Annotated in this window: 68 protein-coding genes and 4 pseudogenes (1 of these 72 only partly in view); 50 read left to right on the forward strand and 22 right to left on the reverse strand. The window is 50.9% G+C overall.

What is annotated here, in order from left to right; translation table 11 throughout:
* From OGV38_RS14320 to OGV38_RS14335, 4 genes are all read left to right on the forward strand, one after another.
* Positions 1-196, forward strand: the 3' end of a protein-coding gene (locus OGV38_RS14320; protein WP_016152451.1) for a winged helix-turn-helix domain-containing protein. It extends 1037 nt beyond the left edge of the window; only the last 196 of its 1233 coding nucleotides appear in the window; the start codon falls outside the window, past its left edge; it ends in the stop codon at positions 194-196.
* A gap of 51 nt (positions 197-247) precedes the next feature.
* On the forward strand, positions 248-430 hold the full coding sequence (ycaR, locus tag OGV38_RS14325; protein WP_003035793.1) for a protein YcaR: 183 nt from the start codon (positions 248-250) through the stop codon (positions 428-430).
* Positions 427-1173, forward strand: coding sequence for a 3-deoxy-manno-octulosonate cytidylyltransferase (kdsB, locus tag OGV38_RS14330; protein ID WP_016152452.1), 747 nt, complete (start codon positions 427-429; stop codon positions 1171-1173). Before ycaR ends, kdsB begins: the two co-directional genes overlap by 4 nt.
* A gap of 163 nt (positions 1174-1336) precedes the next feature.
* Positions 1337-2230 carry a YcbJ family phosphotransferase gene (locus tag OGV38_RS14335; protein WP_016156120.1) on the forward strand — a complete coding sequence of 298 codons (894 nt, stop codon included), beginning with the start codon at positions 1337-1339 and terminating at the stop codon, positions 2228-2230.
* 35 nt (positions 2231-2265) lie between these two features.
* Here the strand turns inward: OGV38_RS14335 and elyC are convergent, their stop codons facing one another.
* Positions 2266-3030, reverse strand: a complete 765-nt coding sequence (gene elyC / locus OGV38_RS14340) for an envelope biogenesis factor ElyC (RefSeq protein WP_269517492.1) — start codon at positions 3028-3030, stop codon at positions 2266-2268.
* 135 nt (positions 3031-3165) lie between these two features.
* On the opposite strand from elyC, the gene cmoM reads away from it, so the two are divergent.
* The 7 genes from cmoM (at position 3166) to OGV38_RS14375 (ending at position 13839) form a co-directional block, all read left to right on the forward strand.
* Positions 3166-3969 (forward strand): tRNA uridine 5-oxyacetic acid(34) methyltransferase CmoM, encoded by an 804-nt coding sequence (cmoM, locus tag OGV38_RS14345; RefSeq protein ID WP_016152455.1) that lies wholly within the window; start codon positions 3166-3168, stop codon positions 3967-3969.
* A complete protein-coding gene (gene mukF, locus OGV38_RS14350; RefSeq protein ID WP_016156123.1) occupies positions 3962-5284 on the forward strand; it encodes a chromosome partition protein MukF in 1323 nt (440 codons plus the stop codon). Before cmoM ends, mukF begins: the two co-directional genes overlap by 8 nt.
* Positions 5265-5969 (forward strand): chromosome partition protein MukE, encoded by a 705-nt coding sequence (mukE, locus tag OGV38_RS14355; RefSeq protein WP_016152457.1) that lies wholly within the window; start codon positions 5265-5267, stop codon positions 5967-5969. Before mukF ends, mukE begins: the two co-directional genes overlap by 20 nt.
* Entirely contained in the window at positions 5969-10429 is a 4461-nt protein-coding gene (gene mukB, locus OGV38_RS14360) for a chromosome partition protein MukB (RefSeq protein ID WP_286473643.1), read from the forward strand. Before mukE ends, mukB begins: the two co-directional genes overlap by 1 nt.
* 256 nt (positions 10430-10685) lie before the next feature.
* Positions 10686-12437, forward strand: coding sequence for a L,D-transpeptidase (gene ldtD / locus OGV38_RS14365; RefSeq protein ID WP_269517488.1), 1752 nt, complete (start codon positions 10686-10688; stop codon positions 12435-12437).
* 177 nt (positions 12438-12614) lie between these two features.
* Entirely contained in the window at positions 12615-13163 is a 549-nt protein-coding gene (mepK, locus tag OGV38_RS14370) for a peptidoglycan L,D-endopeptidase MepK (RefSeq protein ID WP_016152461.1), read from the forward strand.
* Positions 13164-13191: 28 nt separating this feature from the next.
* Positions 13192-13839: an MBL fold metallo-hydrolase gene (locus OGV38_RS14375; RefSeq protein WP_003035823.1), complete on the forward strand. Its 648-nt coding sequence runs from the start codon at positions 13192-13194 to the stop codon at positions 13837-13839.
* A 54-nt stretch (positions 13840-13893) separates the two neighbouring features.
* Here the strand turns inward: OGV38_RS14375 and aspC are convergent, their stop codons facing one another.
* From aspC to OGV38_RS14465, 19 genes are all read right to left on the reverse strand, one after another.
* Positions 13894-15084 carry an aspartate transaminase gene (gene aspC / locus OGV38_RS14380; protein ID WP_016152462.1) on the reverse strand — a complete coding sequence of 397 codons (1191 nt, stop codon included), beginning with the start codon at positions 15082-15084 and terminating at the stop codon, positions 13894-13896.
* Between the two features lie 183 nt (positions 15085-15267).
* The gene (gene ompF, locus OGV38_RS14385) at positions 15268-16344 is read right to left on the reverse strand and encodes a porin OmpF (protein ID WP_286473646.1); all 1077 of its coding nucleotides are present in this window, start codon (positions 16342-16344) and stop codon (positions 15268-15270) included.
* Positions 16345-16944: 600 nt separating this feature from the next.
* A complete protein-coding gene (asnS, locus tag OGV38_RS14390) occupies positions 16945-18345 on the reverse strand; it encodes an asparagine--tRNA ligase (protein ID WP_016152464.1) in 1401 nt (466 codons plus the stop codon).
* A 166-nt stretch (positions 18346-18511) separates the two neighbouring features.
* Positions 18512-19714: a nicotinate phosphoribosyltransferase gene (gene pncB, locus OGV38_RS14395; protein WP_103283678.1), complete on the reverse strand. Its 1203-nt coding sequence runs from the start codon at positions 19712-19714 to the stop codon at positions 18512-18514.
* Positions 19715-19908: 194 nt separating this feature from the next.
* On the reverse strand, positions 19909-21201 hold the full coding sequence (locus OGV38_RS14400) for a tyrosine-type recombinase/integrase (protein WP_165712261.1): 1293 nt from the start codon (positions 21199-21201) through the stop codon (positions 19909-19911).
* A 44-nt stretch (positions 21202-21245) separates the two neighbouring features.
* Positions 21246-21494, reverse strand: coding sequence for an excisionase family protein (locus tag OGV38_RS14405; protein WP_165712263.1), 249 nt, complete (start codon positions 21492-21494; stop codon positions 21246-21248).
* Positions 21495-21649: 155 nt separating this feature from the next.
* Entirely contained in the window at positions 21650-21961 is a 312-nt protein-coding gene (locus OGV38_RS14410) for a hypothetical protein (RefSeq protein ID WP_016150521.1), read from the reverse strand.
* Positions 21958-22452 (reverse strand): ATPase, encoded by a 495-nt coding sequence (locus OGV38_RS25130; RefSeq protein ID WP_165712265.1) that lies wholly within the window; start codon positions 22450-22452, stop codon positions 21958-21960. Before OGV38_RS25130 ends, OGV38_RS14410 begins: the two co-directional genes overlap by 4 nt.
* On the reverse strand, positions 22449-22661 hold the full coding sequence (locus tag OGV38_RS24970; RefSeq protein ID WP_108361452.1) for a hypothetical protein: 213 nt from the start codon (positions 22659-22661) through the stop codon (positions 22449-22451). Before OGV38_RS24970 ends, OGV38_RS25130 begins: the two co-directional genes overlap by 4 nt.
* 100 nt (positions 22662-22761) lie before the next feature.
* Positions 22762-22986, reverse strand: a complete 225-nt coding sequence (locus OGV38_RS14420) for a hypothetical protein (protein WP_115643248.1) — start codon at positions 22984-22986, stop codon at positions 22762-22764.
* Positions 22983-23549, reverse strand: coding sequence for a beta clamp domain-containing protein (locus OGV38_RS14425; RefSeq protein WP_016150517.1), 567 nt, complete (start codon positions 23547-23549; stop codon positions 22983-22985). The genes OGV38_RS14420 and OGV38_RS14425 overlap by 4 nt, the downstream gene beginning before the upstream one ends.
* Positions 23546-24328: a BRO-N domain-containing protein gene (locus OGV38_RS14430; protein WP_286473663.1), complete on the reverse strand. Its 783-nt coding sequence runs from the start codon at positions 24326-24328 to the stop codon at positions 23546-23548. The genes OGV38_RS14425 and OGV38_RS14430 overlap by 4 nt, the downstream gene beginning before the upstream one ends.
* Positions 24329-24387: 59 nt before the next feature.
* The gene (locus OGV38_RS14435) at positions 24388-24894 is read right to left on the reverse strand and encodes a hypothetical protein (protein WP_165712269.1); all 507 of its coding nucleotides are present in this window, start codon (positions 24892-24894) and stop codon (positions 24388-24390) included.
* A complete protein-coding gene (locus tag OGV38_RS14440) occupies positions 24891-25109 on the reverse strand; it encodes a ParE family toxin-like protein (protein WP_141211288.1) in 219 nt (72 codons plus the stop codon). Before OGV38_RS14440 ends, OGV38_RS14435 begins: the two co-directional genes overlap by 4 nt.
* Positions 25081-25275, reverse strand: a complete 195-nt coding sequence (locus OGV38_RS14445; protein ID WP_341535383.1) for a hypothetical protein — start codon at positions 25273-25275, stop codon at positions 25081-25083. Before OGV38_RS14445 ends, OGV38_RS14440 begins: the two co-directional genes overlap by 29 nt.
* Positions 25276-25338: 63 nt before the next feature.
* Positions 25339-25695, reverse strand: coding sequence for a hypothetical protein (locus OGV38_RS14450; RefSeq protein WP_094542910.1), 357 nt, complete (start codon positions 25693-25695; stop codon positions 25339-25341).
* Between the two features lie 5 nt (positions 25696-25700).
* Positions 25701-26084, reverse strand: a complete 384-nt coding sequence (locus tag OGV38_RS14455) for a hypothetical protein (protein ID WP_182294292.1) — start codon at positions 26082-26084, stop codon at positions 25701-25703.
* 77 nt (positions 26085-26161) lie between these two features.
* On the reverse strand, positions 26162-26455 hold the full coding sequence (locus tag OGV38_RS14460; protein WP_115642642.1) for a hypothetical protein: 294 nt from the start codon (positions 26453-26455) through the stop codon (positions 26162-26164).
* 189 nt (positions 26456-26644) lie between these two features.
* Entirely contained in the window at positions 26645-27304 is a 660-nt protein-coding gene (locus OGV38_RS14465) for a LexA family protein (protein WP_080100507.1), read from the reverse strand.
* Positions 27305-27414: 110 nt separating this feature from the next.
* On the opposite strand from OGV38_RS14465, the gene OGV38_RS14470 reads away from it, so the two are divergent.
* The 38 genes and pseudogenes from OGV38_RS14470 to OGV38_RS14650 all read left to right on the forward strand — a co-directional run bounded on the left by OGV38_RS14470 (position 27415) and on the right by OGV38_RS14650 (position 54847).
* Positions 27415-27630 carry a helix-turn-helix transcriptional regulator gene (locus OGV38_RS14470; protein WP_115642643.1) on the forward strand — a complete coding sequence of 72 codons (216 nt, stop codon included), beginning with the start codon at positions 27415-27417 and terminating at the stop codon, positions 27628-27630.
* A gap of 30 nt (positions 27631-27660) precedes the next feature.
* Positions 27661-28488, forward strand: a complete 828-nt coding sequence (locus OGV38_RS14475) for a BRO family protein (protein ID WP_115643645.1) — start codon at positions 27661-27663, stop codon at positions 28486-28488.
* The gene (locus tag OGV38_RS14480; protein WP_225990726.1) at positions 28485-29381 is read left to right on the forward strand and encodes an LvrA C-terminal domain-related protein; all 897 of its coding nucleotides are present in this window, start codon (positions 28485-28487) and stop codon (positions 29379-29381) included. Before OGV38_RS14475 ends, OGV38_RS14480 begins: the two co-directional genes overlap by 4 nt.
* Before the next feature lie 14 nt (positions 29382-29395).
* Entirely contained in the window at positions 29396-30277 is an 882-nt protein-coding gene (locus OGV38_RS14485; RefSeq protein ID WP_103856816.1) for an ATP-binding protein, read from the forward strand.
* Positions 30274-31633 (forward strand): annotated as a pseudogene (locus OGV38_RS14490) (replicative DNA helicase). Before OGV38_RS14485 ends, OGV38_RS14490 begins: the two are co-directional and overlap by 4 nt.
* A gap of 10 nt (positions 31634-31643) precedes the next feature.
* The gene (locus OGV38_RS14495) at positions 31644-31955 is read left to right on the forward strand and encodes a hypothetical protein (RefSeq protein ID WP_121540165.1); all 312 of its coding nucleotides are present in this window, start codon (positions 31644-31646) and stop codon (positions 31953-31955) included.
* A complete protein-coding gene (locus OGV38_RS14500) occupies positions 31952-32788 on the forward strand; it encodes an antitermination protein Q (protein WP_286473691.1) in 837 nt (278 codons plus the stop codon). Before OGV38_RS14495 ends, OGV38_RS14500 begins: the two co-directional genes overlap by 4 nt.
* Positions 32789-32994: 206 nt before the next feature.
* Positions 32995-33492: a hypothetical protein gene (locus tag OGV38_RS14505; RefSeq protein ID WP_000423994.1), complete on the forward strand. Its 498-nt coding sequence runs from the start codon at positions 32995-32997 to the stop codon at positions 33490-33492.
* Positions 33493-33940: 448 nt separating this feature from the next.
* Positions 33941-34273 (forward strand): phage holin, lambda family, encoded by a 333-nt coding sequence (locus OGV38_RS14510; protein ID WP_094542926.1) that lies wholly within the window; start codon positions 33941-33943, stop codon positions 34271-34273.
* Entirely contained in the window at positions 34257-34745 is a 489-nt protein-coding gene (locus OGV38_RS14515) for a TIGR02594 family protein (RefSeq protein WP_286473694.1), read from the forward strand. The genes OGV38_RS14510 and OGV38_RS14515 overlap by 17 nt, the downstream gene beginning before the upstream one ends.
* On the forward strand, positions 34742-35305 hold the full coding sequence (locus tag OGV38_RS14520) for a hypothetical protein (protein ID WP_286473697.1): 564 nt from the start codon (positions 34742-34744) through the stop codon (positions 35303-35305). Before OGV38_RS14515 ends, OGV38_RS14520 begins: the two co-directional genes overlap by 4 nt.
* Positions 35306-35404: 99 nt before the next feature.
* Positions 35405-35707, forward strand: a complete 303-nt coding sequence (locus OGV38_RS14525) for a hypothetical protein (protein WP_286453227.1) — start codon at positions 35405-35407, stop codon at positions 35705-35707.
* A gap of 90 nt (positions 35708-35797) precedes the next feature.
* The gene (locus OGV38_RS14530; RefSeq protein WP_286453228.1) at positions 35798-36136 is read left to right on the forward strand and encodes an HNH endonuclease signature motif containing protein; all 339 of its coding nucleotides are present in this window, start codon (positions 35798-35800) and stop codon (positions 36134-36136) included.
* 120 nt (positions 36137-36256) lie between these two features.
* The gene (locus OGV38_RS14535) at positions 36257-36721 is read left to right on the forward strand and encodes a phage terminase small subunit P27 family (RefSeq protein ID WP_005120642.1); all 465 of its coding nucleotides are present in this window, start codon (positions 36257-36259) and stop codon (positions 36719-36721) included.
* Positions 36675-38420, forward strand: a complete 1746-nt coding sequence (locus tag OGV38_RS14540) for a terminase large subunit (protein WP_286473703.1) — start codon at positions 36675-36677, stop codon at positions 38418-38420. Before OGV38_RS14535 ends, OGV38_RS14540 begins: the two co-directional genes overlap by 47 nt.
* A pseudogene (locus tag OGV38_RS14545) lies at positions 38420-39723 on the forward strand (phage portal protein). The gene OGV38_RS14540 and the pseudogene OGV38_RS14545 overlap by 1 nt, the downstream one beginning before the upstream one ends.
* Before the next feature lie 13 nt (positions 39724-39736).
* Positions 39737-40585 (forward strand): head maturation protease, ClpP-related, encoded by an 849-nt coding sequence (locus OGV38_RS14550; protein ID WP_286473706.1) that lies wholly within the window; start codon positions 39737-39739, stop codon positions 40583-40585.
* A gap of 9 nt (positions 40586-40594) precedes the next feature.
* Positions 40595-41812: a phage major capsid protein gene (locus OGV38_RS14555; RefSeq protein ID WP_286473710.1), complete on the forward strand. Its 1218-nt coding sequence runs from the start codon at positions 40595-40597 to the stop codon at positions 41810-41812.
* A 46-nt stretch (positions 41813-41858) separates the two neighbouring features.
* Complete coding sequence (locus tag OGV38_RS14560) at positions 41859-42122, forward strand: DUF7210 family protein (RefSeq protein ID WP_286473713.1); 264 nt, start codon at positions 41859-41861, stop codon at positions 42120-42122.
* Positions 42123-42131: 9 nt separating this feature from the next.
* Positions 42132-42461 carry a head-tail connector protein gene (locus OGV38_RS14565; protein WP_286473716.1) on the forward strand — a complete coding sequence of 110 codons (330 nt, stop codon included), beginning with the start codon at positions 42132-42134 and terminating at the stop codon, positions 42459-42461.
* A gap of 1 nt (position 42462) precedes the next feature.
* Positions 42463-42876: a phage head closure protein gene (locus OGV38_RS14570; protein WP_286473719.1), complete on the forward strand. Its 414-nt coding sequence runs from the start codon at positions 42463-42465 to the stop codon at positions 42874-42876.
* Positions 42851-43354: a hypothetical protein gene (locus OGV38_RS14575; protein WP_286473722.1), complete on the forward strand. Its 504-nt coding sequence runs from the start codon at positions 42851-42853 to the stop codon at positions 43352-43354. The genes OGV38_RS14570 and OGV38_RS14575 overlap by 26 nt, the downstream gene beginning before the upstream one ends.
* The gene (locus OGV38_RS14580; protein ID WP_286473725.1) at positions 43354-43914 is read left to right on the forward strand and encodes a phage tail terminator protein; all 561 of its coding nucleotides are present in this window, start codon (positions 43354-43356) and stop codon (positions 43912-43914) included. Before OGV38_RS14575 ends, OGV38_RS14580 begins: the two co-directional genes overlap by 1 nt.
* 8 nt (positions 43915-43922) lie before the next feature.
* Positions 43923-44099: a DUF2635 domain-containing protein gene (locus OGV38_RS14585; protein ID WP_075847817.1), complete on the forward strand. Its 177-nt coding sequence runs from the start codon at positions 43923-43925 to the stop codon at positions 44097-44099.
* A complete protein-coding gene (locus OGV38_RS14590) occupies positions 44089-45588 on the forward strand; it encodes a phage tail sheath subtilisin-like domain-containing protein (RefSeq protein ID WP_286473728.1) in 1500 nt (499 codons plus the stop codon). Before OGV38_RS14585 ends, OGV38_RS14590 begins: the two co-directional genes overlap by 11 nt.
* Positions 45588-45944: a phage tail tube protein gene (locus OGV38_RS14595; protein ID WP_049015471.1), complete on the forward strand. Its 357-nt coding sequence runs from the start codon at positions 45588-45590 to the stop codon at positions 45942-45944. Before OGV38_RS14590 ends, OGV38_RS14595 begins: the two co-directional genes overlap by 1 nt.
* On the forward strand, positions 45944-46213 hold the full coding sequence (locus OGV38_RS14600) for a phage tail assembly protein (RefSeq protein WP_000661045.1): 270 nt from the start codon (positions 45944-45946) through the stop codon (positions 46211-46213). Before OGV38_RS14595 ends, OGV38_RS14600 begins: the two co-directional genes overlap by 1 nt.
* Positions 46180-46362 carry a hypothetical protein gene (locus OGV38_RS24975; protein ID WP_117343990.1) on the forward strand — a complete coding sequence of 61 codons (183 nt, stop codon included), beginning with the start codon at positions 46180-46182 and terminating at the stop codon, positions 46360-46362. The genes OGV38_RS14600 and OGV38_RS24975 overlap by 34 nt, the downstream gene beginning before the upstream one ends.
* Positions 46355-48139, forward strand: coding sequence for a phage tail tape measure protein (locus OGV38_RS14605; protein ID WP_286473732.1), 1785 nt, complete (start codon positions 46355-46357; stop codon positions 48137-48139). Before OGV38_RS24975 ends, OGV38_RS14605 begins: the two co-directional genes overlap by 8 nt.
* A 67-nt stretch (positions 48140-48206) precedes the next feature.
* Positions 48207-48731, forward strand: coding sequence for a hypothetical protein (locus OGV38_RS14610; protein ID WP_286473734.1), 525 nt, complete (start codon positions 48207-48209; stop codon positions 48729-48731).
* A gap of 54 nt (positions 48732-48785) precedes the next feature.
* On the forward strand, positions 48786-50087 hold the full coding sequence (locus OGV38_RS14615) for a DNA circularization protein (protein WP_286473737.1): 1302 nt from the start codon (positions 48786-48788) through the stop codon (positions 50085-50087).
* A pseudogene (locus tag OGV38_RS14620) lies at positions 50084-51164 on the forward strand (phage baseplate assembly protein). The gene OGV38_RS14615 and the pseudogene OGV38_RS14620 overlap by 4 nt, the downstream one beginning before the upstream one ends.
* A complete protein-coding gene (locus OGV38_RS14625; protein ID WP_088583000.1) occupies positions 51164-51712 on the forward strand; it encodes a phage baseplate assembly protein V in 549 nt (182 codons plus the stop codon). The pseudogene OGV38_RS14620 and the gene OGV38_RS14625 overlap by 1 nt, the downstream one beginning before the upstream one ends.
* A complete protein-coding gene (locus OGV38_RS14630) occupies positions 51712-52137 on the forward strand; it encodes a phage GP46 family protein (RefSeq protein WP_049015482.1) in 426 nt (141 codons plus the stop codon). The genes OGV38_RS14625 and OGV38_RS14630 overlap by 1 nt, the downstream gene beginning before the upstream one ends.
* Positions 52124-53182 (forward strand): baseplate J/gp47 family protein, encoded by a 1059-nt coding sequence (locus tag OGV38_RS14635; protein ID WP_286473743.1) that lies wholly within the window; start codon positions 52124-52126, stop codon positions 53180-53182. The genes OGV38_RS14630 and OGV38_RS14635 overlap by 14 nt, the downstream gene beginning before the upstream one ends.
* Positions 53173-53754, forward strand: a complete 582-nt coding sequence (locus OGV38_RS14640; RefSeq protein ID WP_075849392.1) for a YmfQ family protein — start codon at positions 53173-53175, stop codon at positions 53752-53754. Before OGV38_RS14635 ends, OGV38_RS14640 begins: the two co-directional genes overlap by 10 nt.
* A gap of 11 nt (positions 53755-53765) precedes the next feature.
* Positions 53766-54431, forward strand: coding sequence for a hypothetical protein (locus OGV38_RS14645; RefSeq protein WP_286473747.1), 666 nt, complete (start codon positions 53766-53768; stop codon positions 54429-54431).
* Between the two features lie 14 nt (positions 54432-54445).
* Entirely contained in the window at positions 54446-54847 is a 402-nt protein-coding gene (locus OGV38_RS14650; protein ID WP_088582997.1) for a tail fiber assembly protein, read from the forward strand.
* Positions 54848-54940: 93 nt separating this feature from the next.
* On the opposite strand, the gene OGV38_RS14655 is transcribed toward OGV38_RS14650, so the two are convergent.
* Complete coding sequence (locus OGV38_RS14655; protein WP_286473751.1) at positions 54941-55186, reverse strand: hypothetical protein; 246 nt, start codon at positions 55184-55186, stop codon at positions 54941-54943.
* Positions 55183-55425 (reverse strand): DinI family protein, encoded by a 243-nt coding sequence (locus OGV38_RS14660; protein WP_286473755.1) that lies wholly within the window; start codon positions 55423-55425, stop codon positions 55183-55185. The genes OGV38_RS14655 and OGV38_RS14660 overlap by 4 nt, the downstream gene beginning before the upstream one ends.
* A 78-nt stretch (positions 55426-55503) precedes the next feature.
* On the opposite strand from OGV38_RS14660, the pseudogene OGV38_RS14665 reads away from it, so the two are divergent.
* Positions 55504-55631: pseudogene (locus OGV38_RS14665) on the forward strand (HumD family translesion DNA polymerase); the annotation flags it as partial.

Raw genomic sequence — 55631 nt, forward strand, 5'->3', positions numbered from 1 at the left:
AACGGGCGTACTGGAAGTGATTTCGCTCTGGTTACAGGATGGCGTCAAACCTGGGGTTACTCTGCAAAAAGGATTGTTTCAGGCGATTGATGATTTTGCCCGCTGGCAGCAGGCAACACGTGTGACGCTGGGACGCTATCCTGAAGGTTTATTTGCTGATGCACGCCATGGTTGGGAAATAGACCCAGCACGGTAAGCGATTATGTTAATATTTACGGATTCACAATCCGGTCCATCTGGAGGAACTATGGATCATCGTCTGCTTGAAATCATTGCCTGCCCGGTATGCAATGGCAAACTCTGGTTTAACCAGGAAAAACAGGAACTGATTTGTAAACTGGATAACCTTGCTTTCCCACTGCGTGATGGCATTCCCGTGTTACTGGAAACCGAAGCTCGCGTTCTGACTGCTGATGAGAGTAAATCATGAGTTTTGTGGTCATTATTCCTGCGCGTTATGCGTCCACACGTTTGCCGGGCAAGCCGCTACTGGATATCAATGGCAAGCCGATGATCGTGCATGTGCTGGAGCGTGCGCGTGAATCTGGCGCTGAACGTATTATTGTTGCGACCGATCACGAAGATGTCGCTCGCGCGGTAGAAGCGGTGGGGGGGGAAGTATGCATGACCCGCGCCGATCACCAGTCCGGTACGGAGCGTCTGGCGGAAGTCGTCGAGAAATGTGGCTTTAGCGATGATACCGTTATTGTGAACGTACAGGGTGATGAGCCGATGATCCCGGCGGTCATTATTCGCCAGGTCGCTGAGAATCTGGCGCAGCGCCAGGTCGGTATGGCGACCCTTGCTGCCCCGATTCACAGTGCGGAAGAGGCATTTAATCCGAATGCGGTGAAAGTCGTTCTGGACGCCGAAGGTTATGCACTCTATTTTTCACGCGCGACCATTCCGTGGGATCGCGACCGTTTCGCTAAAAGCCTGGAAACGGTGGGTGACACCTTCCTGCGACATCTGGGTATTTACGGCTATCGCGCCGGTTTTATCCGCCGTTATGTTAACTGGCAGCCCAGCCCGCTTGAGCATATTGAAATGCTGGAGCAACTACGTGTGTTGTGGTACGGCGAAAAAATTCATGTTGCCGTCGCCAAAGAAGTACCCGGTACCGGCGTAGACACTGCCGAAGATCTTGAGCGCGTTCGCGCCGAAATGCGTTAGTTTTTCTCACGACACTCCCCCTGATGACGCGAATTTTTGGGAGGAGTGTCATATCGTTACGCTTTCCCGCCACTTTTCTTTTCATCAATTGATCTCATCCGGGTGACATCTGTCTGCACGACGCTCATTATGAAAGCAGTAGCATTTATGAGGGCAATCCGAAATGGAACAGTTGCGTGCCGAACTCAGTCATCTGTTGGGTGAAAAACTCAGTCGTATAGAATGCGTGAATGAAAAAGTGGATACGGCCCTGTGGTCACTGTACGACAGCCAGGGAAATCCGATGCCACTGATGGCGAGAAGTTTCACCACGCCGGGTATGGCGCAGCAGTTGGCATGGAAAACCTCCATGCTGGCGCGCAGTGGTACGGTGCGTATGCCCGTCATTTATGGGGTCTTAACCCATGAGGAACATCCCGGTCCTGATGTGCTACTGCTTGAGCGTTTACGTGGAGTGCCGGTGGAAGCGCCTGCCCGAACGCCCGAACGTTGGGAACATTTAAAAGATCAGATCGTAGAAGGTCTGCTGTCATGGCATCGGCAGGATAGTGCTGGCTGCGTGGGAATGGTGGATAACACGCAAGAGAATATCTGGCCATCCTGGTATCGTCAGCGGGTTGAGGTGCTGTGGACCACGTTAAATCAGTTCAACAATACCGGGCTAACGATGCAGGACAAGCGGATCCTGTTTCGCACGCGTGAGTGTTTGCCTGCCTTATTTGAAGGATTCAATGATAACTGCGTGCTGATCCACGGTAATTTCAGTTTACGTAGCATGCTCAAAGACGCCCGTAGCGATCAGCTTCTGGCTATGGTGGGACCGGGGTTGATGCTGTGGGCGCCAAGGGAATATGAACTGTTCCGCCTGATGGATAATGCGCTGGCGGAAAGCCTGCTTTGGCAATACCTACAGCGCGCGCCAGTGGCGGAGTCATTCATCTGGCGGCGCTGGTTGTACGTGTTATGGGATGAAGTGACGCAACTGGTCAACACCGGACGCTTTAATCGTTCCAACTTTGACCTGGCAACGAAATCATTGCTGCCGTGGCTCGCATGATAAACATGTGAACATCTTATCAGGCAACATTCCTGTCAATGTTCCGATCCTTTCAGCCACTGCCAGATGCGTCCCAGGGTTTCGTAACCAACGCGATCGCTGTGCATCAACCAGACGGGTGAAGGTATAGCGCGCTCCCACGGATTAAGCGGTGAATCAATTGCTAACTGATTGGCTGGCGCTGGCAGCGGATGCAAGCCGGCCTGCTGGAAGAAGATCATCGCCCGCGGTAAGTGGGAGGCAGAGGTTACCAGCAGGAACGGCGCATTGCCGATGGCCTTCTTTACCGCTGCGGCTTCTTCTTCGGTATCTTTGGGGTGATCCAGGGTGATGATTTCATTGGCTGGCACCCCCAGCGACTGCGCTACGCGGGCGCCAGCTTCTGCGGTACTGACGTTATTCGTCTTTGCGGCAGCGCCGGTAAAGATGAGCTTCGATCCCGGGTTTGCGCGCCATAGGCGAATACCTTCATTCAGACGTGGAAGGCTGTTGCTGATCAGATTTGAACTCGGCGCCCACTCCGGATTCCAGGTATACCCTCCGCCCAGCACCACAATATATTCCACTTTTTGCGAACCTTGCCACGTTGGATAACTGTCCTCAATCGGTTTCAACAGGCTGTCGGCGACGGGCTGTAAACTAAGGAGTAACAGTGCCAGCCAACTCAGACTAATACACACTTTCCCTGTTTTTTGAAAGCGACTGAACCAGACCAGCGCCAGGCCAATACCCATCATAATTAGCATCAGTGGCAGCGGCAGCATCATACCGCCAATCACTTTCTTCAGCGTAAAAAGCATCCTTTTTGGTTCCTTTTTTAACCATACAGCAGGGGATCTGCAGGGATATTACACCAGGAAGGTTCATTCTCGGCGTGGGTGTGACAAAATAGCGGTTTTACTTAGTCACCCTAAAGCCAGTATGTGGAGAGCCCGATGCGGGACCGCAATTTTGATGACATTGCAGAGAAGTTTTCCCGTAACATTTACGGCACCACCAAAGGTCAATTAAGACAGGCTATCCTTTGGCAGGATCTGGATCGATTACTGGAAACGTTCGGTGAGCAAAAACTGCACATTCTGGATGCTGGTGGTGGTGAAGGGCAAACGGCCATCAAAATGGCGGAACGAGGACATTTCGTCACATTATGCGATCTGTCTGGCGAGATGATCGCCCGAGCGCAACAGGCGGCAGAGGCAAAAGGTGTGAGCGGGAACATGCATTTTATACAATGCGCCGCTCAGGATGTTGCTTCGCATTTGGAAAGCCCGGTTGATCTGATATTGTTTCATGCTGTGCTGGAGTGGGTGACAGATCCGGTCAGCGTGTTGCAGACTCTGTGGTCAGTATTGCGTCCAGGCGGCGCGCTGTCGTTAATGTTCTACAATGCTAACGGTCTGTTGATGCATAACATGGTCGCAGGGAACTTTGACTATGTGCAGGTGGGGATGCCGAAACGTAAAAAACGCACGCTTTCACCGGACTACCCGCGCGATCCGGGGCAGGTCTACCAGTGGCTGGACGAGATCGGTTGGCAGATAACCGGTAAAACGGGCGTCCGTGTGTTTCATGATTATCTGCGAGATAAACATAAACAGCATGACGACTTTGAAATGTTACTTGAGTTAGAAACGCGTTATTGCCGCCAGGAACCGTATATCAGCCTTGGGCGCTATATTCATGTCACCGCGATTAAAAGTTCGGCCCGAGCCGCAGATGCAAGGATAATTTATGAGTGAATTTTCCCAGACAGTCCCCGAACTGGTTGCCTGGGCCAGAAAAAATGACTTCTCCATCTCTCTGCCGGTAGACAGACTTTCGTTCCTGCTGGCGGTCGCGACCCTGAACGGTGAGCGACTTGACGGCGAGATGAGTGAAGGTGAGCTGGTGGATGCGTTCCGCCATGTGAGTGATGCGTTTGAGCAAACCAGCGAAACCATCGGCGTACGCGCCAACAACGCGATCAACGATATGGTGCGTCAACGTCTGCTGAACCGCTTTACCAGCGAGCAGGCGGAAGGCAACGCTATATATCGTTTAACGCCATTGGGAATTGGCATCACGGATTACTACATTCGTCAGCGCGAATTCTCTACGCTGCGTCTTTCAATGCAGCTGTCGATTGTTGCAGGTGAACTAAAGCGTGCGGCGGATGCGGCAGCGGAAGGTGGCGATGAGTTCCACTGGCATCGCAACGTCTACGCGCCATTGAAATACTCGGTGGCGGAGATTTTCGACAGTATCGATCTGACCCAGCGCATCATGGATGAACAGCAGCAGCAGGTAAAAGACGACATCGCACAGTTGCTTAATAAAGACTGGCGGGCGGCGATCTCCAGCTGTGAACTGCTGCTCTCTGAAACGTCTGGTACGCTGCGTGAACTGCAGGATACGCTGGAAGCGGCGGGGGATAAGCTACAGGCTCACCTGTTACACATCCAGGACGCCACGATGACGCATGACGATTTGCATTTCGTCGATCGGCTGGTGTTTGACTTACAAAGTAAGCTCGACCGCATTATCAGTTGGGGTCAGCAGTCCATTGATTTATGGATCGGCTACGATCGTCATGTGCATAAGTTTATCCGTACCGCGATCGATATGGATAAAAACCGCGTCTTTGCCCAGCGTTTGCGCCAGTCCGTGCAGACATACTTTGACGATCCGTGGGCGCTAACCTATGCCAACGCCGATCGTCTGCTGGATATGCGTGACGAAGAGATGGTGCTGCGTGACGAAGAGGTCACCGGCGAGCTTCCGGAAGATCTGGAATATGAAGAATTTAACGAGATCCGTGAACAGTTGGCGGCGATCATCGAAGAACAGCTGGCTATCTACAAATCCAGACAAACACCACTGGATCTCGGTTTGGTCGTGCGCGAGTATCTGGCGCAATACCCACGTGCGCGTCATTTCGACGTCGCGCGCATAGTTATCGATCAGGCGGTACGCCTTGGCGTAGCGCAAGCAGACTTCACCGGACTGCCAGCCAAATGGCAGCCGATTAATGATTACGGAGCCAAGGTACAGGCGCATGTCATTGACAAATATTGAACAAGTGATGCCGGTAAAGCTGGCGCAGGCGCTGGCGAATCCGTTATTTCCGGCGCTGGACAGCGCCTTACGTTCGGGCCGCCATATCGGTCTGGATGAACTGGATAATCATGCCTTCCTGATGGATTTTCAGGAATATTTTGAAGAGTTTTACAGCCGCTATAACGTGGAATTGATCCGTGCGCCGGAAGGGTTCTTCTACCTTCGCCCGCGTTCAACGACGCTCATTCCCCGTTCGGTCCTGTCTGAACTGGACATGATGGTTGGTAAAATTCTTTGCTATCTCTATCTCAGCCCAGAACGCCTGGCGAATGAAGGGATTTTTACCCAGCAAGAGTTGTACGACGAGCTGCTAACGCTGGCTGATGAAGCGAAGCTGCTGAAACTGGTAAACAACCGTTCAACCGGTTCGGATGTTGATCGCCAGAAGCTACAGGAAAAAGTTCGTTCTTCGCTAAACCGTCTGCGCCGTTTAGGCATGGTGTGGTTTATGGGTCACGACAGCAGCAAATTCCGTATTACGGAATCAGTCTTCCGCTTTGGCGCGGACGTGCGCAGCGGTGACGATCCGCGCGAAGCGCAGCGTCGCCTAATTCGTGATGGCGAAGCGATGCCGGTCGAAAACCGCCTGCAGCTCAACGATGAGCCCGAAGAGAATCAGCCGGACAGTGGAGAAGAAGAATAATGATTGAACGCGGTAAATTTCGCTCACTTACGCTGATTAACTGGAATGGTTTTTTTGCCCGTACGTTCGACCTCGATGAACTGGTTACCACGCTGTCCGGCGGTAACGGTGCGGGTAAGTCCACCACCATGGCGGCATTTGTAACAGCGCTCATTCCGGACTTAACCCTGCTGCATTTCCGTAACACCACCGAAGCCGGTGCAACCAGTGGTTCACGTGATAAGGGCCTGCACGGTAAGTTGAAAGCGGGCGTCTGTTACTCAATGCTCGACGTCCTCAACTCGCGCCATCAGCGCGTGGTCGTGGGGGTGCGTCTGCAACAGGTTGCCGGTCGCGATCGTAAAGTGGATATCAAACCGTTTGCCATTCAGGGGCTGCCGATGTCGGTGCAGCCAACCCAACTGGTGACGGAAACGCTGAATGAACGCCAGGCGCGCGTGCTGTCCCTCTCTGAGCTGAAAGAGAAGCTTGATGAGATGGAAGGTGTGCAGTTTAAACAGTTCAACTCAATCACCGATTATCACTCACTGATGTTCGATCTGGGCATCATCGCCCGTCGTCTGCGTTCCGCGTCTGACCGTAGTAAATTCTATCGTCTGATTGAAGCCTCGCTGTACGGCGGGATCTCCAGTGCCATTACGCGTTCACTGCGTGACTACCTGCTGCCGGAAAACAGCGGCGTACGTAAAGCCTTCCAGGATATGGAAGCTGCGCTGCGTGAAAACCGCATGACGCTGGAAGCGATTCGCGTAACTCAGTCTGACCGCGATCTGTTTAAGCATTTGATCAGCGAAGCGACCAACTATGTGGCCGCGGATTATATGCGTCACGCCAACGAACGTCGTATCCATCTTGATAAAGCGCTGGAATATCGTCGTGAGCTGCATACTTCACGTAAGCAGCTGGCCGCGGAGCAGTATAAGCACGTGGATATGGCGCGCGAACTGGGCGAGCATAACGGCGCGGAAGGCGATCTGGAAGCTGATTACCAGGCCGCGAGCGATCACCTGAATCTGGTGCAAACCGCTCTGCGTCAGCAGGAAAAAATTGAACGCTACGAAGCGGATCTCGAAGAACTGCAGGTCCGTCTCGAAGAACAAAATGAGGTGGTCGCGGAAGCCGTTGACCGCCAGGATGAAAACGAAGCCCGCGCAGAAGCCGCGGAACTGGAAGTGGATGAGCTGAAAAGCCAGCTTGCCGATTATCAGCAAGCGCTGGACGTCCAGCAAACGCGAGCCATCCAATATACCCAGGCGATCCAGGCGCTGAATCGGGCGAAAGAGCTCTGCCACTTACCGGATCTGACCGCCGACAGCGCTGCTGAATGGCTGGAAACCTTCCAGGCTAAAGAGCAGGAAGCCACTGAAAAACTGCTGACGCTGGAACAAAAAATGAGCGTGGCGCAAACCGCGCACAGCCAGTTCGAACAGGCTTATCAGCTGGTGGCGGCTATCAATGGCCCGCTGGCGCGTGGTGAAGCCTGGAGCGTGGCGCGTGAACTGCTGCGGGAAGGCGTTGAACAGCGCCACCTGGCGGAACAGGTTCAGCCGTTGCGTATGCGACTCAGCGAACTGGAGCAGCGTCTGCGCGAACAGCAAGACGCCGAACGTCTGCTGGCTGAATTCTGCAAGCGTCAGGGTAAACAGTTCGATATCGATGAGCTGGAATCGCTGCACCAGGAGCTGGAAGCACGCATCGCCGCCTTGTCGGACAGCGTCTCTTCTGCCAGCGAACAGCGTATGACGTTGCGTCAGGAGCAGGAACAGCTGCAGTCTCGTATCCAGCATCTGATGAAACGTGCGCCTGTCTGGCTGGCCGCGCAGAATAGCCTGAATCAGCTTAGCGAGCAGTGTGGCGAAGAGTTTACCTCAAGCCAGGATGTGACCGAGTATCTGCAACAACTGCTGGAGCGCGAGCGTGAAGCCATTGTTGAGCGTGATGAAGTCGGTGCGCGCAAAAATGCAGTTGATGAAGAAATTGAACGTTTAAGTCAGCCGGGCGGGGCGGAAGATCAGCGTCTGAACGCGCTGGCGGAGCGCTTCGGTGGCGTTCTGCTGTCAGAAATCTATGACGACGTTAGCCTTGAAGATGCGCCGTACTTCTCTGCGCTGTACGGTCCTTCGCGTCATGCCATCGTGGTGCCGGATCTGTCGCTGATTACCGAGCAGCTTGAAGGGCTGACGGATTGTCCGGAAGATCTCTATTTCATCGAAGGGGATCCGCAGTCGTTTGATGACAGCGTTTTCAGCGTTGATGAGCTGGAAAAAGCGGTAGTGGTGAAAACCGCCGAGCGTCAGTGGCGTTATTCCTGCTTCCCGACGGTGCCGATTTTTGGCCGTGCAGCGCGCGAAAGCCGTATCGAAACCCTGCATGCCGAGCGTGAAGGGCTGTCTGAACGTTTCGCAACGCTCTCCTTTGACGTCCAGAAAACCCAGCGTCTGCATCAGGCGTTCAGTCGTTTCATTGGCAGTCATTTGTCGGTGGCGTTTGAAGCCGATCCGGAAGCGGAAATTCGCCAACTGAATGGCCGTCGCGTTGAACTGGAACGTGCGCTGAGCAATCATGAAAATGATAATCAGCAAAGCCGTATGCAGTTTGAGCAGGCGAAAGAGGGGGTCTCCGCTCTTAACCGCCTTCTCCCGCGTTTGAATCTGCTGGCGGATGACACGCTGGCCGATCGCGTGGACGAAATTCGTGAGCGCCTGGATGAAGCCCAGGAAGCGGCGCGTTTTGTGCAGCAACATGACAACCAGTTAGCCAAACTGGAACCGATTGTTTCGGTCCTGCAAAATGACCCTGAGCAGTTTGAACAACTGAAGGAAGACTACGCGTATTCCCAGCAGATGCAGCGCGATGCGCGTCAGCAAGCTTTTGCTCTGACCGAAGTGGTGCAGCGCCGGGCGCACTTTAGCTATTCCGACTCTGCTGAAATGCTTAGCGGCAACAGCGATCTGAACGAAAAACTGCGTGAGCGCCTGGAACAGGCGGAAGCTGAACGTACCCGCGCCCGTGAAGCGCTACGCAGTCACGCTGCACAGTTAAGCCAGTACAACCAGGTCATGGCGTCGCTGAAAAGCTCCTATGACACCAAAAAAGAGCTGCTTAACGATTTACAACGTGAACTGCAGGATATTGGCGTTCGTGCGGACAGCGGTGCCGAAGAGCGCGCGCGTATTCGTCGTGATGAACTGCATGCACAGCTCAGCAATAACCGTGCCCGCCGTAACCAACTGGAAAAAGCGTTGACCTTCTGCGAAGCGGAGATGGAAAACCTGACCCGCAGGCTGCGCAAGCTGGAACGTGATTATTTTGAGATGCGCGAGCAGGTGGTTACCGCGAAAGCCGGATGGTGTGCGGTGATGCGGATGGTGAAAGATAACGGCGTTGAACGCCGCCTGCACCGTCGTGAGCTGGCGTATCTTTCCGGTGATGAACTGCGCTCGATGTCGGATAAGGCGCTTGGTGCGCTGCGCCTGGCGGTTGCGGATAACGAACACCTGCGCGATGTACTGCGCATGTCTGAAGATCCAAAACGCCCAGAGCGTAAAATTCAGTTCTTTGTCGCGGTTTATCAGCATCTGCGTGAACGTATTCGCCAGGATATCATCCGTACCGACGATCCGGTTGAAGCGATCGAACAGATGGAGATTGAGCTGAGCCGTCTGACGGAAGAATTAACGTCCCGCGAACAGAAACTGGCGATCAGCTCTCGCAGCGTGGCGAATATCATTCGTAAGACCATTCAGCGCGAACAGAACCGTATTCGCATGCTGAACCAGGGGCTGCAAAGCGTGTCGTTTGGCCAGGTAAACAGCGTTCGTCTGAACGTCAACGTACGCGAGACGCATGCTACCTTGCTGGACGTACTTTCCGAACAGCATGAGCAGCACCAGGATCTGTTTAACAGCAATCGTCTGACCTTCTCTGAAGCGCTGGCGAAGTTGTATCAGCGTCTGAATCCGCAGATTGATATGGGGCAACGTACGCCGCAAACCATCGGTGAAGAACTGCTGGATTACCGTAACTATCTGGAAATGGAAGTTGAAGTTAACCGTGGCTCTGACGGCTGGCTGCGTGCTGAATCTGGCGCGCTGTCAACCGGTGAAGCGATCGGGACCGGGATGTCTATTCTGGTGATGGTTGTGCAAAGCTGGGAAGACGAAGGGCGTAGACTGCGCGGGAAAGATATTTCTCCTTGCCGTCTGCTGTTCCTGGATGAAGCTGCGCGACTTGATGCACGCTCTATCGCGACTCTGTTTGAACTGTGCGAGCGTCTGCAAATGCAACTGATTATCGCAGCCCCAGAAAACATTAGCCCGGAGAAAGGCACCACCTACAAACTGGTGCGTAAAGTCTTCCAGAACACCGAACACGTTCACGTGGTCGGTCTGCGCGGGTTTGCGCCTCAGTTACCTGAGCCGCTGCCTGGCACCGAAGATGCCTCCTCGCAGGCAAGCTAAATAAAAGGCGGCTAAATGGCCGCCTTCTTTTCTTCCGAAAATTCTCAATAACTGGTGTAATTTCTTTAAACTTCTTTACATTAGGTTAGGCAAAAATTTTTTCATGTTTATATACTAAAGGTAAGCCTAACGCGTCACAGGCTTGCTCGTCATACTTCAGCTTGTATTGGCGTTTTACAGGTTCGGCCCCGCCAAAATAAGGGGAAGACATACGGCCTGGCTACTCAAAGTATGATAAAAAAACAGGGGGCAAGGGATGTTGCTTAATAAAATGTGTGGTCGTCGGCTGTCGGCAATTAGTTTGTGCCTGGCCGTAACATTCGCTCCACTGTTCAATGCGCAGGCCGATGAGCCTGAAATGATCCCTGGCGATAGCTCAGCGACCGTCAGTGAACAGCCAACAGCGTTATCGCAGCCGCAGGCTCAATCTTCCGCGACGGCTATCATGGCAGGTATTCAACCACTGCCCGAGGGCGTGTCAGTTGATAAAGCCCGCGCCGAATTACAATCTCAACTTCCAGCGGGCTTCACACCGGTTTATATGAGCCAACTGGAACTGCTGTATGCCGCACGCGAAATGAAACCGATGTGGGAAAATCGTGATGCGGTAAAAGCCTTTCAGCAACAGTTAGCTGAAGTGGCGATTGCCGGCTTTCAGCCGCAGTTCACCACCTGGGTTGCTCTACTGACTGACCCGGCAGTAACCGGTCAGGCGCGAGATATCGTGCTCTCAGATGCGATGATGGGGTATCTGCACTTTATTGCCAACATCCCCGTCAAAGGTAATCGCTGGCTCTATAGCGATAAGCCCTATGCGCTGACGACGCCGCCGATTTCCGTGATCAACCAATGGCAAGTCGCGCTGGATAACGGTCAACTGACTTCGTTTGTCGCCAGCCTGGCACCGCAACATCCGCAGTACGCAGCCATGCATGAATCGCTGCTCAAGCTGGTGGGCGATACGCGGCCCTGGCCGCAACTGACCAGTACCGCGACGCTGCGTCCGGGGGAGTGGAGTAACGACATCCCTGCGCTGCGTGAAATTTTGCGCCGTACCGGGATGCTGGAGTCTGTTGTCAGTACGGCTGCCAAAGAAGGCCGTAGCGCTTACGATCGTGAACTTGTTGACGCAGTTAAGCGGTTTCAGACGTGGCAGGGGCTTGGGGCCGATGGCGCGATTGGCCCTGCCACGCGTGACTGGCTGAACGTGACGCCCGCTCAACGTGCGGGCGTGCTGGCGTTAAATATTCAGCGCTTGCGCCTGCTGCCGGGTACGCTGTCTACCGGTATCATGGTGAATATTCCTGCCTACTCGCTGGTGTATTATCAGAACGGCAATCAGGTGCTGGCCTCGCGCGTTATCGTCGGACGTCCCGATCGTAAAACGCCGATGATGAGCAGTGCGCTGAATAACGTGGTCGTTAACCCGCCGTGGAACGTGCCGCCGACGCTGGCCCGGAAGGATATTCTGCCTAAGGTTTGGAATGACCCAGGGTATCTTGAGCGTCACGGCTATACCGTAATGCGCGGCTGGAACAGCAAAGAGACGATAGATCCGTGGCAGGTTGACTGGGCCACCATCACCGCCTCCAATCTGCCATTCCGCTTCCAGCAGGCTCCGGGAGCGCGTAACTCGCTCGGACGCTATAAATTCAATATGCCGAGTTCGGATGCTATTTATCTGCACGATACGCCGAACCACACTCTGTTCCAGAAGGATTCGCGGGCGTTAAGCTCCGGCTGCGTGCGCGTGAGCAAGGCATCTGAGCTGGCGAATATGCTGCTACAGGATGCGGGGTGGAATGATACGCGCATCTCGGATGCCCTGAAGCAAGGGGATACAAGGTACGTGAATATTCGCCAGAATATTCCCGTCAACCTCTACTATCTGACCGCATTTGTTGGCCCGGATGGTCGCACGCAGTATCGTACAGATATTTACAATTACGATCAGACAGCGCGATCCAGTGCACAAATTGTGTCAAAAGCTGAACAATTAATCAGATAAATGAAGCAGTTCGAGGAAAATAATTGTCGTAAGTTATGCTGGAAACGGGGCGAAATGGCTGCAAGCCCCGTATTTCCTGGGGTTGGGAGCCTTGACGTGGACTACTTAGCCAGATAAGGTTTCCCGCGTGCGCTAGAGCATACATACGATAACATTGACCTTGTAGACCTTAAAACCATGGACAAATTTGACGCTAATCGCCGCAAACTGCTGGCGCTTGGTGGCATTGCCCTCGGCGCTGCCATCCTGCCTACGCCTGCGTTTGCTACACTCTCTACCCCACGTCCGCGCATTTTGACTCTGAATAACCTGCATACCGGTGAGTCAATAAAAGCAGAGTTTTTTGATGGCAGGGGCTATATTCAGGACGAATTAGCTAAACTTAATCACTTTTTCCGTGATTTTCGTGCGAATAAAGTGAAATCCATCGATCCGGGATTGTTCGATCAACTCTTCCGTCTGCAGGGCCTGCTGGGCACGCGTAAACCCGTACAGCTTATTTCTGGTTACCGCTCTATTGATACCAATAATGAATTACGTGCGCACAGCCGCGGTGTGGCAAAGAAAAGCTACCACACGAAAGGGCAGGCCATGGATTTCCATATTGAAGGCATCGCATTAAGTAATATTCGCAAAGCTGCGTTATCTATGCGCGCAGGTGGTGTAGGATACTACCCACGCAGTAACTTTGTGCATATTGACACCGGACCGGCGCGTCATTGGTGATCCATAAGCTTAATGAAACAGGAGCCGTATGAACTATCGTATTATTCCGGTCACTGCATTCGCCCAGAACTGCTCGTTAATCTGGTGTGAGCAAACCCGTCTGGCTGCGCTGGTCGATCCCGGCGGCGATGCTGAGAAAATCAAACAGGAAGTCGATGCCAGTGGCCTGACGCTAATGCAGATCCTGCTCACCCATGGTCATCTTGATCACGTAGGTGCGGCGGCTGAACTGGCACAGCATTATGGTGTACCGGTTATTGGTCCGGAAAAAGAAGATGAGTTCTGGTTACAAGGACTTCCTGCTCAGAGTCGCATGTTTGGCCTGGGCGATTGTGAGCCGCTGACGCCCGATCGCTGGTTGAATGAAGGCGACCGGGTAAGCGTGGGTAACGTGACATTGCAGGTACTGCATTGCCCGGGCCACACGCCGGGACATGTGGTCTTCTTTGATGAACAATCAAAGCTACTAATTTCTGGTGACGTGATTTTCAAAGGTGGCGTTGGGCGCAGCGATTTTCCTCGCGGAGATCATAGTCAATTGATTGATTCGATTAAACGTAAACTGTTGCCGTTGGGCGATGACGTGACGTTTATTCCGGGTCACGGCCCACTTTCGACGTTGGGCAACGAACGGCTACATAATCCGTTCCTGCAGGATGAAATGCCTGTCTGGTAACACCGCAGATAAATGAAAAAGGCCGCTATTGCGGCCTTTTTAGTACGCGATAGATTACAGTACTGCGACAATCGCTTCGCACAGCGGCGCCATGTTATCTGGCGTCATTCCTGCTACGTTCACACGTCCGGAAGCGACGGCATAGACACCAAACTCTTCACGCAGACGCAGAACCTGCTCTTTGGTCAGGCCGCTGAATGAGAACATGCCGTTCTGTTTGATGATAAAGCTGAAGTCGCGGTTCGCACCTTTCTCCTGCAGCGTATTCACAAACAGCAAACGCATGCGTTGGATGCGTTGACGCATATCAGTCAGTTCCTGCTCCCAGATAGCGCGCAGGGCATCGTTGCTCAGGATGGTTGCCACAACCGACGCACCGTGTGCTGGTGGGTTGGAATAGTTGGCACGAATGACGGATTTCATCTGGCTAAACGCGCGGTCGACGGTTTCAGCATCGGCTGCAACCAGCGTACAGGCGCCTACGCGCTCATTGTACAGACCAAAGTTCTTGGAGTAGGAGCTGGCGACGATCAGCTCTTTGTGCAGCGCAGCGAATGCGCGCAGACCTTCTGCATCTTCTTCCAGACCGCGGGCAAAGCCCTGGTATGCGAAGTCAAACAGCGGCAACCAACCTTTTTCGACAGAAAGCTGAGCCAGCGTTTGCCACTGCTCCAGCGTAGGATCGATACCGGTTGGGTTATGGCAGCAGCCGTGGAATAACACCACGTCGCCAGCCTGCGCTTCGCTGAGGCTTGCCAGCAGCGCATCAAAGTCTAATGAGTGGTTCGCGGCATCGTAATAGTTGTATTCACGAACTTCCAGACCGGCAGAGTTAAAGACGCTCTTATGGTTTGGCCAGCTTGGATTGCTCACCCATACGCGTTTAGCTGAGGTGTTTTTTGCCAGGAAATCAGCGGCCACACGCAGTGCGCCAGTGCCGCCAGGGGTCTGTGCTGTACGCGCACGTTTGTCGTTGATAAGCGAACTTTCTTTACCAAACAGTAATTCCTGAGTGCAGCGACCAAACTCTGGAATACCGTCGATGCCAAGGTAATTTTTGGTGGTTTCATTTTCCAGAATATATTGCTCGGCTTTTTTAACGCTGGTCAGTACCGGCGTTTTGCCTGTCTCATCTTTATATACACCGATCCCAAGGTTTATTTTTCCTGGGCGGTCATCGGCACGAAACAAATCAGCCAGACCCAAAATGGGGTCGGCAGGAGCGGCAGTAATGTTCTCAAACATGACGAGGTTCCATAGTGATTACAGAAGGGAAGTCCGCTATCAGGTTAACGGTAGATTTACAAAATGCCAACCGTTACTGACGAAAAGCCGAGGTGTTTTTTTAAGACGCAAGAATCCGCTAGCAGAGATAAAAAAACAGGACCGAAGTCCTGTTTTTTAGGCATTTAACAAAGAGGTCTGCTATTAGAACTGGTAAACGATACCCACTGCAACGGTGTCGTCAGAGCCTACGCCCAGTTTGTTGTCAGAATCGATCTGGTTGATGATGTAATCAACATAGGTGGACATGTTTTTGTTGAAGTAGTAAGTCGCACCCACTTCAAAGTAGTTCACCAGGTCTACGTCGCCGATTCCTTCGATGTCCTTACCTTTAGATTTGGTATAGGCGAGGGACGGACGCAGGCCGAAGTCGAACTGGTACTGAGCAACCAACAGGACGTCTTCAGTTTTGTTAGCATAACCGTTAGCGATACGGGTTGCGTTACGGGTTTCGCTGTAGTTCGCCGCCAGGTAGATGTTGTTAGCATCGTATTTTAAGCCGGTCGCCCACTGCTCAGCTTTGTCGCCGTGGCCGCGCAGAAGTGGGTTTTGCTGGGCATCGGTACGATCAGCTGCACCATACGCACCTACGATACCAAAACCTTCGAATTCGTAGCTAACAGAACCGCCAACGCCATCACCGTTAGAGCGACGAACGTCATCACGCTCGTTTTTGCCCAGGTACTGAACAGCGAAGTTCAGGCCTTCAACCAAACCGAAGAAGTTAGAGTTACGGTAAGTTGCGAGACCGCCGTTACGCTGGGAGAAGAACTGGTCGGAAGCAGCAGTGTCACCACCGAATTTTGGCAGCATATCGGTGTAACCCAGTGCATCGTAAACGACGCCGTAGTTACGACCGTAATCGAAGGAGCCTGCGTCACCAAATTTCAGACCGGCAAACGCCAGACGGGTTTTGTTGCCATTCTGAGCATCATCACCGCCTTCAGAGTTATTGCCGCTGAACTGGTATTCCCACTGGCCGTAACCGGTCAGTTGGTCGTTAATCTGAGTTTCCCCTTTGAAACCAAGACGGGCGTAAGTCTGATCGCCATTAGGTGCGTAGGCATTGTCACCGTTGTGCTTGGAAAAATGGTGCAGACCTACTGCTTTACCGTACAGGTCTACTTTGTTGCCATCTTTGTTATAGATTTCTGCAGCGTTAGCTGCCCCGGCTACCAGCAGAGCAGGGATAACCACTGCCAGAATATTGCGCTTCATCATTATTTATTACCCTCATCGGTTTTTATATGACACCTGCCACTGCCGCCAATAATTTCCGTCAATAAAAATTTACGGAACTATTGATGAGAGTTTGGTGTCTTTATGTGTCTGACAGGCATCTTTCCATTCAAACTATCGTTTCGCTACCGTCAAAGTGCTACAAATATAAAGATTTGGTTTCAAAAAGAAAAAGTGTGTAACAAAATGTTATTTTTGTGCAACTTTGTGAACAACTTCAAATTTCAGATGTCCGTGCGCTAAAAATCACCACTTCTATTTCTATTTATATGATTTTCTTATATTTAATTTAGATAAACTCCTTTTTTCTCTGTTCTGCCATAAAGTTCCTGCTTTACAGATGGCTATTTCTGGACGTCTGGAATGCCGTGCAAATGGTCAGAAAATGTACTATTTAATCAGAAAATGCTAATCCACAATAAAAATGCTGATTATTTTTTGTTCAAATATGTTGCGATGAAATATTACGTAACAGGAAGGAGGAAGGCGAAGGGTTGTGTTAAACGCGGGAGGGGGATCCCAAAACGTGAAGCGGTGACAAAAAAAGCCAGCAATGCTGGCTTTTGTATCAAAAATGCAGGGTTAGAACGTGGCGTTACGCGGGGTTCGCGGGAACGGAATAACGTCACGGACGTTCTGCACGCCGGTAACGTAAGCGATCAAACGCTCAAAGCCCAAACCGAAGCCGGAATGTGGAACGGTACCGTAGCGACGCAGGTCGCGATACCACCAGTAATCTTCTTTGTTCAGACCCATTTCCAGCATACGGGCATCCAGTACGTCCAGACGCTCTTCACGCTGAGAACCACCGATGATTTCACCGATTCCTGGAGCCAGTACGTCCATTGCTGCAACGGTTTTACCGTCTTCGTTAAGGCGCATATAAAACGCTTTGATATCTTTCGGGTAGTTTTTAACGACGACCGGCGCTTTAAAGTGCTCTTCAGCAAGGTAACGTTCGTGCTCAGAAGACAGATCCACACCCCAGTAAACCGGGTTTTCGAACTGTTTGCCGCATTTTTCCAGAATGCTTACCGCGTCGGTGTAATCCACCTGCGCGAAGTCAGCCTCAATGAAACGTTCCAGGCGTGAAATCGCGTCTTTGTCGACACGTTCGGCGAAGAATTTCATATCATCCGCACGCTCAGCCAGTACGGCTTTGAACGCGTACTTCAGCATCGCTTCAGCCAGGCCTGCAACATCGTTCAGGTCGGCGAAAGCCACTTCCGGTTCCAGCATCCAGAACTCTGCCAGGTGACGACTGGTATTAGAGTTTTCTGCACGGAACGTCGGGCCAAAGGTATAAATTTTGGACAGAGCACAGGCGTAGGTTTCGCCGTTCAGCTGACCAGAAACGGTCAGGAAAGCTTCTTTACCAAAGAAGTCTTTGTCGAAATCGACTTTGCCCTGATCGTTACGCGGCAGGTTTTCCAGATCCAGCGTAGACACGCGGAACATTTCACCGGCACCTTCGGTGTCGGAAGCGGTGATCAGCGGAGTCGATACCCAAAAGAAACCCTGCTCGTGGAAGAAGCGATGCAGCGCTTGCGCCAGCGTATGACGTACACGCGCGACGGCACCAATCATGTTGGTACGTGGACGCATGTGCGCCACTTCACGCAGATACTCAATGCTGTGACGCTTAGCCGCCATTGGATAGGTATCAGGATCTTCAACCCAGCCGGCTACTTCAACCTCAGTGGCCTGAATTTCAAAGCTCTGTCCTTGTCCAGGTGATGCAACGACTTTACCCGTTACGATAACTGAACAACCCGTCGTCAGGCGCAGTACGTCCTGATTGTAATTGGGCAGAGAATTATTGATGACGGCCTGTACAGGATCAAAGCAGGAACCGTCATAAACGGCGAGGAAGGAGATGCCAGCTTTTGAATCTCGGCGGGTACGCACCCATCCGCGCACGGTGACTTCGCTGTCAACGGCTACGCGGCCCTGGAGTACGTCGGCTACAGGCACAACGCTCATAATATTCTCTCTGTTAATAGTCGGATATATAAACACATGTCCACCCGTAATGGGGGGGATACCTATGTTACCTGGCATCTGCAATCAGACAAGCAGAATTCGTAGCTGGAGTGAAAGATTTCGGAAATTAACGTGAAAAGGGAGCCAAACTGGCTCCCTGGAAGGTTTAACTGGCTTTTTTAATATGCGGCAAATCGAAGGCTTTGCGTAGCGCGCGCACGAACGCTTTATCGTGGCAGATGGTTTTACCCGGGCTATCAGATAACTTCGCCACGGGTTTGCCGTTACATTCCACCAGCTTGATTACAATATTGAGCGGCTTAACCTGGGGAATATCACAGGTTAAACGTGTGCCAATACCAAAACTCAACTGCACACGAGAAGAGAAGTGGCGGTAGAGCTCAATCGCTTTTTTCAAATCGAGGTTATCTGAAAACACTAGCGTTTTGCTCAGCGGATCAATGCCCAGTTTTTCATAATGGGCGATGGCTTTTTCACCCCATTCCAACGGGTCGCCTGAGTCATGGCGTAAACCCTGATAGCGGGTCGCAAACTCGACGCCAAAGTCGCGTAAAAACGCATCCATGGTGATGCAATCGGTCAGCGCAATGCCGAGTTGGTCAGGATATTCATTTAACCAGGCGGCCAGGGCAACGCGCTGGCTGGTGGCAAGCTCAGGGCTGATTTGCTGATGAGCCTGGAACCACTCATGCGCCTGCGTGCCCATTGGGGTTAATGACAGGCGGCGGGCCAGATCGTAGTTACTTGTGCCGACAAACCAGGGCTCTCGCTGCAGGCGTTTAACAATAGCCTGCTGTACTTCACGTGAAAAACGACGACGCGTACCGAAATCCATCAGATGAAAGCGGGACATATCGACATCTTTCGTTAAAGCAGAGAATTCTACTAGTTTGCTTTCCAGCTCATCGAGTGCCTGCGGGACGCCTGATTCGGGCGAACGGTAACGGTGTACCATCTCGCTGATAACCGCTAGCAGCGGGACTTCCCACATGATCACTTCACGCCACGGCCCGGTTAAGCGGATGTTCAGCTTACCGTTATCATTGGTGACGCAAACCTGTTCCGGGTTATAGCGGAAATCACGTAACCAGGTGAGGTAATCAGCTTTAAAGAAAGGCAGGCCGGAGAGCCACTGGTACTCGTCCTCCTGCAGTCGCAGGTGTTGCATAGCATTCACCTGCTCACGAATAGAATCGGCATAAATACCGAGCAGGTCATCGCCACGGCAACGAAATTCAGCCGCTACTTGTACATCATAGTAGTGGTGAAAAACGGCTTGCTGCATATGCAACTTATAAGCGTCTGTATCCAGCAGCGAGTGCAGAACAGGAGAAGCGAATTGTGTCATAGGTGCGCAGTAGCATCCTCTCACGGGAGCGTTTAGTACAATAAACAACTAAGAAAACCGCTGGAGTATACCTTGTTTAGCGATTTATTGAACCCCGATCACACCATAAGCTGTCTTTCTGGTCGAGGGCAATTCGTGCCGCGTGTTATAAAAATGTAGTAATAGCTCTACTAACATTATGATTTTCAATAATTCTACTGTGCTGCTAAAAGCTCATGGGGCATGGATGGGGCAAAACGCGAAAGCGCTTGGTTGAGCAACGACACCTGCTCAGCACTCTTCTCTGACATCCACTTACCGTAAACTTTGTACACCATCTGGGCATCGGTATGCCCCATCTGAGCTGCTATAAAATTTGGATTTGCCCCGGCTGACAATGACCAGCATGCATACGTATGCCTGGATTGGTAGGCGTTACGATAACGAATGCCTGCGCGCTTGACTATTGGGGCCCAAATTTTATTAATCGAATTAACCGCGTAGTGATATCCTGTCCGAGGTCCACGTTTGACGCACTGAGGACTGAAGACAAAAGTGCATGGATGAATGGCTGATTGGCCATACTCCCGCAGTTTCACTTCAACCTCATACTGCCGGCCAAGGCGTGTCAACTGGGCCTGGTTTTTCAGGGCATCAATAGCTGGCTGAATGAGATAAATCACCCTGTCAGTCCCTGCTTCGGTTTTTGGCAGGGTGAACTCATCCGTCTGGGTAAGGTTGCGTTTTACAGTAATGGTACCAGCATGGAGATCGATATCTTCCCATGCCAGACCGCACAACTCCCCATGCCTCATTCCGGTATAGACTGCCAGTGACCAGAGATTTCTCATCTGCTGGTGGCCGCATGCCTGGATAAACCTGATGAACTCGTCTGACGTGAGTGGATCGGGTTCTCCCTTAGCTTTCTTGAGGCGGTTAATTCCGCTAAACGGGTTTTCTTTTGCATAACCGTTATCAGTTCCGAACTGGAAGATCTCGGCCATTAGCATCATGTAATTATTGACTGTGGATGACTTCCGGCCTTTAACCTGTGTCCGGTGATCCTTTTTCATGACATGAAAACCTGTCAGCAACTCTTTCCTCACATACAGCAAATCCTCGGCGGTCACTGCAGAAACCATTTTGTTTTCGCCAATGCGTGGAAGCATGTTTTTTATGATGGATTCGTACCGACTCATGGTGTTTGAGCTGATTTCCATTCGCTTCAACTCTGACCATTTTTCAGCAAGTTCCAGCACAGTAATTTCCTTACTATCCTGACCGAACCGGGCAAGGTTCGGTGAGTTTGGGAATTTTTCTGCATAATTAAAATTCCCCATCCTTATCGCAAAACAAACAGAAGATCGAAGCTCGCCGGCTATCTTGCGATTCTTTGCAGTATCAGGGACACCGAGGTTTTCCCTGACTCTTTTGCCTTTATATAGAAACCAGATGCGGAGTGAACCGCCGTGGTTTTCGACGCCTATCGGGTACGATGCATTAGCCATTATTCCCTCCTGACGTCCAGGAGCACCGGCGAGTGTACTTCTTTTCATGTCCGATGCGCACCCGGTTGATTTTTTTTCTGAGCTTCGATCCACTGATCAACTGCTTTTCTGTTGTACATGCATTCGCTAGAAGGCTTGGGATTGCCGTCTGGTGAAATGTGCAGGTACTCGCGGCCCAGCATCCAGGATTCTTTTCTGGCGCGGGTGATGGTTCCGGGCTTGAGCCCGGTAACCGCGATAAGAACGCTTTCACAAACCCACTCGTTGGGGGCTAACTGAATAACATTGCTCATATACCCGCCTCACACCAAGTCAAGGCCACGGCAGTGGCGCCACACATCAAACATCCGCTTTACCACTTCCCTACAGTAAAAACCGTCGCAATCTCGCGTAAGGTCGTAACGGCTCCCGTACCGTTGGCGCACCCATATTTCAAATGCTTTGTGCATTACTTCACCTCTGCAGATAACGTCGTCACAATGACATGCTGGCGCGCCTTGGGTTTTATCAGAAAAATAGCCTTGTCATGTCTGAGTCCGTACCCACCCTCACGTTCGCAGCGTGCGACTGAGGCGCATAAAGAGCGGGGAATTCCTTTCTTGCTGACATCAAATACCCAGGCGTTTTTGAGGTCGAGGATCAGATTCCCCACGTCGCCACCAATGCGTTCGATATAGCGTTCAATAGCGTGAACGGTCACCATGTAGTGGCGAAACTGCACACTTCCGGAGGCGGTCATTATTGGCGTCGTAGTGGTCATAACTTCACCTCCACGCCGATCCCGGCGATAATACAGGCTCGTTCTATAGCTTCTTTCGCCCAGCGCTTATAGGTTTCCGGATGGAAAGCCTCGCTTTTGCCTGTACCGCTCCAGAATGCTTTTGAACCAGTATCTGGCAGGGTGATGGTCAATTGCTTACCATTGGTAACATCGTTAATCAGCCCTGACTTAATATTCAGTTGCAATTCTTTGTCTCTCAGTGCTTCTTCCAGTTCGGCAACATGGCATTCAGAATCAATCAGGTTGCTTTCCACAGAAGACAGGGCTTGTTTTAGTCGCTCGATCTCCGCCGCCATGTAGTAACCGGTTTTGCTCCAGGTATCCACATCATCACCGGTCATATCCGGTTCCATCGTCGCCATGAGAATGGCGACGTGATAGTCCTGGCTGCCACTTGTAATCGCAACAGCGTAGGTGTCACTGTTTTCGCGCTTATAGATAAGCACGACAGGGTTAGTGATTTTGCTCATTTCGCCGTCTCCCGCTCAGCTTCGATGATGGCATCTACAGCCATCACCAGAGTTCTGGCTAGGTCGTCGTAATCCTGCCAGGCATCATTGCTAAAAAAATTCGTGAGCATTACCGGCGCTATCTGCACAACGAGGTGCTGGCGGTAAGTCATGCCACGGGGAGTATCGATGCGTGGGCATGGATAGGCTGAATGTTGTCCTGTTTTCACGACTAACCCCCGAAATCCATCAAAAATTTGTATTCAATCAGCGCGCCGAACACGACGGCCACCAATAACAGGGCAAACAGCATGGACAGGAGAAATGATTTCATCTTGTCACCTCTCGCTGGATTGTTTTGTAGGCCCGCAGCATGTCGCGAGATTTACCGGAAAAAACCGTCTTCATGAAGAACATTCCACTACGGTTTGCAACTATTCCTAAGGTTGAAAAAAGCGTGGTATCGACCACGCGGTTATGTTTACGGAACTCAAACACAGTGCTGGTGATCACGATGTTCGCTACGGCGCCATAGTCCTGATATTCGATTTTCATGCCAGATGCTCCTCAATAATTTTGAAAGCATCATCACGGCATGGCATCACGACGAACTCAGGATTACCGTATGCAGTGTTGATCACTGGATCGAACTGAATGCGAACCGCTCCAGCCTCACCGGAAGGGCGTAACTGGATGGGAATAAACTTCCGCTCGCGACCAAACATCTTTTCCGGATAACTGAGGTATTCAGCCTGGATAACCGGATTGATACTGAAATCCACTTTTTTCGGGATGACGCGTTCCATATCAGGAAAGCGACCATCAACAAGTTTGATGCCGGTGATCGAAATCCGGCGTTCGAATGCGTCGCGGTGAATGGCAAACGCTTCTTTGTTAAATACCAGTTCAGTGGTTTCCGCTTTCGCCGGAACCGGCCCTTCAAACTGGACGATGATGTTTTTCTTCGTCCGGATGCCGTGCTCCATGCGCAGGGCTACATGCCCGTTAGTCGACTCGATATATTTCGGAGTGATGTGCACACCATTCAGGTAGTAACGGACATCATTTTTTGCTGCGCATACCAGAGCTGCGCGAATGAGTTTCGACTGGAGGATCATGCTTCCACCTCCACGAAGATCTCTTTCGGATCCTTACGCAGAACGAAGCCACCAAATTCAGGATGTTGCCAGCGCTTGCGTTTACCGCTTGGGCGAACGGATTCTTCCAGCAGCACCTGAAATGCGTGAATGAACGATTCACGATGTACGCACAGCCCACGAACTCCCGGCAACTGTCTGGAGGGCAGGTTTGCGAACTGAACAAGACGACGGCACGAAGGATCGGACAGACTGGTTTCCCATGACACTTTGTGTACCGGAACGAATTCGGCATCGGTATTCACGAATTCAGTCGAACTAATGCGCCGTTGTGGTAGAGAGGAAGATACAGGCGAAGCAGCAACCAGGTTGGCGCCACTCACTTCCATTACTGCTTTCATCGTCGCTGATGCGGTTGCTTCGGCCACAACGCGGGCCAGTGAAAGAATGTCATGGTTCATGCTGATTTCCTGCTGGTGTGATTTAGCTACTGGCACTTCTTTGCTGTATGTGCCTGTGGTCATGATGGCAGGGAGTACATCCTCACAAACCCAGTCCTGTACGCGTTCAGCCGATGGAAGCTGGCTTCGCAGGATAAGGCGGAACAAGTCGGCCTGACCAGCCAGCTGAGTACCGCGCGGTTTTTCACCAAAACCCAATTCTAACGATTCGTTATAATCAAGTTTAATCAACGCCTTGCAGTGGTCTTTCAGCGCTTTTGCTGGGTTCGTATAACCGAGGGATTTAGCCAGTTCTACAGCGTCAAAGGCTGGTTTTCCCTCATAAAGAATTCCGCTCATAGAAAAATTGAGTTCTTCTGAGCTAAAGGCCATAAGTTGGTTTTTCATCATCATTTACCTCAGTGCAAAATGTGTTGAACGGGTATTGCTTCGCCGACACGTAACCGAACAGCAAGATCTATAAGCATCTCGTCGAGAAAACCGCTGAACCACGAATGACCGTCTTCTTTCTGGCGCTGATCGTTGGCGGAGTAGAACTGGAATACAGCCAGATATCGCTCCTGTGGTTTTTGCTCGATCAGTGCGCCTTCAACGTGTTCAACCAGCAGGTTTTCGATAAGCTCCCGCGTTAAGCCGAAAACAAACTCACCGGTTTTAAACTGATACTCACCGTCACGGAGGCCCCAGCGTTTTTCACATTCAATCAGGTAGGTAAGGGCGACAGTTCCGCGCATGGAGTGACAAACGGTTTCAGCCCATTCATGCTGCTCTTCAGTTGTCAGCGTACCTTTGCCGTAACGATTTTCATCGAGCATCCACGCGGGGATGTGCGTACCGGACTGCTCCTGTATTTCTTTCAGTCGGGCAACTAGCTGCTTTACGTTGTCGTTTTTGTTGGTACTCATCGTTTTAATTCTCCGTTATACGTTTCATGACTCATTACTTCCCAGTTGCGGCCATTGTCTTTCGATAGCATCCGCCAGCGCGGATTAACCTTCAGACTGAGAAATCCGGTGCGTCGCATACGTCGTGCATATACTCGCTTCCGTCGGTATCGCAGCAGGACCTGCATCGCCTGCAGGTGTACGCGTTCAGGTATTCGAATTGCTGTCAGTGCCACCAGTTAGCTCCTGTATACGTAACCCGGCTTCGCGAGCCATTTTGATAAAAGTGTCCAGAGCGCAAATATGCTCATCTTCAAAAAGCCGGCGATCGCATGTAACACGGCCGTTTTCGATATAAAGAACAACACGCCCGGTGAAGTCCGGAAGGACGTGCAGATCCACGTTGAGGGTTGAGGACTGGGGGGGGGATCTGAATCCCGGGCATAATTATTTGTTGTGAGGTCATCAGTTAATTCCTCCACATACGTATTTCTCTTTCGCGTGTTTAATTAACTCCGCAAAAATCTCGTCAACAATCATCTTTCCGGTTTCGGTCAGATATTCGGTGTGTCCATTGATATCGACGCTTTTCATATACGTCTGGCGAAGAAATGTTTCCGCTTCTGTGTTGAATTCAGTCCGAGCCTGTTTTTCGAAGCGCAGCAAAAGTTTCAGCATTGATTCTTCGTTAATCTCGATAACCTGAATATTGTCATCGGGCATATTTACGGAGAGACAATAACCTCCTGTCTTGCGCTTCATTCGGTTTAATGTCGCAATAGCAATGCGGCGGCGATAAATTTCAATGGTGTTGTTTTTCATTGTCACTACCGCCCGTAAGCCTTGCGCAGAAAAAGGTTTGCAATATGCAGATAACTATTTCCATAAGAGGCGAAAAGTTTTGCTGTCTTGTGTGCTGCTTTATCTTTCAGAAACGTCATTATTGCCCCCCCCTTTGAGGTGTTCTCCATCGTCATTTTTGTCATGAAGCAAAGCTCATTAAGTAATGAGGTGAATCTTCCCGCTACCTTCACATCAGTGCGTGTGATTGCTGGCATAAGCAACTGGGTAAATTCAGCACGGAGTTCATGTGCATATTTATTGGCACACTCTGCTGTTTTGTGGGCTTTGTTTATGTAAAGAATGTCGTCATCCTGATTGGCTGGATGGGCTTTGTTATTCACGACTTCATTTCTGACGATAATATTCATTTGCATTTCCTCAGGGTGAGTGATGTCCCACCGATTAAGGTGTTATTTATGATTTCTTGATTTAATTAATGTTTTAATTAAATAGCAGAGAACATTCTTTTAAGATCAGGGTGGTCATCAATGATTTTTTTAGCATCATCACATGCTTCATCGTATGACTTAAAGAAATCAACCAAAACAAAATAATTATCGATACGTTCGTAAACAGCGAATTCCATCTCACCAATAAAAGTTGTATTAAATTGGTAATTAAATCCTTTCTCGCAAGGCTGAACAGCATAACAATAGGACCAATGCGAATTAGCTGCTTTAAGCTTGGCGTGAATATCAAATTCCTGGCTGGTTGGTTTTGGTTGGGAGGTTATGTTCATCTCATTGGCTCCGTAATTTGCCGATGAACTGATATTACAAAACGTAATTGACTATGTCTATACAAAATGAAATAAAATTTAATTATTTATTGAAAGCGATTGATTTCAAAGTGTATTTAATTAGTGGCATTGATATCCAGACAAAAAAAATCCCGGCATGAGCCGGGAGTGAGTATTTTACAGAATGTTTTATCCGAATGTCTCTTCAGGCCATTGTGATGCGACCACCTTGCCAACGATTCTGCAATGCTCGTTGCAGGGTATCATTGGAAACTGAGGGTTCAACGGCTGAAGGAAGACCTGTCCACTATCTTTAATCAATTTCTTAAAGGTGAATTCATCCCCGCCAAGCCTGGCGATGCAAAAATCTCCAGGGTCAACCGGTTCTTCAGGATCAACAAGGATGAGCATTCCGGCTGGAAAGCTTGGTCTTGAACCGGTAGGAGCTGTCATAGAGTGCCCGTCAACTTCAAGCCAGAATGCATGATCACTGGCTTTTTTAGTTGTACTAACCCAGCTTTCTGCATCGCGCTCCGTAAAGGTTCTGAACTCTGGCGAAAACATACCTGCCTGAACGTGAGAGAAAACAGGGTATTCATAATGAGGTTTAGGAGGCTCAACAAATTGTCCAGCTCCTACGGTGAAGGAACCATCTATGTTGAGGGTTGCACCGACAATGCCAAGAATTCGGAAAATCGATCCTATTTCAGCAAGCGAAGCCGATCTCCTGCCGTTAAGCCAGTGGCTCAAAGCACCTTGTGTAACACCCAATTCCTCTGAAAGTTGGGCTTGTGTAATCCCCACCTCAGACATTCTGGCTTTTGCCAGTTCATACCATTCTGTTTTCATAGGCTCATATTATTACAGTATGTGATAAAGTTTCAATGCACATGATGTAATATTTCCTTGATGATTTCAAATACAATATGTAATATCTCCTTAAACTACGGGAGACCAAAATGAGCAATCTTAAAAATCTGCGTATTGCCAGTGGCTTAACTCAGTGCGAGCTAGCTAAGTGTATAGGTCACACACAAAGCTCCATTTGCCACTACGAATCTGGCCGGAGAGTTCCTGATATTGAGACATGCCATCTCATCGCCACCGCTTTGAGCACAACAGAACGCAAGGTTTTTATCGAAGAAATTTTCCCACATCCCTCCTCAGAGGTGTGACATGTCACAACGAACAACAGGGGGCTAATAATGAATACCACTATCAAAACATTCGACTTTAAGTCTGATGCTGGTGAGCTGCTGGCTTCAGTTCGGACCTTGCTGATTAACAATGTTCCGTGGTTTGTGGCCGCGGATGTTGCCCTTGCGCTTGGTTACAGCCAGACGCAGGCGATGACAAAGCTGATTGATGATGAGGATAAAGATAATCAAACCATCCTTATAGGATGTAACTATACAAATCAATCAGTTATCAATGAATCCGGGTTGTATACCGCAATCATGGGAAGTCGCAAAAAGCAGGCTAAGCGCTTCAAACGCTGGGTCACTGCTGATGTGCTGCCATCAATCAGAGCAACTGGCTCATACAGCCTTACTCCGTCCAATGATCTCCCTGATTTTTCAGATGAAGTGGCTGCTGCCCGCGCATGGGCAGACGAACGTGAAGCTGCCCGTCGAGCACTTGGATACGTCGAGCGCCAGGCAAAGTATATCGAGCACCTCGAAAACCTTTTTCAGCCGGGTATGTCTCCTTGCCAGTTCTGTAAGCAGTTGAACGGCGTCAACGTCCAGCAGGTTAATGCGTTTTTGTTCGAACATAACTGGCTCTATGACGACCAGCCAAATGCTAAATATCCGCGCTGGCGGGTTCATCACTATGCACGCGATCTCTACCTCAGTGAGCGTACCGGGCAGATAGAGCAGGACGACGGCGATATGCGCGACACATTCAAGCCGCTCCTGCTGCGCAAAGGCGCGGTGTGGATTTACCGACACTATCTCAAGGGGCACCTTCCGATGAAGAAGCGCTGGGATGGCAAGTTTACTCACGATACTGAGTTAGCGGGTGCAGCATGAGCATGCTTTTTAATTTTCGCCCTCTAGTCATCAACCCTGAGCTTGCTACGCGTATCGGTCTGAACGAAGCGATCGTATTGCAGCAGGTTAACTACTGGATTAACGACAAAGAGCAGGGAGTTATCCATTCTGGTCGTCGCTGGGTATTCAACAGCTATGAGTCGTGGGTAAAACAATTCCCGTTCTGGTCAGCAGATACCGTTAAACGCGCTTTTACATCACTCGTCAAACAGGGATGTCTCGATGTCGAGCAGCTCAATAAGTCCCAGCATGACCGGACAAATTATTACACCATCAACCATGATTGCGAGTTGCTTAATGATGCGGAACAGGTGCCCTCATCGAACGGGGCAAGTTGCCCTGATCGACAAGTGCAGGATGCACCGATGGATGAGGGGAAAAACGCCCGCTCTCTAATGGTTATTACAACAAAGACTACTACAGAGATTAAAAACACTCTTGGTGCATCGGCTGGCGCCGCTACACCGACGGCCATTTCCGAAAGTGGTAAATCATCTGGGAAAACCAGTGGTACGAAACCAGCAGCGCGACAGGAATACTCTCCAGAGTTCGAAACCGCCTGGCAAGCATACCCAAAACGCGCTGGTGGCAATCCAAAAGCAACGGCCTACAAACACTGGAAGGCTCGCATCGCCGACGGCGCAACGGCATCAGAGCTGCTGGCGGGCGTGCAGCGCTACGCGGCCTACATCCGCACGACGGGCAAGCTTGGTACTGAATACGTCAAACAGGCGGCAACGTTCTTTGGGCCCGATCGTCATTTCGAAGAAGCCTGGCAAACTCCATCCGCTCCCGGAGGTGGGCGTCGCAGTGCGCTTCCGGTATCTGGCTTCAGTGAACAGGATTACGGCCAATCAGACTGCAACTGGTGACAAGGGGAAACACAATGCTGAACATCAAACAACGCGAAGAAAGGGATTCTCTGCTGGCGAAACGTGAGGGGCTTCGTGAAGAACTAGCGTTCGCTGTAGAACATAAAACTCCGTGGCAGTTGAGGGGCTGGGAGTCAGGAGAAGTCCATACCGCAGTCTGCGAAAAACATGGCGACTATGAGCGCATGTCGCTCACTGGTAAAGCGTTTCGTGGTACCGAAAATGTTAAACATTCCCTGTGCCCGGGGTGCGTGCGCGATGAGCTGGCGGCAGTCGATGCCGGGCTGCATGCGTTGCAGGTATCTGACCTGCTGGACAACGTCGGGATCGCCCGCCGATTTGAGGGCTGTGAGTTTAGTAATTATCAAGCGGTTAATCAGGGTGCTGCAAAAAACCTTGAAGCCTGCCAGCGCTACGTCAACAGTTGGTCGGAGCGTCTTAACGCAGGAACGGGGCTGGTGATGACCGGGAACTGCGGGACAGGAAAGAACCACCTGGCTGTTTCGATGGCGAAAAGCATTATTCGAAACTATCTCGCAAGGGTTGAAATCACCGATGTTATGCGTCTGACCCGGGCTGTGAAAAACACGTGGCGCCACGGTGCTGACAGTACCGAGGAAGACGTTATCGAACGTTTCGCATCACTGGATCTGCTGATTATTGATGAGGTGGGCGTGCAATTCGGTAGTCCGACGGAAATGACCATTCTGCAGGAAATTATCAACGCCCGCTATGAGAGCGTACTTCCGACAATCCTGATAAGTAACCTGACCTTTGAGCAATTGAAGGAGTCCATCGGTGAGCGCATCGTGGACAGGGTTACCGATGGTGGGCGAAACCGTCTGGCGTTTGGCTGGGAAAGCTATCGCGCAATTGCTGCAGGGATAACCGCATGATGACTCCGGTATGGAAAAATAATGATCTGGAAGGTGCGGTAATTGGCGCAATTTTTCTGCGCAATACCGATCCTGAGGTTCTGGGCATTCTTTCCCGTATGCCGGCGAGCGTATTCTCCGTCCGTCAGTACCGTGAAATTTATTCTGGCATTTGTCGTCAGGCTCGCGGAACCGGAGTGATAGATCCGCTGTTGCTTTGTGAGGCCATGCCAGAACACAGCGCAACGATACTCGAATCAAGTCGTATCGCCTGGGCTAAATCAGCGCTGACGTATTACGTCTCCACTCTGGAACGTAACGCTGCCGTTCGTGACGCTGAGGCTGTAATCGAGACGGCGCTGGCTGGCATTCGCAATGCTGCCAATGGTGATAACGCAGTCGAAGCGTTGAAGGCCGCACAGGGGGGCTATGGCTGCAATCTCACTCACTCCTGATACCGTTCAACCTGTGCATATTGATGAAATTTTACCTGCGGTAATTGACCGGGTAGACGCAAGAAATCAGGGGCTAGAAGAGGCCAAACCTCTGATGACCGGTATTGAAGAACTGGACGTAAAAACCGGTGGCATTGAACCGACAGATCTGGTCTTCATTGCCGCCCGTCCGTCGATGGGGAAAACCGAGTTTGCCTTGGACATTATCGATAAAGTATCAGAGCAGGGGCATGGCGTACTGTTTTTCAGCATGGAGATGGCCAACATCCAGATTGGCGAGCGAATGGTATCTGCTGCTGGTGGCATGTCAGTGTCCAGGCTCAAAGAGGCCGCGAAGTTTGAAGATGAAGACTGGGCAAGGTTATCTACAGGTATCGGGCATCTTACCGGGCGCAATATCTGGATGGTCGATGCCACAGATCTGACGCTTGAACAGATCCAGCAAACGGCAACCAGTCATCAGATTGCTCATCCTGAAACCGCGCTGGTAGTTATCGATTATCTGTTACTCATTAAGATCCAGAGTACGGCACGCTATGACCTCGCGGTGGGTGAATTGTCGAAGGGATTAAAGCGCCTCGCCAAAACAAACCGCACTCCCGTCTTGGCGCTGAGCCAGCTTTCGAGAGGCGTGGAATCCCGACCTAACAAACGTCCTATGAACTCAGACCTGAAGAACTCCGGCGAAATTGAGGCAGATGCTGACATCATCATGATGCTCTATCGCGATGAAGTGTATAACCCCGAATCACCGGCAAAAGGGATCGCGGAAATTAACATCACCAAACAGCGTAACGGCGTTCTTGGGACCGTATACCGCCGTTTCTACAATGGGCATTTTCTGCCGATTGACCAGGAAGAAGCGAAATCAAAATCAGCCCCGCAGCAAAAATCACAACCACGTCGGTATGCAAAAGCTTAAGGAACCAATAATGGATCGTCTAATTCACGAAATGTCTTATTTATTCACCCAAAAGCGCTTCATGGAACTCCAGGGTGCTGCACGAGACATAGCTATCAGTCATAGCGACTATCCCGAATGCTTTGGCCTTATTGCTGATGCAATCGATGAGTTTCTTGAAGATAAGCCTGATGATGAGTGGCGAGAGCATGAAAAAATCCTTATGCACTACGTTGCTATGCGTGTTCTGACGCTGTGGGGTAACGGCGATAAAGTGACTGATGTCCAGTGGGCGCACCCTGGCTGGTTTGGCACTGCTGAAAAGGGGGAAACCATTCAATGAAACTGGAAGCGGCACTCAAACATTTCAGCCCTCAGGGAATGCACATCAGCGACGACGTGAAAGGAACCTCTCCGGACCGCCTTACAGGAACAGATGTAATGGCGGCGATTGGCACCACCAGCAGCCGCGCGAGATTCGGTCTGGCAGCTTTCTTTGGTAAAACCGGGATCAGCAAAAGCGATGAGCAACTTGCGGTTCAGGCGCTGGCCCGCCACGCAATGGAGACAGCACCAAAGAATGTGCGCAAAGCAGCCGGTGGTGAGTTGGGATGGTGCATGCTGACGCTGGCGCAATTTGCCTTTGCTGAATACTCCCGTTCCGCGGCAACCAGCGTGACGTGTCACACCTGCAACGGTAGCGGGAGAACATCCCGCACACAAACCACGCGCAAAGTATCTTACCCGTGGGGTAACGCGCCGTACTGGGCCAGTCGTTCGCGCGCAGTTCGTCCGTCAGACTGGGAGTTGTGGACAGAAGTTACAGAGATTGTGCCTGCTGTCTGTGACGCTTGTGAAGGGAAAGGAACGATAAGCGCCCGTTGCCGTTGTGGTGGAAAAGGTGAGGTGCTTGACCGCATTGCTACAAAAGAACGTGGTGCGCCGGTTTTCAAAACGTGTGAGCGTTGCTCTGGAAACGGTTTTTCATCGGTGCCGTCTACTGCGGCATATAAAGCGATTCTAAAGCGTGTCCCGGATCTGCACGTCAGAACATGGACCCGCAACTGGAAACCGTTTATGGAATCGCTGGTAGATATCTGTCACAAGGAAGAAGGTAAAGCTGATTCAGCTTTTCAGGATATTACCAGTTTGTGTGACGATACGCGTGATATTTAGCATTTTCGTGACGCAGGGCTTGATTTTGTCCGAAGTTGTCGTGTATGCTTCTAATCATGGATACGTGCATCCAAATGAAACTGATTATGAACCCTGCCATTCGGCGGGGTTTTTGCTTTTCGCACTCAGTGTAAGTGAAATATAACCATGTGCTTTCAGGGTGAGTTACTATGCAGATTCCTTTCAAAAGTTGTCTGGAGAGTGGCATGGAATTAACATTTAAGGATCTGAAAGAAAAACGCACTAAACTGGTCGAGGCGCAATGGAAGTTACAGGATAAACTTCAGGAGAAGGCGAGCGAACTACTACGAGAGTATTCAGGTTCTCTTGATCTTACATCTCGTGAGTGGACTGGTTCTGACGGAACAAGATGGCCTTATGTGGACATTGGTATTTGGGAGGAGGAGGGGAAGTTCTTTCCTGTCTTAATCCCCCAACTCAATATGGATAGCCGTTACCACTTGAATTTCGTGATTGCAACCACTCTTGATGATTCTCCGCTAACAGGTGGCTACAGGCAGGGCGTAAGCATCTCACTCTGGTATGAGAACTCATCATTTTATGCTGAAGTAGGCTCAGGAGACGACGTCTCCCGTTTTTCTGTCTCATCTCAGTTGGGTGGATTTTATCAGGTATGCAACGCTATTAAGGCGTTAATTAGCTCTTCTATGGATCGCGCCATGCCAGATATTCCAGCGAATTAATAAAGCATAAACATCTTTCAGGGCTATGCAAATGCATGGCCTTTTCTATATCCCGTTGTGAAATGTTCGTGAGGCATGGGTTGTCAGCCAAAGGATCACCGGGAGACACCCGGCACCACGCATCCATTATTGCATAGCAAAAAGGCTCACAACGGTGGAACTTTTAGCAGGGCGAAAAAAAGCCCGCATTGGGTTGCGGGCATAACAGAGAACAAATAGCTAATATTCAAGTTGTCTTTCATCAACTTGTCAGAAGAATTTAACCTTAAGAAAAATTGATGTAAAGACAATATTGATTTCTGGTTACAGGCTGCGCATTTGCGTGGCCTTTTCTATTTCAGGCTCACGGGAATCATCCGCTACGTGCTTTGTTGATAAATCCAGCCCGTGAAGCCTGCTCCCTTACTACAAACAGCACCCGCTAACTATGCGAGGTGAGGCTATGAAAATGAATGACAAGAACCCTGAATTCTGGGCTGCGGTTTTGACCGGACTCAAAAATGCGTGGCCCCAGATTCTGGGGGCGTCAATGGCCGGACTCATTGCCTATGGTCGTCTGATATATGACGGTGCAACACGAAAAAATAAATGGCTTGAGGGCGTCCTTTGTGGCGCCCTTTCTTTATGCATCACCAGCGCGCTTGATGTGGTTGGCCTTCCGGTATCGATATCACCGTTCGTCGGTGGTGTGATTGGATTCGTTGGCGTAGACAAGCTGCGCGAAATCGCTATCAGCGCACTTAAAAAACGGGCAGGAGTGAACGATGACAATCAGCAATGAACCGCGCTGGCTGGTGGAAGCCCGTAAATATATGGGGCAGATGGAAATTAAAGGCCCGCGACACAATCCGTTAATCCTCCAGTTCTGGAAGGACATTAAACGAGGTGGAATTAAAGATGATGAAACGCCCTGGTGTGCCGCTTACGTCGGGTCGATGCTTGAGCGCGTCGGAATCAAATCCACCCGTTTCGAGTCTGCAAAATCCTATCTCAGCTGGGGCGTCGAACTTCGCGAGCCAGCCTATGGATGTGTGGTGGTATTCAGTCGCGACGGCGGCGGCCATGTCGGATTTGTGGTCGGGCAGCACCAGAATGGTGACCTGATGGTCCTCGGTGGTAATCAGTCCGACGCTATCAATATTCGTGCATTCTCACGTTCCCGCGTGACGGGTTATCGTTGGCCGGTTAACGAGCCGAGGGATAGCCGCATGTTACCGTTGATGAATGGCACCAGTTCGGTGAAAGAATCATGATTGAAGCTCTACTGGCATCACTGAAAACGTCATGGCGCTGGTGGCTGGTAATTATCGCGGTGGTTATTGTCGTTGGCGCTGTCGCTATTCTCGGTGTTCTGCTGGCAAACAGCCAGGCTGACCTGAGCACAGCGCAAAGCGATAAGCGAGTTCTGGAGCATGATAACGCGCTACAGGGACGGGTTATCGCGGTGCAGGCTTTCAACTTCAACCGCTTCAATCAGGTGGCTGAGAATGCCAGCCGCCTTAATTCGTTGATCGATGCAGGTACCGAAAAGACTGTCATCGAATACCGGGAGATTCTTCGACGTGAAAAAACTTGTGACCTGCCTGTTCCTGCTGATGTCGCTGGTGGGTTGCTCGACTACGCGAACCGTTTACGTACCGGGGCAATGCACACCGATTCCGGGAGCGCTGACGCAGCCAGTGATAACGCCACTACCGCCAGCACCCTGACATATTGCCAGGCTGTTCTATGGATTAAGTCGTTGCTGGCTGCTATTGAAAAAGCGAATAACCAACTGGCAGGAATACGCCGGATCGAACAGGAACGGCAATAGCATTACAGCAGGCATTCACTGAGTGTCTGCGATAATGCTTTAACATCGCTACCTGTAGGTATAATGTTTCCTCTTCAATATGAGTGAAAGGAGATACTTGTGATCTATACCGACATAATAACGTTTTATATAACCAGTGAAAATAATCAACGGCTTGTTCGCTATGATGTGATTAAGAAATCTGCCGATGACTATATTGTTAAAGTGTTCGATGAGCAAACGAAGGGGATAGCTGAACCCAAAATACTTAATCAAGTTGATGAGTTTGAAGTGACGCAACAAAATTACCGAATCGAATATGACATCGGTGGCCCTCAAAAGTCGGTTAATATTTCTGTCCCACCAACATTTGAAGGCTATTTACGTCGCAAGCTTCAGGATCACAGGAATAAACTGGATTAATAGCTTCTACGTAGTCAACGAAACAATAGCCTCGCACCTGCGGGGCTTTTTTATGCGCATCGCACGCGCACATCAAATACAGGAGAAGACATGTCCGAGCCGCGTATCTATAACAGTCGCTGGGACAAAGCCAGGCTCTCATTTCTGAAATCTAATCCTCTATGTGTCATGTGTCGTCGTCAGGGCAGGGCAATCCCTGCAATGGTGGTTGACCACATAAGGCCTCATAAGCTGAAGGAAGCACTGAAGGGTGGCAATCAGGAAGATATAGCGAAGGCACGGAAGCTCTTCTGGGATAAGGATAACTGGCAACCCCTCTGTAAACAGCACCACGACTCTACCAAACAACGTGAAGAGAAACGCGGTCACGTGATTGGATGTGATGAGAACGGGCTGCCACTCGACCCACAGTCGCACTGGCGAAGGTGAGATGACACGAGCGCGAAGGGGAGGGCGGGTAAAGAGTTCAGGAGACATCGCCTCCCTGACCGCCAGCCCCCCTTTTTATGCACAACCGCGAAATGAAAAGTTTTTTTCCGGGAGGTTCCGATGGCAGGAAGACGCCCGAAACCGTCCCACCTGAAGGTGGTAACCGGTAACCCGGGCAAACGTAAACTCAACGACAAAGAACCCACCCCGATAAGAGAAATCCCAAGCCCTCCTGCACACCTCACTGACTGGGGAAAAGTTGCCTGGGGAAAACTGACCGTGCTGCTTGATGGTATGGGGGTCCTCACTGTTGCAGATGTGCTGGCGCTGGAGCGCCTTTGTGATATTTACGCCGACATACTCCAGTTGCGCCTTACGATCGCTGACGAGGGGAGGACGTATACAGTGCAGACGGATGGCGGTTTTTTGATTAAGGCAAACCCTGCAGTGGCCATGTTGGCTGACGCTGATCGCCGCTTTAAAAGTTACCTGGTCGAATTCGGTCTTACCCCAGCCGCCAGAACGAAGGTGAAAGTTGATGGTGGAGAAAAAGAAGAAGACTCGCTCAACCAGTTCTTCGGTTGACCCAGCCACACAGTATGCGCTGGATGTCACAACCGGGAAGGTACTTGCCGGGCCGGATATCCGTAATGCCTGCGCACGTCACCTCCGCGATCTGGAAAACGGGCCGGCGCGGGGACTTACCTGGGACATTGAATCCGCGCAACGAGGAATCGATTTTTTTGCAAAAGTTTTAAAGCTCAACGGCGGTGAGCATGAGGGGCAGCCCTTTATTCTACTACCCTGGCAGTGTTTCATTGTGGGTTCTATTTTTGGCTGGAAGGCCAGTGATGGATACCGACGCTTTCGCATGGTCTATGTTGAGTCTGGCAAGGGTTCCGGTAAATCCCCTCTCGCTGGTGGAGTCGGATTATATTGTCTGGTCGCCGACAAAGAACCACGCGCTGAAGTGTATGCCGCCGCCACCAAAAAAGACCAGGCGATGATCCTATTCAGGGATGCTGTGGCTATGGTGGATCAGTCTCCCGCTTTGTCTCAGCGAATTGATAAATCAGGTGGTACTGGAAAAGAATGGAATCTGGCGTTTGTTCAGACTGGTTCTTTTTTCCGGCCAATCAGTTCTGATGATGGTCAGTCAGGTCCCCGTCCACATTGTGCCCTGATTGATGAAGTTCACGAACATAAAAGCAACCAGGTCGTTGAGATGATGCGCGCTGGAACGAAGGGGCGTCGGCAGGCGTTGATGTTCCTTATTACCAACAGCGGCCACGATAAAACCAGTGTTTGCTTTGAGTATCACGAGTACGGACGCAAAGTTGCCTCCGGTGATCTGGAGGATGACAGTTTCTTCAGCTTCATCTGCTCTCTGGATGAAGGAGACGACCCGTTTAAAGATGAATCCTGCTGGGGTAAAGCTAACCCGTCGCTGGGGCACACCTTCACCGAGAAATATTTACGTGAGCAGGTGACGCAGGCGCGCGGGATGCCGTCAAAAGAGAGTATCGTCCGCCGCCTTAATTTCTGTCAGTGGGTGGAATCTGCTGATCCATGGGTGGACAGCGATACGTGGATGAAATGCGAACAGGATTTCGACCCTGAAGATCTGGCAGGTGAAGAGTGCTATGGCGGCCTGGACCTTTCCGGCTCCCGCGACCTTACCTCGCTGGCACTTTACTTTCCAAAATTCAAAAAACTGCTGGTCGAATTCTGGACGCCAAAAGACACACTACTAGAGCGCGCCAAAACCGACCATGTTCCCTATGATGCCTGGTTGCGTAACGGGTTTATTCATGCTCCACCGGGTAAGGCTGTTAACTACGGGTTTGTGGCTGACCGCATCGGGGAGTTAACACAAAAGTACGGTGTCAGGTGCATTGCCTGCGACCAGTACCGTATTAAATATCTCGAAGTTGAACTGGCGAACCAGTCTGTTGATGTTGAACTGGTTCCGCATGGACAGGGATTTTACAAAGCTCAGGAGTCGGGGCTTTGGATGCCTCGGTCCATTGAATTGTTTGAAGAGCACCTTAACAGTGGCGAACTGATTATCCGCACTAACCCCTGTCTGCGCTGGAATGCGGCCTCTGCTGTTCTGGAGGCCGACCAGAAAGACAACCGAATCTTTGCCAAGAAGAAGAGCACTGGCCGTATAGATGGCGTGGTGGCCTCTGCTATGGCCATTGGCGCGGCGGCGGATGCGGTTCTTACAGAGACTGGCGACCCTGATGACTTTTTCGATGATCCGATCATGGTAGGTATCTGATGAAGGAAAAAAAACGGCCAGGCCGCATCAAAAGTGCGATTGTTAACTGGCTTGGCGAAACGATTGGACTGAATGACGCTGCTTTCTGGCAGGAGTGGTACGGAACCAGCAGTAGCGGAAAAGTTGTGACAGCAGAAAAAGCTCTGGCTCTGGCTTCTGTCTGGGCTTGCGTGCGTCTGCTGAGTGAATCCGTTTCCACCTTGCCGATGAAGGTATACGAACGGGCGGATGATGGTTCCCGCAAACTGGCACTTAATCATCCTGCTTATCAGGTGTTATGTCGCCGCCCCAACAGTGAAATGACGCCATCGCGCTTTATGTTGATGGTGGTAGCCAGCATCTGCCTTCGGGGTAATGCCTATGTAGAAAAAAAATGATTGGCGCCAAGCTGGTTTCACTGGTTCCGTTGCTGCCTCAGTGCATGAAGGTGGAGAGGCTGGACAGCGGTGAGTTGCAGTATACATATACAGAAAAGGGCGTAGCGCGCATTATCCCGGTTAAAAACATGATGCATATTCGCGGATTTGGCCTGGACGGTGTGTGCGGAATGATGCCAATGCGCACCGGGCGTGATGTGTTTGGTGCTGCGATGGCCGTCGAAGAGTCGGCGGCAAAGATATTTGAAAATGGTATTCAGACATCCGGATTTTTCCTGTCAAAGAACCTTCTGACCAAAGAACAGCGTCAAAAAAACCGTGAAAACCTCAATCGTTTCGTCGGTTCTAAAAACGCCGGTAAGGTGATGGTTCTCGAGGGGGACATGTCATACCAGGGCATTACCCTTAATCCTGAAGATGCTCAGATGCTGGAATCACGTTCATTCAGTATTGAGGAAATCTGCCGCTGGTTCCGGGTGCCTCCCTTTATGGTAGGGCACATGACCAAGCAGAGCAGTTGGGCATCGAGCGTTGAAGGCATGAACCTGCTATTTCTGACTAATACGCTGCGTCCAATGCTGGTGAACATTGAGCAGGAGATCGCGCGCTGCCTGCTTAACGGTGATGAGGATTTGTTCGCAGAATTCTCGGTTGAAGGTCTGCTCCGAGCCGACAGTGCTGGGCGTGCTGCGTACTACACCACCGCACTGCAAAACGGCTGGATGTCGCGAAATGACGTTCGCCGTCTTGAGAACATGCCGCCGATAGAAGGTGGCGATATTTACACCGTTCAGCTCAACCTGACGCAACTGAAAAATCTCGAAAACAGTAATCTTGCTGTTCAGGCTTTAGCCCTTAGAGAGTTGCATAGCCATTTATTCCCCGATATTCCCTTTGAGCAATCTCCGCTGAAACAGGCCGCTTAGGAGTACTTCCCTGATGAGTAAAAAACAACTTCCGGTAGCTCCGGCGGGGCGACCCTGCGCGCGAGTTACCTGTGAAACCTTACCTTCTGCACTGGACCGCTGGGACGGGGGGATTAAAGCTTCAGCCACCGACGATAACAGCATTTCTGTTTTTGATGTTATCGGACAGGACTACTGGGGCGAAGGGGTGACAGCCAAACGTATTGCCGGTGCACTTCGGGCGATGAACGGTGCCGACGTTACGGTGAATATCAACTCACCGGGCGGCGACATGTTCGAAGGCCTGGCCATTTACAACCTTCTCCGCGAATACGAAGGCCGTGTAACTGTGAAGGTGCTGGGCATTGCCGCCAGTGCCGCCTCGATAATTGCGATGGCCGGGGATGATATTCAGATTGGTCGTGGTGCCTTCCTGATGATCCATAACTGCTGGGTATACGCGATGGGAAACCGCCATGACTTTGCTGAACTGGCACAGTCACTGGAGCCATTCGATACCGCAATGGCTGATATCTACGCAGCGCGATCCGGCCTTGATATGGCCGCCGTGCAGAAGCTGATGGATGCAGAAAGTTATATCGGCGGAAGTGATGCTGTGACGAAAGGGCTGGCTGACAGCCTGCTTTCTGCTGATGCAGTCAGGGACGGAGACGAATCACCGGCGGCCGCGCTCCGCAAATTAGATGCATTGCTGGCTAAAACCAATACACCGCGCGCTGAGCGCCGAAAACTCATTAAAGCCTTATCAGGTGGTATGCCTGGCGCTGCCACAACCAATGACGGTACGCCGGGCGCTGCCGACGACATCAAACCAGAAACCATCAATTCACTCGAACACGCCCTGGCTGCGTTCGCCAATTAAGGAACACTTATGTCTGAAGTTAATGAAATCCTGAAAAAAGTCACCGCCAGCATCGAAGAGGCGACAGGCAAGTTTAATGCCAAAGCCGAAGATGCGCTGAAAGAGGCAAAAAAATCCGGTCAGCTTTCAGAAGAAACGAAGGCGGCTGTCGACAAAATGGCGTCTGAATTTAATGCCCTTCGTGAAGCTGAAAAAACACTAAAAGCAGCCGTTGGTGACCTTGAACAACATGTCGCGCAGATGCCACTGGCAAATGCAAAACAGGTTGTCGAGACTGTTGGCCAGCAGGTTATTTCTGCTGAAGCGCTGAAAACTTTTGCTGCCAGTGTTGAAGGCAACAAGCGACTGAGCATTCCTGTTAGTGCCGCTCTGTTGTCAGTGAATGTGCCTGGTCAGATTGTTGCGCCTGACCGTCTTCCTGGCATTGATGCACAGCCGAAGCAGCGCCTTTTTATTCGCGATCTGATCGCGCCTGGGCGCACCGAGTCCAATACCATTTACTGGGTGCAGCAGACCGGATTTACCAATAATGCTAAAGCGGTGGCGGAAAATACTACCAAGCCGTACAGCGATATTGCGTTTGCTGAAAAAATTACGCCGGTTCGCACCGTTGCCCATCTGTTCAAAGCGGCGAAACAGATCCTAGACGATATGCCACAGCTTCAGTCCACTATTGATGCTGAGCTTCGTTATGGTCTGAAGTATGTCGAAGAGCAGGAAATACTCTTCGGTGATGGCACTGGTGCTCACCTCGATGGCATAGTTCCTCAGGCTTCAGCTTATGCTGCGGCGTTTGCTGTTGCACAGCAGAACGGTATTGATGATCTGCGTCTTGCAATGCTGCAGGCGCAACTGGCACGCTTCCCTGCTTCCGGTCACGTTCTGCACTTCATTGACTGGGCGAAGATTGAACTGACTAAAGACAGCTTGGGTCGCTATATCCTGGCCAACCCTGCTGCACTGACGGGACCGACACTTTGGGGACTTCCGGTTGTTGCCACCGAAGCTGCTGCCTTCCAGGGTAAATTCCTGACAGGCGCATTCAACGCTGGAGCGCAGATCTTCGACCGTGAAGATGCGAACGTGGTCATCTCCACAGAGAACGCCGACGACTTCGAGAAAAACATGATTTCGATCCGCTGTGAAGAGCGTCTGGCGCTGGCGGTCAAACGTCCGGAGGCGTTCATCTATGGAACCTTCACTGCACCGGCACCTGGCGGCGAATGATTCATAACAGCGGCCTTCGGGTCGCTTTTACCCTGAGGAAGCAGAAATGAAAATGCGAGCCCTTAAACCGGTTTATTTCAACGGTACAGTGCAGGATGAAGGCAGTGAGTTTGAAACGCTGGAGCAGCATGGTCGAGAGCTGATTAAAAAAGGTTATGCAGAATCTGTGAGTGAGGATACTCCTGCAGAGCAGGCAGAGCAGGCAGAGCAGGCAGAGCAGGCAGAGCAGGCAGAGCAGGCAGAGCAGGCAGAGCAGGCAGAGCAGGCAGAGCAGGCAGAGCAGGCCAAAAAACGAACGGGTAAAAAATAAGGGGGCAGGATGTTACTTACGCTTCCAGAAATAAAAGCTCAGTGCCGTCTTGAGGAAGATTTTACGGAAGAAAACGCGCTGCTGACTTTACTTGCTGAAGCGGCAGAGGCAAAAGCAACAACCTACCTCAACCGTAATCTTTACGCCACAAAAGCGGATATTCCAGAGTTGGACGAAGATGGCATTGAGATCACCAATGATATCAAACTGGGGATGTTGATGCTGATCAGCCACTGGTATGAAAATCGAAGCTCGGTATCAGAGGTAGAGATGTCAGAGACGCCCCAGGCTTTTGAGTTCCTGCTATACCCACGACGTTTACCAGTATCGGGGTATTAATATGAAAAGACGGTCGACAAATACAAGTGCGACTTACTTGCTCCCAGACCCCGGAGAACTCGATAAACGAGTGAGTATCCGGCAACGCGTCGATTCTCCGAGCAGTGACATGGGGACGGAGCCAACGTATCCGGTACAGTTCCCTGCCTGGGCAAAGGTGGTTCAGACCAGCGCTACCACATACCAGGAGACGGCACAGACTGATAATGCGATAACGCATTACATCACCATCCGCTGGCGCAGGGGGATCACTACTGATTTTGAAGTGGTTCTGAGCGACCTGGTGTACCGGATTAAGAGAGTACGTGATCTGAACAGCAAGCGCCGATTTTTACTTCTGGAATGCACTGAGCTTGGTGAGTTCCCGGTAAATACTGGAGGTAATTCCAATGGCGGAACCCTTTTTACACGTTGATTTTCAGCAGCCGAACGAAATGCGCTTCAATCGCGCGCGCGTTCGGCGTGCCTTTGTCACCATCGGCCAGCGCCATATGCGCGACGCACGCCGTCTGGTGATGCGCCGTGGTCGTTCTGAACCAGGTGAAAACCCCGGTTACCAGACAGGCCGCCTGGCTAAATCCATCGGTTACATGGTGCCTAAAGCCAGTGCTAAACGACCAGGTTTTATGGCTCGAATCGCACCGAACCAGAGGAACGGGCAGGGTAACCGGCTCATCACCGGCGATTTTTACCCGGCATTCCTCTTCTACGGTGTGCGCGGTGGCGCAAAACGTCGGCGCAGTCATCACCGTGGCGCTTCTGGTGGTAGCGGCTGGCGGCTGGCCCCGCGTAATAATTTTATGGTTGAAACGCTCAATAAAAACAGCCCCTGGACGCGTTATTACCTGGCGCGGGAATTACGGCTCTCACTCAAACCGGAGAAACGGCGCTGATGAAACTGGCCCCGATTATTGCTGCGCTACGTGCGCGCTGCCCCATTTTTGAAAATCGCGTTGCTGGCGCTGCGCAATTTAAGGATTTGCCAGAAGTCGGGAAAATGAAACTACCAGCGGCCTACGTGGTGTCCGGTGACGATTCACCCGGCGAGCAGAAAAGTCAGACGGACTACTGGCAGGATTTGACCGAAGGTTTTTCCGTAATCGTTTTTGTCAGTAACGGTCGCGATGAGCGCGGGCAGTTTGCTTCTTATGACGTGGTTCACGACGTGCGACAGATGTTGTTCAAGGCATTGCTGGGGTGGAACCCGGAAGAGCGAGGTGAGCCCATAACCTATGCTGGCGGCACGCTACTCGATGTGAACCGTCACGAACTGAGCTACCAGTTCGACTTTACAGTGCAGAACGAACTCGGCAGTGATGATACGCGGCAGATTGATGACCTCAACAATCTGGACGAATTCAAAACGCTGGCTATCGATGTTGATTTTATCGATCCGGGACATGGCCCCGATGGGGACCCCGAACATCATACAGAGATAACTCTCCCCACCTGAGGAAAACCATGTTTGTAAAACCCCTAAAAGGGCGGTCAGTACATGACCCTGCCCGAGGCGACCTTTTGCCTGTTGAAGGGCGAAATGTTGAAGAAAGCAGCTACTGGCTGCGCCGGGAAGCCGCTGGCGATATCAGGCGCGTGAACAAAGTTAAACAGAAAAAGGTGGAAACCAATGACCGTTAGTTTCAGCACTATCCCGGCAAATACGCTGGTGCCACTGTTTTATGCTGAGATGGATAATTCGGCGGCAAATACAAGTCAGGAGTCAGCGCCATCATTGCTGCTGGGCCATGCGAATACAGGTGCTTCAATTCAGCCTGATTCACTGGTGCTGATGCCGTCCGCAGATTACGCAAAGCAAATTTGTGGTCCCGGTAGTCAGCTTGCACGCATGGTTGCTGCGTATCGTAAAACCGATCCTTTTGGTGAGCTTTACATCATTGCTGTCCCTGAGCCAGCGGCAGGAGTGGCGGCCACGTATACCCTGACCGTAACTGGCGCAGCAACTGAGAGCGGCACGGTGAATATTTATGTCGGGCGTACTCGTATTCAGGCAGCAGTTGTAAGCGGTGATGATGTTGAGGCTGTGGCATCAAGCATTAAAGATGCAATCAATGCCGATCCTACGTTGCCGGTTATCGCTTCGTCTGCTGTTGGCGTGGTCACGCTGACAGCACGTCACAAAGGTCTGAGCGGGAATGAAATCCCTGTCGTTCTGAATTATTACGGTTACGGTGGTGGGGAAGTGTTGCCTGCAGGCATAGCGGTAGCCGTCGCTGCTGGCGCTGCCGGAACGGGGGCTCCGGTGCTCAATGGCGCTATTGCCGCTATGGCCGATGAGCCGTTTGATTATATTGGCCACCCGTTCAATGATTTGGCCTCGGTTAATGCATTTGTCAGCGAAATGAACGATACCAGCGGTCGCTGGAGCTACGCGCGCCAGCTTTATGGCCACGTTTATACTGCAAAACTCGGAACGCTTTCTGAGCTGGTTGCCGCAGGGGATCAGCTTAACCAGCAGCACATTACTCTGGCGGGCTACGAGAAAGAAACGCAGACTCCGGCAGATGAGCTAGCGGCCAGTCGTACCGCGCGCAATGCGGTATTTATCCGCAATGATCCGGCGCGCCCAACCCAGACAGGTGAACTCGTGGACATGCTACCAGCGCCAAAAGGGAAGCGCTTCACGATGACCGAGCAGCAGTCTCTGCTGTCACATGGGATTGCAACCTCATACGTTGAAAGCGGCACGCTGCGCATTCAGCGCGACGTTACAACGTACAAGAAAAACGCCTACGGTGTTGCAGACAACAGCTATCTCGACAGCGAGACGCTGCATACCAGCGCTTATGTCTTGCGCAGGCTGAAATCGGTTATCACCAGTAAATATGGGCGCCATAAACTGGCGAACGACGGCACTCGCTTTGGTCCTGGTCAGGCGATTGTTACCCCGGCAGTTATCAAAGGGGAATTGCTGGCGACTTACCGACAGATGGAGCGCGCCGGGATCGTAGAAAATTACGACCTGTTCAAGCAATACCTGAAGGTTGAACGTGACGCGACAAACCCAAACCGTATCAACACCCTGTTCCCGCCTGACTACGTTAACCAGCTGCGAGTGTTTGCGGTCGTTAACCAGTTCCGCCTTCAGTATCAAGAGGAGTCCGCATAATGCCGCGCATTGCAGGTACTTGTTATTTCAAAATTGATGGTCAGCAATTATCCATGACCGGCGGTATTGAGGTGCCGATGAATACTAAGGTCAATGATGATGTTATTGGCCTTGATGGTTCGGTGGATCGTAAAGAAACGCACCGCGCGCCGTATATCAAAGGCACCTTCAAAGTGCCGAAAGATTTTCCGGTTAGCAAAGTAACGACTTCAGACCAGATGACCATTACCGCCGAACTGGCAAACGGTCAGGTTTATGTCTTGTCGTCTGCCTGGCTACACGGTGAGGCAAACCACAACGCCGAAGAAGGTACGGCTGATCTTGAATTCCATGGTGAAGAAGGGGATTACCAGTAATGAAAGAGCTTGAACTGAAGCATCCAGTAACTGCGCATGGTGAAACGATCAGCGTCCTGGAATTTAACGAACCGACTGGTAAAGACGTTCGCGAACTTGGTTATCCGTACCAGATGAATCAGGACGAATCCATCAAACTGCAGGCGCATATTATCGCAAAGTACATTGTGCGGCTGGCAAATGTACCGCTGAGCACGGTAGATCAGATGAAACCCGGCGATCTGAATAGTGCAGGCTGGCTGGTTGCAGGTTTTTTCCTCCAGGCCTGACAGCCGATTATCTCACTGACCGTTTTTTTGACTGCGCCAGCTACTGGCGCATTAACCCATTTGAACTGCTGAAAATGCCAATCAGTGAGATTCCTCTGCTGGTTAGTCAGGCGAACAGGATTGAGCAGGAGAAAAAACGTAATGGCTGAATTTGAACTTAAAGCGCTAATCACTGGCGTTGATAAGTTATCTCCCGCACTTTCACGGATGCAGAAAAACATCCGTGGTTTCAAGCGCCAGGCAGAGGAAGCTTCAAAGGGTGGATTAGCGCTGGCTGGTGGTTTGGCTGCTGGATTGACTGTATCGCTGAAAGCCTATGCGGATCAGGAGAATGCGGCTACAGGGCTGAAGGTCGCGATGATGCAGACGAACGGAGAAGTCGGCAATAGTTTTGAAAAAATAAACAAACTGGCTGTTGGGCTTGGGAATCAGTTACCTGGCACGACTGCTGATTTTCAGAACATGATGCAGATGCTTGTTCGACAGGGTATTCCGGCAGAAAACATTCTGGGTGGGGTAGGCAAAGCGACTGCATACCTTGCCGTACAGCTTAAAAAAACACCTGAAGCAGCGGCAGAATTCGCCGCAAAAATGCAGGACGCAACTGGGACCGCATCAGATGACATGATGGGGCTGTTTGATACCATCCAGAAAGCGTTTTACCTTGGTGTCGACGACACCAACATGTTGTCGTTTTTCACAAAAACCAGCTCAGTTCTGAAGATGGTTAATAAGGACGGATTGAAAGCCGCTCAGGGACTTGCTCCGATCAGCGTCATGATGGACCAGATGGGTATGCAGGGGGAGTCAGCCGGTAACGCCCTTCGAAAAGTCATTCAATCTGGCCTTGATCTTAAAAAAGTCAGAGCGACTAACAAAGGATTGAGGAAACAACGTATTCGGCTGGACTTTACGGACGGAAAAGGAGGTTTTGGTGGTCTTGACAAAATGTTCAGCCAGTTGGCCAAGCTACGCAAACTTACAGATACGGATAAAACTTCAGTACTGAAAACTCTCTTTGGCGATGATGCTGAAACTCTGCAGGTTGTGAATGCCCTGATCGACAAAGGTAAAGACGGCTACGATCAGATCCAGCAAAAAATGAATAAACAGGCCAGTCTGAATAATCGAGTTCAAGCCCAGTTGGGAACTCTTACCAACCTATGGGAGGCGATGACAGGGACGGCCACAAATGGACTCGCAGCTATAGGTGGTGCTTTTTCATCGGACACCAAACAGATTGTTAATTGGCTTGGTGACCTCGGGGAAAAATTTTCTAACTTTGCCGAGAAAAATCCCGATGTAATCAGGGGAGTAGTCGGCCTTGTTGCTGGTCTTGCTGCTTTAAAGCTTGGGTTTATGGGAGTTAACTTTGCTTTAGGTCTGGTGAGTAAGACTATATCAATGTCCCCGTGGGGGATATTGTTCAGACTTATTGCAATGGCCGCAGGTTATATCATTGCCAACTGGAGTACGGTAGGCCCGTGGTTTAAAGAAATGTGGAATAAGATTGGGCCATATTTCCAAGTCGGATGGGAGTTGATGAAAACAGTCTTTGGTTGGACACCACTAGGATTGATCATCAATAACTGGGGGCCAGTTGTTAAGTGGTTCCAGGATATGTGGAATAAGCTCAAACCTATTATTGAATGGTTCTCTGATGGAGCCAGTGACACTGTTGCTGCTGCTAACGCTGCGCAGTGGGGCGCTGGTGGTTACGGTGCTTATGGTACTGGTGTTGCTAGCAGTGGCTATAACCCTTATCAGATTAATAAGGGGGCACCTTCACAGCCAGAGGCCAGAGTTGTTGTTGAGCTAAAAGGTGCTCAACCTGGAACAACAGTGACAGAGTCGAAATCCAGAGGTATCAACGTGAGTACCGATGTTGGTTACACCCGGATAGGAAAGATTGGCATGGGTGGATAGAACGATGTATTTTGAGAGCGCTATCTTGTATATAGCGAACAATAATAGTTAATCACTCAAGGTCATCATGAAAAATCATATAATTGCCAGTGTAATAGTTGGTGTGTCGGTTGTTTTTTCTGCGCTTATCATCTCTGATAACATTTCGTTTAAGAATGAGCATGTAATTCCCCTTGCTGGAGGCTCTGTAAAATTAGGTGATGTATACAAAGAGGAAAAATTGCTGAGTGCTAGATTAATATTTAAAGAAGGTGAACAAGTTTTAATATCCAATGGGAATCCAGATGATTTTTCAAATGAATTGGATGCGAAAATAACGGAGATACTCAAGACCCTTAATTCAGGGAAGAGTAAAGATGATGAGCGTTTAACAGCAGAAAATCTTAGTGTTATTGATGATGCCAAACTGGAAGTTACCTCAGCGGTACGTTATACAAGTGAACATCAGCCTTTGTTTACATTAACACTGGATGAGCAAGAAATACCTATGGTTAAAGGCTCATACATCAAAGATTTTTCACACGAAAACATTAAGAAGTTTATCGACGGCCAACAAAAAAACTATCAAAACGCACTTTTCTTAACGAAGTAATTAATTCATTAGCATAAGCCCGCTTCGGCGGGTTTTTTTATGTCCGGAGTTTCTATGGCGTGGAAAGACAGGCTTCAGGATGCGTCATTCCGTGGCGTACCATTTAAGGTCGAAGGCGAAGGTGCCGCAGTTGGTCGTAGAGTTGAAACACACGAATACCCCAACCGCGATAAACCCTACACCGAAGATCTCGGTAAGGTCACCTTCCGGCCGAATATCACCGCCTATGTCATAGGCGATGATTGTTTCGATCAGCGCGACAGACTAATTGAAGCGCTCAACAAACCGGGGCCGGGAACGCTTGTTCACCCGACCTATGGCGAGTCGAGTGTTTGTGTCGATGGTGAAGTTAAAGTCAGCACGACGAGCAGCGAAGGGCGCATGGTGCGCTTTGATCTGCAGTTTGTCGAAGCGGGTGAGCTTTCCTATCCAACGGCGGGCGCAGCCACGGCGAATACGCTGGTGTCCTCATGTTCTGCACTGGATGACTGTATCAGCGATAACTTTGAGACGTTCGGTATGGACGGCATGCCTGATTTCGTTCAGAACGGTGTGATTGACGATGCGACCAACATGCTGGGCTATGTCTCTGACAAAATGGCGATGGTCGATTCTGGCATTTCCGCCGCCGCACGTCTAATGCAGGGGGATATCTCTGTTCTGCTCCCGCCGCCATCTTCAGGAAAAGGCTTCGTTGACCAGCTGCAGGCAATGTGGCGTTCGGGGAATCGGCTCTCTGGTAATGCCAGCGACCTGTTCACAATGATTAAAAACTTTTCAGGTATCTCCATGGGGAGTGATCTGGCACCGCGTGGCGTATGGAAAACGGACAGCAAGACGACGCAGAGCCAGAAACAGCAAAGTAATTATGTTGCCAGCGCGGTTCGTACAACGGCAATAAGCGAAGCGGCTTATGCTGTCACGACGTTACCCGCGCCAGTTGTCACGACAAGCGAGCAAAGTCAGCAGTCCACTGGCTGGCCTTCTGTTACTCATCCTGAGCTGAATAATGCTCCTGATGAAGCGACAGTTGTCGACGTGCCTACATGGGATGATCTGGTCGATATCCGTGACACGCTGAATACTGCGATTGATAAAGAACTATCCCGCACGACCGATGACCGTTTGTTTCTGGCTTTGCGCCGGGTGAAGTCTGACCTTAACAACGACATAAAACACCGCCTGGTGCAGACCCAAAAGACCGTTATCAGAACCCCTGATGAGGTAACTCCGGCACTGGTTCTGGCTGCCACTTGGTTCGATAACGCTGCACGGGAGTCTGACATTGTCAGGCGTAATGCTGTGGCTCACCCGGGCTTTGTGCCGGTATCTCCACTGAGGGTTCCTGTACGATGAACGATAACGTAACTCTCCGTGTTAACGGTCGTGAGTGGGGGGGGCTGGACGTCAATTCGTATTGGTTCCGGGATTGAGCGTTTGGCCCGAGATTTTAGTGTAGAGATCACCCGACAGTGGCCCGGTGGTGATGGTGTTGCGTCACTTCATCCCAGGGTTAAAAACGGCGACAAAGTCGAGGTTCTAATTGGTGATGACCTGGTGGTTACCGGTTGGGTTGAAGCAACGCCGGTTCGCTATGATGCGCGATCAATCAGTGTCGGAATCAGCGGGCGCAGTCTGACCGCCGATCTGATTGATTGTGCCGCTGAGCCGACCCAATTCAATGGGCAATCACTCGTTCAGGTGGCCGCTGCACTTGCCAGACCTTTCGGTATAGCGGTTGTAAACGCTGGTGCGCCGGGTGGCGCTATTCCCGGTGTACAACCCGATCACGGTGAAACGGTTATCGAAGTCCTCAACAAGATGCTTGGACAACAGCAGGCGCTGGCCTACGACGACCCTCGAGGCAGGCTTGTTATCGGCGGCATTGGTAGCACGCGCGCTCATACAGCTCTGGTGCTGGGTAAAAACGTTATTTCCTGCGATACCGAGAAAAGTATCCGTGAACGTTTTTCAACCTACCAGGTATCTGGACAGCGTGCCGGAAACGATGATGATTTTGGGGCTGCGACAACAACGGCGCTTCGCGCAAAAACAACAGACGCATCAATTGGCCGCTATCGTCCCATGGCAGTACAGCAGACGGGGCAGTCGACTGGCGCCAGTTGCATTGCGCGCGCCGAATTCGAGGCGCGACAACGCGCTGCACGTACCGATGAAGCCACGTACACGGTGTGGGGCTGGCGACAGGGGGATGGTTCTCTGTGGCAGCCAAACCAGCGGGTTATTGTTTTCGATCCGATCTGCGGCTTCAACAACCGCGAACTCCTCATCTCTGAAGTCTCATTCACTAAAGACAATAACGGCACCCTGACAGAGTTACGCGTCGGGCCGCCGGATGCCTATCTTCCTGAGCCCGAAGAGAGCAGTCAGAAGCGTGCTAAAAAACGCAAAGTCAAAGAGGACCCGTTCTAATGGGAGTAATGCAAAGCCTTCAGAGACAGGTTCTGGGACTCATTGGACGCGCTGTTGTGAAGAGTATCAACGCAGCTTCCAAGTGCCAGATGATAGATGTTGAGTTACTGGCTGGGCAGCAAAAGGCGGGTATTGAGCACCTTGAACCCTATGGCTTCACTTCTTGTGCACAAGCGGGGGCTGAGGCTGTTGTTTTATTTCCTGATGGTGACCGTTCTCACGCCGTTGCGATCACCGTGTCTGATCGTCGCTATCGCATGAAGGGGCTCAAAACGGGGGAGGTTGCTCTCTACGATGACCAGGGGCAGTCAGTCACGCTGACACGCGCCGGGATTGTTGTTGATGGTGGTGGCAAGGTGATTACGTTTAAAAACGCGCCTAAAGCCCGCTTTGAAATGGATATTGAGTCAACGGGCCAGATCAAAGACCTCTGTGATACTTCTGGCCAGACAATGTCGGCGATGCGTGTTGCTTATAACGGGCATAAACACAGAGAAAACGGGCAGGGCAATAACACCGATACACCTGATAAACAAATGGAGGTGTGATGGAACTCTGGCTTACGGTAAATGGGAAACGGGTAAGCGCTGGTTCTCAGCTTGATCCGCTCACCCGCGCTGTAGTGATTTCTTTATTCACCCACCGCCGCGCCGATCCTGATGATAACGCTGATGTTCCGATGGGGTGGTGGGGCGATACCTGGCCGGTTGTCGCGAACGACCGTTATGGTTCGAAATTGTGGCTACTCCAGCGGAGCAAGCTCACGAACGCCCTGGTGAATACCGTGCGCAACTATCTGCGTGAAGCTCTTCAATGGATGCTGGATGACGGTGTGGTATCTCGTATCGACATTGATATCCAGCGAACCGGTATTAATGAACTGGGGAATAAGATTGTTCTCTGGCGACGGGATGGTCCGGTAACGATTTCTTTTAACGATCTGTGGAGTGTAATCACCAATGGCGGACAGTGAATTTCAGCGGCCAACATTGGCCGAAAACATCAGCATGATCCGCACAGACCTTTTTGCACGCCTTGACATCAATGATGAGCTTCGCCGCATGGATGAAGATGTCAGGGCCAAGGTTTATGCCGGGGCGCTGCATACGGTTTATGGCTATATCGATTATCTGGCGATGAATATGCTGCCTGACCTGTGCGATGAGTCATGGCTTTATCGGCATGCTGCTATGAAGCGATGCCCGAGAAAAGATGCCGTAGCCGCATCAGGTTTTATGCGCTGGGATGGCGTAACGAACGGGCTGAAGGTGAGCGCCGGCTCGGTAATTCAGCGTGACGATCTCGTCCAGTACATCGTTCAGGCAGACGCAACAAGTGCCGGTGGCGTGCTTCGTGTACCCGTTGTCTGCAGCATGACAGGTATAACCGGAAATATGGATGATGGTGAGGCGCTCTCACTGGTTACGCCGGTTAACGGACTTCCTTCCGGCGGCATGGCCGATACGGTTACTGGCGGTTTTGATATTGAAGATCTTGATGTCTGGCGTGCCCGTGTCCTGGAACGCTACTACTGGACCCCGCAAGGCGGCGCTGACGGAGATTATGTTGTCTGGGCAAAAGAAGTGCCCGGCGTAACACGCGCGTGGACTTACCGGCACTGGATGGGGACGGGAACGGTCGGCGTTATGATTGCCAGTAGCGACCTGATTAACCCGATTCTTGATGATGCAACAGTTGCTGCGGCTCAGGCACATATTGAACCGTTGGCACCCGTAGCGGGTTCAGACCTCTATGTATTTAAGGGGACGCCAAAAACGGTCAACTACACCATTGACCTGAACCCGGATACTCCTGAAATACGCGCCGCAGTTGAGGCCGAGCTTCGTTCATTTCTGCTGCGTGACGGCTATCCGGAAGGGACGCTTGAGCTATCCCGTACAAACGAGGCGATTTCTATAGCTGTCGGTGAGTACAGCCATAAGCTACTTTCTCCAACAGTTGATACGCCAGTTGCAAAAAATGAACTGGCTGTACTGGGGGTAATAACGTGGGCGTGAGTAATGATGATTATGTCCAGTTACTGAGTGCGCTGCTTCCACCCGGACCTGCATGGTCAGTTGACGATGTTGCAATAAGTGGCGTAGCGCCTTCTTTGCTCAGGGTGCATCAGCGTGCTGATGAACTCATGCAGGAGCTTGATCCGCGTACCACAACAGAACTTATTGACCGATGGGAGCGGTGCTGCGGTCTGCCTGATGAATGCATACCATCAGGCACACAGACGTTACGGCAGCGACAGCAACGGCTGGACGCAAAAGTTAATCTTACCGGAGGAATCAACGAAGATTTCTATCTTCGTCAACTGGCCGCTCTGGGGAAGCCCGGCGCCACTATCACGCGCTATAACAAGGGACCTTTCAAATGTACGTCGTCGTGTATGGATGCGACCTATTCAACTGAATGGCGTTATTACTGGCAGGTAAATATGCCTGCTTCAACGGACGCCACCTGGATGACCTGCTCAGACAATTGCGAAACGCCCATTCGTTACTGGGGCGATACTGTTGCCGAGTGCGTTATCAATAAACTGTGCCCGTCCCATACCTACGTAATATTCAAATATCCGTAACCGGAGACATTATGCATCGCATTGACACACCTACTGCGCAAAAAGATAAATTCGGCGCGGGCAAGAACGGCTTTACTGCAGGTAACCCCCAGACAGGAACCCCGGCCACAGATCTTGATAACGATTATTTTGATATGTTGCAGGAAGAACTGGCGGGAGTTGTAGAAGCAACCGGCGTTAATCTGGATAAGTCAAAGCATAACCAGTTACTGACAGCCCTGAAGGCGCTGATGTTAATCCGCGCACATCCTTTTGCAGATATCAAAGCAGACGGGCCTGCAGCAATTGCAGAGGCTCTCTCAAACCTTGGTTTGGGAACAGCGGCAAAACGCAATGTTGATGCAGGGCTAATTAACGGCATTCCAGACATGGCCAGCTTTCGGGCTACTGTGCTACCCAACGGGGTTTTTAAGATAGATGTTATCGGTGCCGGGGGAGGCAAACAGAAACTGGTATTTCAGTGGGGCATAATTGCTACTGCTCCGGGCAGTAATGCTGCATATAACGTCAATGAAGCGTTTCCAAATGAAATTTTGTGGGCCAGTGGCGGCCGGGGCGCTCCAGGCTCAAATGCCGGAATGGGGGTGAGCCCGGAGGGCACTCAACAAATAAGAATACAGAACTATGCACCAGGTGGTGTACCGGAGAACTGTTTTTGGTGGGCAATTGGCCGGTAATAAGGTGAACTAAAATGAAATATAAATATTTTGAAGGGCTGTTTTATCCTGAAGATGGCAGCTATGAGTCAATACCTGCTGGCGCGATAGATGTATCAGAGGATGAGTACAGAAAAGCAATGGGCCGCGCCCCCGGTTCCACATTTTCAGTCGATGACTCCGGAATTGTTACTGTCATTCCTGTTCCAGAACCGACGCGAGAACAATATATTGCTCAGGCTGAGACGCATAAACAATTCTTGCTGGAGAAGTCCAGGCAGAAGATTACCGTCTGGCAAACTAAGCTACTGATGGGGCGTGCGCTAACGGATGTTGAATCAGCAAGCCTGAATATATGGATGGATTATATCGATGCTGTGACAGCAATAGATACCGGCACCGCACCAAATATTGATTGGCCCGATGCCCCTGAATGATCTACTTGCCGCGACCTGCATATGCGAGCCCTGGGCGCGGCTAGGTTTAGTTTTCATGTCATGGCGCAGTGATGAGTGTATAAGCGCATGAAGTTATTGCCAGATTCTTTTTCCTATTTTTGTCGCGGCTGTAATTGCTTGTGCTGTACTGCCGAACAGTTGCTGCGTTGCCATCTGCCACTTGTTTTCTTTGTGAACTAACAGTAAATATTGTTTTAAGGTATCAGCATCGAAAACAACGGCAAACGTGAGCATGTCCTTTGATGGCTCTGGAAGCACATTATCTGGCGGGAAGTAAATTCTAATCCCGGAAATAATTATGTTGTCGATGCCCATCATTCATCTACCAGCCACATATCAGCCTCTTCAAACATTTCCTGAACAGTACGGCTTATCTGTTCCTTCTCATGCTTGCTGGCGTCAGTGTTGATCGCCGGCAGTGTCATCATCGGTTTAACCCGAACATCAGCATCCGGGAAAATCCGGTGCACTCTCTTGGTCAATTCGCCCAGAATGATATCTTTTGCACCAGGCAGCCCATCAAAATTCCTTTTGTCATAAACGAGTTCCACGAACATTGCTCATTTCCTCTTTACTGGATGTATATACAGTATTTATACTGTGTTTTTATCCGGTATTCAAGAGAGGGCGTAAACATGGGCTTTCCTTCACCTGCGGCAGATTATGTTGAAACACGAATCTCCCTCGATCAGCAGCTAATCAGCCAACCCGCAGCGACTTATTTCATGCGGGCATCGCGTTCACATTTCAGGGAAGGGATAAT

It is taken from the genome of Citrobacter sp. Cb080 (genome assembly GCF_030334745.1).
Taxonomy (GTDB): domain Bacteria; phylum Pseudomonadota; class Gammaproteobacteria; order Enterobacterales; family Enterobacteriaceae; genus Citrobacter; species Citrobacter braakii.

Coding starts and splice junctions, on each gene's coding strand:
- OGV38_RS14475 (WP_115643645.1), top strand. CDS start 27,661: ATGAATACCACTATCAAAACATTCGACTTTAAGTCTGATGCTGGTGAG.
- OGV38_RS14660 (WP_286473755.1), bottom strand. CDS start 55,425: ATGTTCGTGGAACTCGTTTATGACAAAAGGAATTTTGATGGGCTGCCT.
- mukB (WP_286473643.1), top strand. CDS start 5,969: ATGATTGAACGCGGTAAATTTCGCTCACTTACGCTGATTAACTGGAAT.
- OGV38_RS14565 (WP_286473716.1), top strand. CDS start 42,132: ATGTTACTTACGCTTCCAGAAATAAAAGCTCAGTGCCGTCTTGAGGAA.
- OGV38_RS14580 (WP_286473725.1), top strand. CDS start 43,354: ATGAAACTGGCCCCGATTATTGCTGCGCTACGTGCGCGCTGCCCCATT.
- elyC (WP_269517492.1), bottom strand. CDS start 3,030: ATGCTTTTTACGCTGAAGAAAGTGATTGGCGGTATGATGCTGCCGCTG.
- OGV38_RS14615 (WP_286473737.1), top strand. CDS start 48,786: ATGGCGTGGAAAGACAGGCTTCAGGATGCGTCATTCCGTGGCGTACCA.
- OGV38_RS14570 (WP_286473719.1), top strand. CDS start 42,463: ATGAAAAGACGGTCGACAAATACAAGTGCGACTTACTTGCTCCCAGAC.
- OGV38_RS14485 (WP_103856816.1), top strand. CDS start 29,396: ATGCTGAACATCAAACAACGCGAAGAAAGGGATTCTCTGCTGGCGAAA.
- OGV38_RS14420 (WP_115643248.1), bottom strand. CDS start 22,986: ATGAAAATCGAATATCAGGACTATGGCGCCGTAGCGAACATCGTGATC.
- OGV38_RS14515 (WP_286473694.1), top strand. CDS start 34,257: ATGACAATCAGCAATGAACCGCGCTGGCTGGTGGAAGCCCGTAAATAT.
- OGV38_RS14590 (WP_286473728.1), top strand. CDS start 44,089: ATGACCGTTAGTTTCAGCACTATCCCGGCAAATACGCTGGTGCCACTG.
- OGV38_RS14630 (WP_049015482.1), top strand. CDS start 51,712: ATGGAACTCTGGCTTACGGTAAATGGGAAACGGGTAAGCGCTGGTTCT.
- asnS (WP_016152464.1), bottom strand. CDS start 18,345: ATGAGCGTTGTGCCTGTAGCCGACGTACTCCAGGGCCGCGTAGCCGTT.
- OGV38_RS14575 (WP_286473722.1), top strand. CDS start 42,851: ATGGCGGAACCCTTTTTACACGTTGATTTTCAGCAGCCGAACGAAATG.
- OGV38_RS14655 (WP_286473751.1), bottom strand. CDS start 55,186: ATGATGGGCATCGACAACATAATTATTTCCGGGATTAGAATTTACTTC.
- mukF (WP_016156123.1), top strand. CDS start 3,962: ATGAGTGAATTTTCCCAGACAGTCCCCGAACTGGTTGCCTGGGCCAGA.
- ompF (WP_286473646.1), bottom strand. CDS start 16,344: ATGATGAAGCGCAATATTCTGGCAGTGGTTATCCCTGCTCTGCTGGTA.
- OGV38_RS14520 (WP_286473697.1), top strand. CDS start 34,742: ATGATTGAAGCTCTACTGGCATCACTGAAAACGTCATGGCGCTGGTGG.
- OGV38_RS14495 (WP_121540165.1), top strand. CDS start 31,644: ATGGATCGTCTAATTCACGAAATGTCTTATTTATTCACCCAAAAGCGC.
- cmoM (WP_016152455.1), top strand. CDS start 3,166: ATGCGGGACCGCAATTTTGATGACATTGCAGAGAAGTTTTCCCGTAAC.
- OGV38_RS25130 (WP_165712265.1), bottom strand. CDS start 22,452: ATGAGCAAAATCACTAACCCTGTCGTGCTTATCTATAAGCGCGAAAAC.
- OGV38_RS14555 (WP_286473710.1), top strand. CDS start 40,595: ATGTCTGAAGTTAATGAAATCCTGAAAAAAGTCACCGCCAGCATCGAA.
- OGV38_RS14430 (WP_286473663.1), bottom strand. CDS start 24,328: ATGAGCGGAATTCTTTATGAGGGAAAACCAGCCTTTGACGCTGTAGAA.
- OGV38_RS14405 (WP_165712263.1), bottom strand. CDS start 21,494: ATGAGCAATGTTATTCAGTTAGCCCCCAACGAGTGGGTTTGTGAAAGC.
- OGV38_RS14635 (WP_286473743.1), top strand. CDS start 52,124: ATGGCGGACAGTGAATTTCAGCGGCCAACATTGGCCGAAAACATCAGC.
- OGV38_RS14335 (WP_016156120.1), top strand. CDS start 1,337: ATGGAACAGTTGCGTGCCGAACTCAGTCATCTGTTGGGTGAAAAACTC.
- OGV38_RS14625 (WP_088583000.1), top strand. CDS start 51,164: ATGGGAGTAATGCAAAGCCTTCAGAGACAGGTTCTGGGACTCATTGGA.
- pncB (WP_103283678.1), bottom strand. CDS start 19,714: ATGACACAATTCGCTTCTCCTGTTCTGCACTCGCTGCTGGATACAGAC.
- OGV38_RS14560 (WP_286473713.1), top strand. CDS start 41,859: ATGAAAATGCGAGCCCTTAAACCGGTTTATTTCAACGGTACAGTGCAG.
- OGV38_RS14610 (WP_286473734.1), top strand. CDS start 48,207: ATGAAAAATCATATAATTGCCAGTGTAATAGTTGGTGTGTCGGTTGTT.
- OGV38_RS14510 (WP_094542926.1), top strand. CDS start 33,941: ATGAATGACAAGAACCCTGAATTCTGGGCTGCGGTTTTGACCGGACTC.
- OGV38_RS14505 (WP_000423994.1), top strand. CDS start 32,995: ATGGAATTAACATTTAAGGATCTGAAAGAAAAACGCACTAAACTGGTC.
- OGV38_RS14535 (WP_005120642.1), top strand. CDS start 36,257: ATGGCAGGAAGACGCCCGAAACCGTCCCACCTGAAGGTGGTAACCGGT.
- kdsB (WP_016152452.1), top strand. CDS start 427: ATGAGTTTTGTGGTCATTATTCCTGCGCGTTATGCGTCCACACGTTTG.
- mepK (WP_016152461.1), top strand. CDS start 12,615: ATGGACAAATTTGACGCTAATCGCCGCAAACTGCTGGCGCTTGGTGGC.
- ycaR (WP_003035793.1), top strand. CDS start 248: ATGGATCATCGTCTGCTTGAAATCATTGCCTGCCCGGTATGCAATGGC.
- OGV38_RS14410 (WP_016150521.1), bottom strand. CDS start 21,961: ATGACCACTACGACGCCAATAATGACCGCCTCCGGAAGTGTGCAGTTT.
- OGV38_RS14465 (WP_080100507.1), bottom strand. CDS start 27,304: ATGAAAACAGAATGGTATGAACTGGCAAAAGCCAGAATGTCTGAGGTG.
- aspC (WP_016152462.1), bottom strand. CDS start 15,084: ATGTTTGAGAACATTACTGCCGCTCCTGCCGACCCCATTTTGGGTCTG.
- OGV38_RS14650 (WP_088582997.1), top strand. CDS start 54,446: ATGAAATATAAATATTTTGAAGGGCTGTTTTATCCTGAAGATGGCAGC.
- OGV38_RS14530 (WP_286453228.1), top strand. CDS start 35,798: ATGTCCGAGCCGCGTATCTATAACAGTCGCTGGGACAAAGCCAGGCTC.
- OGV38_RS14425 (WP_016150517.1), bottom strand. CDS start 23,549: ATGATCCTCCAGTCGAAACTCATTCGCGCAGCTCTGGTATGCGCAGCA.
- OGV38_RS14375 (WP_003035823.1), top strand. CDS start 13,192: ATGAACTATCGTATTATTCCGGTCACTGCATTCGCCCAGAACTGCTCG.
- OGV38_RS14480 (WP_225990726.1), top strand. CDS start 28,485: ATGAGCATGCTTTTTAATTTTCGCCCTCTAGTCATCAACCCTGAGCTT.
- ldtD (WP_269517488.1), top strand. CDS start 10,686: ATGTTGCTTAATAAAATGTGTGGTCGTCGGCTGTCGGCAATTAGTTTG.
- OGV38_RS14605 (WP_286473732.1), top strand. CDS start 46,355: ATGGCTGAATTTGAACTTAAAGCGCTAATCACTGGCGTTGATAAGTTA.
- OGV38_RS14435 (WP_165712269.1), bottom strand. CDS start 24,894: ATGAGTACCAACAAAAACGACAACGTAAAGCAGCTAGTTGCCCGACTG.
- OGV38_RS14400 (WP_165712261.1), bottom strand. CDS start 21,201: ATGGCTAATGCATCGTACCCGATAGGCGTCGAAAACCACGGCGGTTCA.
- OGV38_RS14585 (WP_075847817.1), top strand. CDS start 43,923: ATGTTTGTAAAACCCCTAAAAGGGCGGTCAGTACATGACCCTGCCCGA.
- OGV38_RS14460 (WP_115642642.1), bottom strand. CDS start 26,455: ATGAACATAACCTCCCAACCAAAACCAACCAGCCAGGAATTTGATATT.
- OGV38_RS14540 (WP_286473703.1), top strand. CDS start 36,675: ATGGTGGAGAAAAAGAAGAAGACTCGCTCAACCAGTTCTTCGGTTGAC.
- OGV38_RS14550 (WP_286473706.1), top strand. CDS start 39,737: ATGAGTAAAAAACAACTTCCGGTAGCTCCGGCGGGGCGACCCTGCGCG.
- OGV38_RS14500 (WP_286473691.1), top strand. CDS start 31,952: ATGAAACTGGAAGCGGCACTCAAACATTTCAGCCCTCAGGGAATGCAC.
- OGV38_RS14645 (WP_286473747.1), top strand. CDS start 53,766: ATGCATCGCATTGACACACCTACTGCGCAAAAAGATAAATTCGGCGCG.
- OGV38_RS14450 (WP_094542910.1), bottom strand. CDS start 25,695: ATGAAAAACAACACCATTGAAATTTATCGCCGCCGCATTGCTATTGCG.
- OGV38_RS14600 (WP_000661045.1), top strand. CDS start 45,944: ATGAAAGAGCTTGAACTGAAGCATCCAGTAACTGCGCATGGTGAAACG.
- mukE (WP_016152457.1), top strand. CDS start 5,265: ATGTCATTGACAAATATTGAACAAGTGATGCCGGTAAAGCTGGCGCAG.
- OGV38_RS14455 (WP_182294292.1), bottom strand. CDS start 26,084: ATGAATATTATCGTCAGAAATGAAGTCGTGAATAACAAAGCCCATCCA.
- OGV38_RS14470 (WP_115642643.1), top strand. CDS start 27,415: ATGAGCAATCTTAAAAATCTGCGTATTGCCAGTGGCTTAACTCAGTGC.
- OGV38_RS14595 (WP_049015471.1), top strand. CDS start 45,588: ATGCCGCGCATTGCAGGTACTTGTTATTTCAAAATTGATGGTCAGCAA.